38 protein-coding genes and 1 pseudogene are annotated in these 42554 nt (G+C 71.0%); 30 read left to right on the top strand and 9 right to left on the bottom strand.

Going from position 1 to position 42554, the window contains the following annotated elements:
• Positions 1-21: 21 nt before the first annotated feature.
• From D0D15_RS22470 to folP, 8 genes are read left to right on the top strand one after another with little or no spacing between them, the layout of a single operon-like run.
• A complete protein-coding gene (locus D0D15_RS22470) occupies positions 22-1257 on the top strand; it encodes a sarcosine oxidase subunit beta family protein (RefSeq protein ID WP_115944707.1) in 1236 nt (411 codons plus the stop codon).
• A gap of 9 nt (positions 1258-1266) precedes the next feature.
• A complete protein-coding gene (locus D0D15_RS22465) occupies positions 1267-1548 on the top strand; it encodes a sarcosine oxidase subunit delta (protein ID WP_094008190.1) in 282 nt (93 codons plus the stop codon).
• Positions 1545-4325, top strand: coding sequence for a 2Fe-2S iron-sulfur cluster-binding protein (locus D0D15_RS22460; protein ID WP_094008191.1), 2781 nt, complete (start codon positions 1545-1547; stop codon positions 4323-4325). Before D0D15_RS22465 ends, D0D15_RS22460 begins: the two co-directional genes overlap by 4 nt.
• Positions 4318-4905 (top strand): sarcosine oxidase subunit gamma, encoded by a 588-nt coding sequence (locus D0D15_RS22455; protein ID WP_094008192.1) that lies wholly within the window; start codon positions 4318-4320, stop codon positions 4903-4905. The genes D0D15_RS22460 and D0D15_RS22455 overlap by 8 nt, the downstream gene beginning before the upstream one ends.
• A gap of 20 nt (positions 4906-4925) precedes the next feature.
• Entirely contained in the window at positions 4926-7391 is a 2466-nt protein-coding gene (locus D0D15_RS22450; protein WP_094008193.1) for a GcvT family protein, read from the top strand.
• Positions 7392-7402: 11 nt separating this feature from the next.
• Positions 7403-8023 carry a cyclodeaminase/cyclohydrolase family protein gene (locus D0D15_RS22445; RefSeq protein WP_094008194.1) on the top strand — a complete coding sequence of 207 codons (621 nt, stop codon included), beginning with the start codon at positions 7403-7405 and terminating at the stop codon, positions 8021-8023.
• Positions 8020-8859, top strand: a complete 840-nt coding sequence (locus tag D0D15_RS22440; RefSeq protein WP_094008195.1) for a bifunctional 5,10-methylenetetrahydrofolate dehydrogenase/5,10-methenyltetrahydrofolate cyclohydrolase — start codon at positions 8020-8022, stop codon at positions 8857-8859. The genes D0D15_RS22445 and D0D15_RS22440 overlap by 4 nt, the downstream gene beginning before the upstream one ends.
• A gap of 7 nt (positions 8860-8866) precedes the next feature.
• Positions 8867-9712 carry a dihydropteroate synthase gene (folP, locus tag D0D15_RS22435; RefSeq protein WP_094008196.1) on the top strand — a complete coding sequence of 282 codons (846 nt, stop codon included), beginning with the start codon at positions 8867-8869 and terminating at the stop codon, positions 9710-9712.
• Positions 9713-9717: 5 nt separating this feature from the next.
• On the opposite strand, the gene D0D15_RS22430 is transcribed toward folP, so the two are convergent.
• Complete coding sequence (locus D0D15_RS22430) at positions 9718-10392, bottom strand: GntR family transcriptional regulator (protein WP_094008197.1); 675 nt, start codon at positions 10390-10392, stop codon at positions 9718-9720.
• 61 nt (positions 10393-10453) lie between these two features.
• Between D0D15_RS22430 and D0D15_RS22425 the strand changes: the two genes are divergently transcribed.
• Entirely contained in the window at positions 10454-11827 is a 1374-nt protein-coding gene (locus D0D15_RS22425) for an L-serine ammonia-lyase (protein ID WP_094008198.1), read from the top strand.
• Positions 11828-11837: 10 nt separating this feature from the next.
• A complete protein-coding gene (purU, locus tag D0D15_RS22420) occupies positions 11838-12686 on the top strand; it encodes a formyltetrahydrofolate deformylase (protein WP_094008199.1) in 849 nt (282 codons plus the stop codon).
• Positions 12687-12923: 237 nt separating this feature from the next.
• On the opposite strand, the gene D0D15_RS22415 is transcribed toward purU, so the two are convergent.
• The gene (locus tag D0D15_RS22415; protein WP_094008200.1) at positions 12924-13712 is read right to left on the bottom strand and encodes an IclR family transcriptional regulator; all 789 of its coding nucleotides are present in this window, start codon (positions 13710-13712) and stop codon (positions 12924-12926) included.
• 120 nt (positions 13713-13832) lie between these two features.
• Between D0D15_RS22415 and D0D15_RS22410 the strand changes: the two genes are divergently transcribed.
• Together D0D15_RS22410 and D0D15_RS22405 are read left to right on the top strand one after the other, a co-directional pair.
• A complete protein-coding gene (locus D0D15_RS22410) occupies positions 13833-14153 on the top strand; it encodes a bifunctional 3-phenylpropionate/cinnamic acid dioxygenase ferredoxin subunit (protein ID WP_094008201.1) in 321 nt (106 codons plus the stop codon).
• Positions 14153-15322 carry an NAD(P)/FAD-dependent oxidoreductase gene (locus D0D15_RS22405; protein ID WP_115944706.1) on the top strand — a complete coding sequence of 390 codons (1170 nt, stop codon included), beginning with the start codon at positions 14153-14155 and terminating at the stop codon, positions 15320-15322. The genes D0D15_RS22410 and D0D15_RS22405 overlap by 1 nt, the downstream gene beginning before the upstream one ends.
• A 37-nt stretch (positions 15323-15359) precedes the next feature.
• Here D0D15_RS22405 and D0D15_RS22400 read toward each other — a convergent pair whose 3' ends face one another.
• Positions 15360-15917 (bottom strand): TetR/AcrR family transcriptional regulator, encoded by a 558-nt coding sequence (locus tag D0D15_RS22400; protein ID WP_369806830.1) that lies wholly within the window; start codon positions 15915-15917, stop codon positions 15360-15362.
• A gap of 167 nt (positions 15918-16084) precedes the next feature.
• Between D0D15_RS22400 and D0D15_RS22395 the strand changes: the two genes are divergently transcribed.
• Genes D0D15_RS22395 through betA form a run of 3 tightly spaced genes read left to right on the top strand, consistent with a single transcriptional unit; the run spans position 16085 to position 20789 of the window.
• The gene (locus D0D15_RS22395; protein WP_115944705.1) at positions 16085-17554 is read left to right on the top strand and encodes an aldehyde dehydrogenase family protein; all 1470 of its coding nucleotides are present in this window, start codon (positions 16085-16087) and stop codon (positions 17552-17554) included.
• A gap of 44 nt (positions 17555-17598) precedes the next feature.
• Positions 17599-19119 carry an APC family permease gene (locus D0D15_RS22390; RefSeq protein WP_094008205.1) on the top strand — a complete coding sequence of 507 codons (1521 nt, stop codon included), beginning with the start codon at positions 17599-17601 and terminating at the stop codon, positions 19117-19119.
• Between the two features lie 11 nt (positions 19120-19130).
• Positions 19131-20789, top strand: a complete 1659-nt coding sequence (gene betA, locus D0D15_RS22385; protein WP_094008206.1) for a choline dehydrogenase — start codon at positions 19131-19133, stop codon at positions 20787-20789.
• Between the two features lie 221 nt (positions 20790-21010).
• On the opposite strand, the gene D0D15_RS22375 is transcribed toward betA, so the two are convergent.
• A complete protein-coding gene (locus D0D15_RS22375) occupies positions 21011-22021 on the bottom strand; it encodes a saccharopine dehydrogenase family protein (protein ID WP_094008207.1) in 1011 nt (336 codons plus the stop codon).
• Between the two features lie 100 nt (positions 22022-22121).
• On the opposite strand from D0D15_RS22375, the gene D0D15_RS22370 reads away from it, so the two are divergent.
• Positions 22122-23057, top strand: a complete 936-nt coding sequence (locus D0D15_RS22370; protein ID WP_115944704.1) for a helix-turn-helix domain-containing protein — start codon at positions 22122-22124, stop codon at positions 23055-23057.
• A gap of 63 nt (positions 23058-23120) precedes the next feature.
• On the opposite strand, the gene D0D15_RS22365 is transcribed toward D0D15_RS22370, so the two are convergent.
• Positions 23121-24563: a purine-cytosine permease family protein gene (locus D0D15_RS22365; protein ID WP_094008209.1), complete on the bottom strand. Its 1443-nt coding sequence runs from the start codon at positions 24561-24563 to the stop codon at positions 23121-23123.
• A gap of 246 nt (positions 24564-24809) precedes the next feature.
• On the opposite strand from D0D15_RS22365, the gene D0D15_RS22360 reads away from it, so the two are divergent.
• Positions 24810-26270, top strand: a complete 1461-nt coding sequence (locus tag D0D15_RS22360; protein WP_094008210.1) for an aldehyde dehydrogenase — start codon at positions 24810-24812, stop codon at positions 26268-26270.
• On the opposite strand, the gene D0D15_RS22355 is transcribed toward D0D15_RS22360, so the two are convergent.
• Entirely contained in the window at positions 26261-26878 is a 618-nt protein-coding gene (locus D0D15_RS22355) for a TetR/AcrR family transcriptional regulator (RefSeq protein WP_094008211.1), read from the bottom strand. The two genes, D0D15_RS22360 and D0D15_RS22355, sit on opposite strands and share 10 nt — an antisense overlap.
• 100 nt (positions 26879-26978) lie before the next feature.
• On the opposite strand from D0D15_RS22355, the gene D0D15_RS22350 reads away from it, so the two are divergent.
• Genes D0D15_RS22350 through D0D15_RS22340 form a run of 3 tightly spaced genes read left to right on the top strand, consistent with a single transcriptional unit; the run spans position 26979 to position 31592 of the window.
• Entirely contained in the window at positions 26979-28946 is a 1968-nt protein-coding gene (locus D0D15_RS22350) for a primary-amine oxidase (RefSeq protein WP_255407956.1), read from the top strand.
• An 11-nt stretch (positions 28947-28957) separates the two neighbouring features.
• A complete protein-coding gene (locus tag D0D15_RS22345; protein ID WP_094008213.1) occupies positions 28958-30613 on the top strand; it encodes an amidohydrolase in 1656 nt (551 codons plus the stop codon).
• Between the two features lie 16 nt (positions 30614-30629).
• Positions 30630-31592 (top strand): LysR substrate-binding domain-containing protein, encoded by a 963-nt coding sequence (locus D0D15_RS22340; protein ID WP_233157477.1) that lies wholly within the window; start codon positions 30630-30632, stop codon positions 31590-31592.
• A 35-nt stretch (positions 31593-31627) separates the two neighbouring features.
• Here the strand turns inward: D0D15_RS22340 and D0D15_RS22335 are convergent, their stop codons facing one another.
• Positions 31628-32275, bottom strand: a complete 648-nt coding sequence (locus tag D0D15_RS22335) for a transcriptional regulator (protein ID WP_094008214.1) — start codon at positions 32273-32275, stop codon at positions 31628-31630.
• Entirely contained in the window at positions 32272-32667 is a 396-nt protein-coding gene (locus tag D0D15_RS22330) for a DNA-binding protein (RefSeq protein ID WP_198958357.1), read from the bottom strand. Before D0D15_RS22330 ends, D0D15_RS22335 begins: the two co-directional genes overlap by 4 nt.
• 59 nt (positions 32668-32726) lie before the next feature.
• Here D0D15_RS22330 and D0D15_RS37875 point away from each other — a divergent pair.
• The 5 genes and pseudogenes from D0D15_RS37875 to D0D15_RS22310 form a co-directional block, all read left to right on the top strand.
• Positions 32727-33113 (top strand): annotated as a pseudogene (locus D0D15_RS37875) (PEP/pyruvate-binding domain-containing protein); the annotation flags it as partial.
• Positions 33114-33238: 125 nt separating this feature from the next.
• Positions 33239-33880: a PEP-utilizing enzyme gene (locus D0D15_RS37615; RefSeq protein ID WP_255407957.1), complete on the top strand. Its 642-nt coding sequence runs from the start codon at positions 33239-33241 to the stop codon at positions 33878-33880.
• 31 nt (positions 33881-33911) lie between these two features.
• Entirely contained in the window at positions 33912-34514 is a 603-nt protein-coding gene (locus D0D15_RS22320) for a histidine phosphatase family protein (RefSeq protein WP_094008216.1), read from the top strand.
• Between the two features lie 321 nt (positions 34515-34835).
• Entirely contained in the window at positions 34836-35585 is a 750-nt protein-coding gene (locus D0D15_RS22315; RefSeq protein ID WP_143266242.1) for a helix-turn-helix domain-containing protein, read from the top strand.
• A 28-nt stretch (positions 35586-35613) separates the two neighbouring features.
• Entirely contained in the window at positions 35614-36477 is an 864-nt protein-coding gene (locus D0D15_RS22310; RefSeq protein ID WP_094008218.1) for a 1-aminocyclopropane-1-carboxylate deaminase/D-cysteine desulfhydrase, read from the top strand.
• Between the two features lie 87 nt (positions 36478-36564).
• On the opposite strand, the gene D0D15_RS22305 is transcribed toward D0D15_RS22310, so the two are convergent.
• Positions 36565-37536: a helix-turn-helix domain-containing protein gene (locus D0D15_RS22305; RefSeq protein WP_094008219.1), complete on the bottom strand. Its 972-nt coding sequence runs from the start codon at positions 37534-37536 to the stop codon at positions 36565-36567.
• Positions 37537-38034: 498 nt separating this feature from the next.
• On the opposite strand from D0D15_RS22305, the gene D0D15_RS22300 reads away from it, so the two are divergent.
• The 5 genes from D0D15_RS22300 (at position 38035) to D0D15_RS22285 (ending at position 42430) form a co-directional block, all read left to right on the top strand.
• The gene (locus tag D0D15_RS22300; RefSeq protein ID WP_094008220.1) at positions 38035-39132 is read left to right on the top strand and encodes a radical SAM protein; all 1098 of its coding nucleotides are present in this window, start codon (positions 38035-38037) and stop codon (positions 39130-39132) included.
• A gap of 36 nt (positions 39133-39168) precedes the next feature.
• The gene (locus tag D0D15_RS37610; RefSeq protein WP_255407958.1) at positions 39169-39300 is read left to right on the top strand and encodes a hypothetical protein; all 132 of its coding nucleotides are present in this window, start codon (positions 39169-39171) and stop codon (positions 39298-39300) included.
• A gap of 67 nt (positions 39301-39367) precedes the next feature.
• Complete coding sequence (locus D0D15_RS22295; protein ID WP_198958360.1) at positions 39368-40246, top strand: GNAT family N-acetyltransferase; 879 nt, start codon at positions 39368-39370, stop codon at positions 40244-40246.
• Positions 40243-41088: an aminoglycoside phosphotransferase gene (locus D0D15_RS22290; protein ID WP_143266243.1), complete on the top strand. Its 846-nt coding sequence runs from the start codon at positions 40243-40245 to the stop codon at positions 41086-41088. Before D0D15_RS22295 ends, D0D15_RS22290 begins: the two co-directional genes overlap by 4 nt.
• Before the next feature lie 76 nt (positions 41089-41164).
• Positions 41165-42430 carry an IS256 family transposase gene (locus D0D15_RS22285; RefSeq protein ID WP_094008229.1) on the top strand — a complete coding sequence of 422 codons (1266 nt, stop codon included), beginning with the start codon at positions 41165-41167 and terminating at the stop codon, positions 42428-42430.
• The last annotated feature ends 124 nt before the right edge of the window (positions 42431-42554 follow it).

Genomic DNA, 42554 nt, shown 5'->3' with positions numbered 1-42554 from the left:
CCCCTACCCGGAGCTGACGGCATGCCCCCCACCCAGCCGCCGGGCGCGCACCTGCCCGACCACCCGGACTTCCTGTGGCGCAACCCGGAACCGAAGCGCAGCTACGACGTCGTGATCGTGGGCGGCGGCGGGCACGGCCTGGCCACCGCGCACTACCTCGCGCGCAACCACGGCATCACCAACGTCGCGGTCCTGGAGCGCGGCTGGCTGGCCGGCGGGAACATGGCCCGCAACACCACGCTGATCCGCTCCAACTACCTGTGGGACGAATCGGCGGCGATCTACGAGCACGCCCTGAAGCTGTGGGAGGGCCTCGAAGACGACCTGGGCTACCCGATCCTGTTCTCCCAGCGCGGCGTGCTCAACCTCGCGCACACCGAACAGGACGTCCGCGACAGCGTGCGGCGGGTGGAAGCCAACAAGCTCAACGGCATCGACGCCGAATGGCTCTCCCCCGACGAGGTCGGCAAGGTCTGCCCGATCGTCAACGTCTCCGGCGACATCCGGTACCCGGTGCTGGGCGCGACCTACCAGCCGCGCGCGGGCATCGCCAAGCACGACTACGTCGCCTGGGGGTTCGCCCGGCGGGCCGACGAAGCCGGGATCGACCTGATCCAGGACTGCGAGGTCACCGGGTTCACCGTGGACGGTGACCGGGTCACCGGTGTGCGGACCAGCCGCGGCGACATCGCCTGCGGCACCGTCGCCCTGTGCGCGGCCGGGCACACCTCGGTGCTGCTGGACGAGCTGGGCGTGCGCGCGCCGCTCCAGTCGCACCCGCTGCAGGCGCTGGTGTCGGAGCTGCTGGAGCCGGTGCACCCGACGATCGTGATGTCCAACGCCGTGCACGTCTACGTGTCCCAGGCGCACAAGGGCGAGCTGGTGATGGGCGCCGGTGTCGACTCCTACAACGGGTACGGCCAGCGCGGCGCGTTCCACATCATCGAGCGGCAGATGGCCGCCGCGGTGGAGCTGTTCCCCGTGTTCGCGCGGGCGCACCTGCTGCGCAGCTGGGCCGGGATCGTCGACGTCACCCCGGACGCCTCGCCGATCATCGGCCGCACGCCCTACGACAACGTCTACCTCAACTGCGGCTGGGGCACCGGCGGCTTCAAGGCCACCCCGGGGCTCGGCTGGTGCCTGGCCGACACGATCGCCAACGGCGAACCGCACCCGTACGTGGCGCCGTTCGGCCTGGACCGCTTCGTCACCGGCGCGCTCGTCGACGAGCACGGCGCCGCCGCCGTCGCCCACTAGGAGCCACGCATGCAACTCATCACCTGCCCGTGGTGCGGGCCGCGCGAGGAAGTGGAGTTCCACTACGGCGGCCAGGCCCACGTCGCCTACCCGGACGACCCCGCCGCGTTGTCCGACGAGGAGTGGGCGCACTTCGTCTTCTTCCGGGACAACCCCAAGGGCCCGTTCGCCGAGCGCTGGAGCCACGCCGCCGGCTGCCGTCGCTGGTTCAACGCGGTCCGCGACACCCGGACCTATCAGTTCCTGGCCGTGTACCCGATGGGCCAGTCCGCACCGGAGGTGGCGTCATGAGCCGCATCAAGGGCTACGGCCGGATCGACCGCACCCGCACCGTCGGGTTCACCTTCGACGGCGTCACCTACACCGGGCACCCGGGCGACACGCTCGCGTCGGCGCTGCTCGCGTACGGCGTGCACGCGGTCGGCACGAGCGTGAAGTTCGGCCGCCCGCGCGGGATCGGCGCGGCGTGGGTCGAGGACCCGACCGGGCTGGTGCAGATCGAGGAGCCGTTCCCGGAGCCGATGCTGCTCGCCGCGACCGTGGAGCTGACCGACGGGCTCGTCGCGCGCGGGCTCGCCGGGCAGGGCCGGCTCGCCGAGGTGGCCGACACCGCCCGCTACGACCGCAAGCACACGCACTGCGACACGCTCGTCGTGGGCGCGGGTCCGGCCGGATTGCTGGCCGCACGCGCCGCCGCGCGGCGCGGGGAACGGGTCGTGCTCGTCGACGACCGGGCCGACGCGGGCGGGTCCCTGACCGGCACCGAGGTGATCGACGGGCGGCCCTCGCGGGAGTTCGTCGCCGATGTCGTGGCCGAGCTGGCCGCCACGCCGGAGGTGCTGCACCTGCAGCGCACCACGGCGTTCGGGCACTACGACGACGGGTTCGTGCTGGCGCTGGAACGGCGCACCGACCACCTCGGCACCGCCGCGCCGCGCAATGTCTCGCGTCAGCGCGTGCACCGGATCCGCGCCCGGCACATCGTCGTCGCCACCGGCGCGCACGAACGGCCGGTGGTGTTCGCCGACAACGACCGGCCGGGCATCATGCTCGCCTCCGCGGCGCGCGACTACCTGCACCGCTACGGGGTGCTCGCCGGACGCGAGGTCGTCGTGTTCACCACCGGCGACTCCGCCTACGCGGCCGCGCTCGACCTGGAGCACGCCGGGGCGCGGGTCGTCGTCCTGGACGCCCGCCCGAGCGCGCCGGAGTACTGGGCCGCGCTGTGCCGGGAGCGGTCGATCGCCGTCCGTCCGGCCAGCGCCGTCGTGGGCGCCACCGGCGACGGCCGGATCACCGGCGTGGACACGGTCACCGCGGGCAAGCCCGAGTCGCTGCCGTGCGACCTGCTGCTGACCTCCGGCGGCTGGAACCCGGCCGCGCACCTGTTCAGCCACGTCCGCGGCGCGCTGCGCTACGACCCGGCGCTGGGCGCCTTCCGCCCGGCCGAGCCGGTTCCCGGGGTGTCGGTGATCGGCGCCGCCAACGGCACGTTCGACCTCGCCGGGTGCCTGCGCGACGGTGCCGGGGACGACGCGCCCGCCACCCCCGCGGAGCCGGAAGCCACGCCGCCGCTGGTGCTGTGGCGCACCGAAGGCGACCCGGCCCGCCAGTTCGTGGACATCCAGCGCGACGCCACGGTCGCCGACATCGAGCGGGCGGTGGGCGCCGGGCTGCGGTCGGTCGAGCACGTCAAGCGCTACACCACCATCGGCACCGCCCACGACCAGGGCAAGACGTCCGGGGTGATCGCCTCCGGCATCGTCGCCGAGCTGCTCGGGAAACCGGTCGAGGACACCGGCACCACGACGTTCCGCCCGCCCTACACCCCGGTGGCGTTCGCCGCGCTGGCCGGGCGCGAGCGCGGCAAGCTGTTCGACCCCGAGCGGATCACCTCGCTGCACAGCTGGCACGTCGCCGCCGGGGCGGTGTTCGAGGACGTCGGGCAGTGGAAACGGGCCCGCTACTACCCGGCGCCACACGAGAACATGGACACCGCCGTGCTGCGCGAGTGCGCCGCGGTCCGCGGCGGGGTCGGCATCCTGGACGGCTCCACGCTGGGCAAGATCGACGTGCAGGGCCCGGACGCCGCCGTGCTGCTCGACCGGCTCTACACCAACATGATGAGCACCCTCAAGGTCGGGCGCGTGCGCTACGGCGTCATGTGCGGCAACGACGGCATGGTGTTCGACGACGGCACGGTGCTGCGGCTGGCCGAGGACCGGTTCCTGGTCGTCACCACCACCGGCGGCGCGGCCCGCGTGCTGGACTGGATGGAGGAGTGGCTGCAGACCGAGTGGCCGGACCTGCGCGTGCACCTGACCTCGGTGACCGAGCAGTGGTCGGTGTTCCCGGTGGTCGGGCCGCGCTCGCGGGACGTGATCGCGGCGGCCTTCCCGCACCTGGACGTGTCCAACGACGCGTTCCCGTTCATGTCCTGGCAGGACACCGAACTCGACGGCGTGCCGGTGCGCATCGCGCGCATCTCGTTCTCCGGTGAGCTGGCCTTCGAGGTCAACGTGAACTCCTGGTACGCCAGGGCGATGTGGCTGCGCCTGCTCTCGGCCGGCGCGCGCTGGCACATCACCCCGTACGGCACCGAGACCATGCACGTGCTGCGGGCGGAGAAGGGCTACCCGATCGTCGGGCAGGACACCGACGGCACGGTCAGCCCGCACGACCTCGGCCTGGGCTGGGCGGTGTCGAAGAAGAAGCGGGACTTCGTCGGCAAGCGGTCGTTCACCCGGGCGGAGAACACCAACCCGCTGCGCAAGCAGCTCGTGTCGCTGCTGCCCGCCGACGCCCGCACCAAGCTGCCGGAGGGCTCGCAGGTCGTGGAGTTCCGCCCGGACGGCACCCTGCCCCCGCCGCCGGTGCCGATGCTCGGCCACGTCACCTCCAGCTACCACAGCGCCGAGCTGGGCCGCCCGTTCGCGCTGGCCCTGGTCAAGGGCGGGCAGGCCCGCATCGGCGAAACCGTGCACGTCCCGGTCGACGGCACCCTGGTGCCGGCCGAGATCGGCGGGATCGTGCTGGTCGACCCGGAAGGAGCACGCCGCGATGGCTGAGCCCCGTCTCTACCCCACGCATCCGCTGCAGCAGTGGATTCCCGCGCTGGCGGCCGCCTCGCGCAACGCGACCGGCCTGAACCTGGAGGCCGAGCCGCCGGTGGCCGCGGTCGATCTGCGGGTGACGCCACCGGCCGACGTGCTCGGCACCCCGCTGCCCACCGAGCCGAACACCTGGGTCTACGCCGCCGACGGGCAGATCGTCTGGCTCGGCCCGGACGAGTGGCTCGTCACCAGCACCGCCGCGGACGGGCACGAGCTGGAGGCGCGGCTGGGCGCCGCGGTCCGGCCGCGCGGCGGGGCCGCCGTCGACGTGTCCGCGCAGCGCACCGGAATCCGGATCAGCGGACGGCACGCGCGGGATGTCCTGGCCACCGGCTGCTCGCTGGACCTGCACCCGCTGGCGTTCCCGTCCGGGCGGGCCGCGCAGACCACGCTCGGCCAGGCCCCGGTGCTGCTGCTCGCGCTGGGCACCGGCGACGACTTCCGGGTGTTCGTGCGGCCCTCGTTCGCCGGATACCTCGCCGACTGGCTCCTCGACGCGGCGCTGGAGTTCCAGCCCGCCGGGACCACCTCGTAGACCACAGACAGGAGACCACGATGAGCACCACACCCCGGGTTGTCATCATCGGCGCCGGCATCGTCGGCGCGAACCTGGCCGACGAGCTGACCGAACGCGGGTGGACCCGGATCACGGTCCTGGACCAGGGTCCGCTCCCGCTCACCGGCGGCTCGACCTCGCACGCGCCCGGCCTGGTGTACCAGACGAACCCGTCGAAGACGATGACCGAGTTCGCCACCTACACGGTGAACAAGCTGAAGAGCCTCGCCGTGGACGGCGCCTGGTGCTTCAACCAGGTCGGCGGCCTGGAGGTCGCCACCACCCCGGAACGCCTGGCCGACCTGCACCGCAAGCAGGGCTGGGCCACGTCGTGGGGCGTGCCCGGTGAGGTCGTCGGCCCCGAGGAGTGCGTGCGGCTGCACCCGCTGCTCGACCCCGAGCAGATCCTCGGCGGGTTCCACACCCCGACCGACGGGCTCGCGAAGGCCGCCCGCGCCGTGGTGGCCCTGCGCCGGCGGGCGGAATCCCGCGGCGCCGAATTCCACGGCAGCGTCCGGGTCACCGGCATCGCGCACAGCGGCGGCCGCGTCACCGGGGTGCGGACCACCGCCGGTGACTTCCCGGCCGACATCGTGGTGTCCTGCGCCGGGTTCTGGGGCCAGGCGATCGGCGAGATGGTCGGCATGCGGGTGCCGCTGCTGCCACTGGCGCACCAGTACGTGCGCACCGGCCAGGTGGCGGACCTGGTGGGCCGCAACGACGAGCTGACCGAGGCCGGGCTGCCGATCCTGCGCCACCAGGACCGCGACCTGTACTACCGGGAGCACGTGGACTGCCTGGGCATCGGCTCCTACGCGCACCGCCCGATGCCGGTGCGCCTGTCCGACCTGCCCGAGGTCTCCGACGACGACCTGACCGAGGCGGCGATGCCGTCCATGCTGCCGTTCACCGAGGAGGACTTCGCGCCCTCCTGGGAGCACAGCCGTCAGCTGCTGCCGTCGCTGCGGTCGGCCAAGATCGAGACCGGGTTCAACGGGATCTTCTCCTTCACCCCGGACGGCGGCCCGCTGATCGGCGAGTCGCCCGACGTCGCCGGGTTCTGGATCGCCGAGGCGGTGTGGGTGACGCACTCCTCCGGCGTGGCGCGCTCGGTCGCGCAGCTGCTGGTCGACGGCCGCAGCGAGATCTCCCTGCACGGCTGCGACGTGCACCGGTTCGACGAGATCGAGACCACCGACGCCTACGTGGACGAGACCGCGCAGCGCAACTTCGTGGAGATCTACGACGTGCTGCACCCGCTGCAGCCGAAGCTGTCGCCGCGCGACCTGCGGGTCAGCCCGTTCCACGCGCGGCAGAAGGAGCTGGGCGCGTTCTTCCTGGAGGCGCACGGCTGGGAACGCCCGCACTGGTACGAGGCCAACGCGCACCTGGTCAAGGACCTGCCGCCGGAGTGGCAGCCGCCGTCGCGGGACGCGTGGTCGGCGATGTTCCACTCCCCGATCGCCGCGGCCGAGGCGTGGAAGACCCGCACCGCGGTCGCCCTCTACGACATGACGCCGCTCAAGCGCCTGGAGGTGTCCGGCCCGGGGGCGCTGGCGTTCCTGGACCGGCTCACCACCGGCAAGATGGACAAGTCGGTCGGCTCGGTGACCTACACACTCGCCCTGGACGACGCCGGCGGCATCCGCAGCGACCTCACGGTGGCGCGGCTGGGCGAGGACCGCTTCCAGGTCGGCGCCAACGGCAACCTGGACCTGGCCTACTTCCGGTCCGAGGCCGGTCCCGACGTGCAGGTCCGCGACATCACCGGCGGCACCTGCTGCATCGGCGTGTGGGGACCGCTGGCGCGCGACCTCGTGCAGCCACTGAGCCGGGACGACTTCTCGCACGAGGCGCTGAAGTACTTCCGCTGCACGCCCGCGCACATCGCCGGGATCCCGGTCACCGCGATGCGACTGTCCTATGTGGGCGAACTCGGCTGGGAGATCTACACCAGCGCCGAGTACGGGCAGCGGCTGTGGGACGTGCTGTTCGAGGCCGGCCGCCCGCTCGGGGTGGTCGCCGCGGGCCGCGCCGCGTTCAACAGCCTGCGGCTGGAGAAGGGCTACCGGTCGTGGGGCGCGGACATGACCACCGAGCACAACCCGTACGAAGCCGGGCTCGGGTTCGCGGTGCGCAAGCAGAAGGGCGACTTCGTCGGCCGGGACGCGATCGCCGGGGTCACCGACGAGACCGTGACGCGCCGGCTGTCGTGCCTGACCGTCGACGACGGCCGCAGCGTGGTGCTCGGTTCCGAGCCGGTGTTCGTCGACGGCGAGCCCGCCGGGTACGTCACCTCCGCGGCGTTCGCCCACACCCTCGGTGTGCCGATCGCCTACGCGTGGCTGCCCGCCACCGCCACCCCCGGCACGCCGGTCGAGATCGGCTACTTCGGCCGCCGGGTGCGCGCCACCGTGGCCGCCGAACCACTCGTCGACCCCGAGATGCTGCGCATCCGGCGCTGAGGAAGGACCCCATGCGCACCCTCACCCTCGAAGCCTTCCTCGACGCGCTCGCCGCCCGGGTGCCCGCCCCGGGCGGGGGCGCCACCGCCGCGCTGCACGCCGCCCAGGGCGCCGCGCTGGTCGCGATGGTGGCCCGCTACAGCGACGGCGAGAAGTACCGGCAGGACGCCGAGGCGATCACGCAGATCCGGGACAACGCCGACGATCTGCGCACCCTCGCCCTGGCACTGGCGGAGAAGGACGCCGCCGCCTTCCAGGCCGTCACCCGCGCCTACGCGCTGCCGAAAACCACCGAGGGCGAGAAGCTGGCCCGGTCGCGGGCGATCGGCGCGGCCCTGGTGGAGGCCGGGCGGGTCCCGGCGCGGGTCATCGCGGTCGCCAAGCAGATCGTCAGCCTCACCGAACGCCTCCAGCCGATCGGCAACCGCAACGTGATCAGCGACGTCGCCGCCGCGGCCGACGCGGCGAAGGCGGCGCTGTCCACGGCGCGGGTGAACGTCGAGATCAACCTGGCCGGCATCGCCGAGGGCCCGGCGCGTGACGAGCTGGGCGCGGCGATCGCCACGGTGGACCAGGCGATGGCGCGCGCGGACGACGTGACCGCCGCCGTGCGGAAGCAGATCACGCGATGACGGCCGTCCTCAGTGGAACCGAGCTGGGCCGGCTGATCCGCGCCGGCGTCTCGGCCGACGCCGCGGCCCTGTCCGAGCGGGGCGTCCACCCCCGCCTGGCCGTGGTGGTCGCCACCGACGACGAGTCCAGCGCCTGGTACGTGCGCTCGATCGCGAAGACCGCGGCCCGCAGCGGTGTGCAGTGCGATGTGGTGGACCTCGGCGCGGGCGCCACCCCCGCCGGGATCACCGCCGAGCTGGAGCGGCTGAGCGCCGATCCGGCGGTGCACGGGATCATCCTGCAGACGCCGCTGCCCGGCGGCGCCCGGCTGGAGGAGCTGGCCACCGCCATCGACCCGGCCAAGGACGTGGACGGGGCGAACCCGGTGTCGCTCGGCCGTCTCACGGCGGGCCTGCCCGCGCACCCGCCGGCCACGGCCGCGGCGGTGCTGGCGCTGCTCGACCACTACGAGGTGCCCCTGGCCGGGCGCCGCGCCGTGGTGGTCGGGCGCTCCACCGTGGTCGGCAAGCCCGCGGCGCAGCTCCTGCTGGCCCGGGACGCGACCGTGACGATCTGCCACCGCCACACCGCGGACCTCGCCGCCTGCACGCGCGAGGCGGACGTCCTCGTGGTGGCCGTGGGCCGGGCCGGGCTGATCACCGCCGAGCACGCCGCCCCGCACGCGGTGGTCGTCGACGTGGGCACCAACCCGACTCCGGACGGTGGTCTCGCCGGTGACGCCGACGCTGGATCGCTGTCCGGCCGGGTCGCCGCGCTGACGCCGGTGCCGGGCGGGGTCGGCCCGGTCACCACCGCGCTGCTGTTGCGGCACACCATCACCGCCGCGTCCCGTTAGGACAGTCATGACCAGGACCGGGAACTCCGCCGCCGTCCGCACACCGGTGCCGGAGCTGCTGGCGCGGCCGCGCACGCTGGTGTGCGGCATCGTGAACGTGACGCCCGATTCGTTCTCCGACGGCGGCGCCTTCCACGACTCCGGGGCCGCGGTCGCGCACGGCGAACGGCTCGTGGCCGAGGGCGCCGACCTGCTGGACGTGGGCGGCGAGTCCACCCGGCCCGGCGCCCATCCGCCCGCGCTGGAGGAGGAACTGGACCGGGTCGTGCCGGTGATCGCCCGGCTGGCCCGCGTGGTGGACGTGCCGATCTCGGTCGACACGTCCCGGCCCGAGGTCATGCGGGCCGCGGTGGACGCCGGGGCCGCGATGATCAACGACGTGCGGGCGCTGCGCCACCCCGGGGCTCTGCCGGCCGCGGCTGAGCTCGGGGTGCCGGTGTGCCTGACCCACATGCTCCGGCCACCGCACCTGATGCAGCGCGACCCGCGCTACACCGACGTGGTCGCCGAGGTGCGGGACTTCCTGCGGGCCCGTATCGAGGCCTGCCGGGCGGCCGGCATCCCGGCCGGGCACCTGATCGCCGACCCGGGGTTCGGGTTCGGCAAGACGCTGGAGCACAACCTCGCCCTGCTCGGCGCGCTGCCGGAGTTCCGCGCGCTCGGGGTACCGGTCATGGCCGGCCTGTCCCGCAAGGCGATGCTCGGCCGGCTCACCGGCCGTCCGGTCGGGCAGCGCACGGTGGCGTCGGTGACCGCCGCCGTGCTGGCCGCCGAGCGCGGCGCGAAGATCGTGCGGGTGCACGACGTCGCCGCCACGCGCGACGGCCTCGCCATCCTGGAGGCGCTGCGATGAACCGGTCAGATGATCGCGCGGATCGCCTTCTCGAAGCCGGTCACGTGGGTGAGGGCCAGGTCGGCGGCGGTGTCGCCGTCGCCGTCGGCGATCGCCCGCAGCAGCGCCGCGTGCTCGCCCACGTGCCGGTCGAAGTGCGGCATCCGGTCGAGGAACAGGCAGAAGATGCGGGTCGCCAGGTTGTCGTAGCGGACCAGCGTGTCCTCCAGGTGCGGGTTGCCCGCGGCGCGGTAGATCGCGCGGTGCACCCGCAGGTCGCAGCGCATCAGCCCGGTGCGGTCGAGCGCCCGCACGTCCAGGTCCGCGACCTCGTCGGCGAGCTCGGCCAGCCCGGACTTCACCGCCGCCGCGGCGGTCTCGGCGGCACGCCGGGCGGCGAGCGGTTCGAGCTGGACGCGGATCTCCGAGATGTAGGCCAGGTCGGTGATGTCGACCCCGGTGGCGAACGTGCCGCGCCGCGGGTAGGAGATCACCAGCCGGTCCACCTCCAGCCGTTTGAGCGCCTCCCGCACCGGCGTGCGGCCGAGTCCGAGCGACGCGGACAGCGCGGTGTCGTCGATCGGCGCCATCGGCGGGATGTCCAGCATGATCAGCCGGTCCTGGATCGCCGTGTAGGCGCGCTCGGCCAGCGAGACCGGCGGGCCCTCGAGTTCCTGCGGTTGAGCGGTCACGAACCCCATCCTAACGCCTGAAAACCACGACTCGTCACTCTGGTATATCAACCCTACATCAGGAGGGACCATGACGGTCTCCGTCTTCGACCTCTTCAAGGTCGGCATCGGTCCGTCCAGTTCGCACACGGTGGGCCCGATGCGGGCCGCGTACCTGTTCGCCTCCCGCCTGGCCGACACCGGCCTCCTGGCGCGCACGGCGCGGCTGCGCTGCGAGCTGTTCGGCTCGCTGGGCGCTACCGGGCACGGGCACGGCAGCGTCAAGGCGGTCGTGCTGGGCCTGTCCGGGGAGCAGCCGCACCTGGTCGACCCGGTCGCCGCCGAGCCCGCGGTGACCGCGGCGCGGGCGGACGGCGCGATCTCGCTGCTCGGCAAGCACCGGATCGCGTTCGCCGTCGACGAGGACATCGTGCTGCACCGCCGGAAGCGGCTGGACTTCCACAGCAACGGCATGGTGTTCACCGCCTTCGGCGAGGACGGCGAGATCCTCGACGCCCGCGAGTACTACTCCGTCGGCGGCGGGTTCGTGCTCGACGAGGACGAGACCGGCCGCCGGGCGCTGGTGCCGGATCCCACTCCGGTGCGCTACCCGTTCACCACCGCCGACGGGCTGCTCGCCCTCACCCGCGAAACGGGCCTGCGCATCAGCGATCTCATGCTGGCCAACGAGTTGTCCTGGCGCGGCGAGGCGGAGATCCGCGCCGGGCTGCTGCGGATCTGGTCGGTGATGCGCGAGTGCGTGCACCGCGGCACGCACACCGGCGGCGTGCTGCCGGGCGGGCTGAAGGTGCGCCGGCGCGCCAACGACCTGCGGGAACGGCTGGAACGGGACTCGGGTGAGCCGGACGCGCTGCACGCCATGGAGTGGGTCACCCTGTTCGCGCTGGCCGTCAACGAGGAGAACGCCGCGGGCGGGCGGGTGGTCACCGCGCCCACCAACGGCGCGGCCGGGATCGTGCCCGCGGTGCTGCACTACGCGGAGAAGTTCCTGTCCGGCTTCGACGACGACGCGGCCGTGCGGTTCCTGCTCACCGCCGGGGCGATCGGGTCGCTGTTCAAGGAGAACGCCTCGATCTCCGGCGCCGAGGTCGGGTGCCAGGGCGAGGTCGGCTCGGCGTGCTCGATGGCCGCGGCCGGGCTGGCGGAGATCATCGGCGGCACCCCGGAACAGGTGGAGAACGCGGCCGAGATCGGCATCGAGCACAACCTCGGCCTCACCTGCGATCCGGTCGGCGGGCTCGTGCAGATCCCGTGCATCGAGCGCAACGCCATCGCCTCGGTGAAGGCGATCACCGCCGCGCGGATGGCGGTGCGCGGCGACGGCCGCCACCACGTGTCGCTGGACAAGGCCATCAAGACGATGCGCGAGACCGGCGCCGACATGAAGGACAAGTACAAGGAGACCGCCCGCGGCGGGCTGGCTCTCAACATCGTGGAATGCTGAGGAGACAACGATGACCCGTTCGTTCACGCTCACCCTGGACTGCCCGAACCGGACCGGGATCGTCCACGCCGTCAGCGCCTACCTCGTCGAGCACGGCGGCAACATCGAGGAGTACCAGCAGTTCGACGACCCGGTGCGCAAGCGGTTGTTCCTGCGCACCAAGGTGACCACCGACCACGAGGTGGACCTCGGCGAGCTGTCCCGCGGGTTCGAGCCGGTCGCCGCGGACTTCGCCATGTCGTACGCGTTCCACCCGGACCGCAACGCGCGCATCCTGGTCATGGTGTCCAAGCAGGGGCACTGCCTCAACGACCTCATCTTCCGCTGGCGCGCGGGCAGCCTGGGCGCGGACATCGTCGCGGTGGTGTCCAATCACGACGATCTGCGGCCGATGGCGGAGGCGGCCGGATTGCCGTTCCTGCACATCCCGGTGACCCCGGAAACCAAGCCCCAGGCCGAGGCGCGGCTGCTGGAGGTGGTGGAGGAGTACGAGGCGGAGCTGGTGGTGCTGGCCCGGTACATGCAGGTGCTGTCCGACCAGCTGTGCAAGGCGCTGCACGGCCGCGCGATCAACATCCACCACTCGTTCCTGCCCGGGTTCAAGGGCGCCAAGCCCTACCACCAGGCCTACGACCGCGGGGTGAAGCTGGTCGGGGCGACCGCGCACTACGTGACGCCCGACCTGGACGAGGGCCCGATCATCGAGCAGGAGGTCATCCGCATCGACCACACCTACGACCCGCGCGCGCTGCAAACGGTGGGCCGCGACGCGGAGGCGCTGGCGCTGTCCCGGGCGGTCCGCTGGCACTGCGAACGCCGCGTGCTGCTCAACGGCAACAGCACCGTGGTCTTCCCCTGACCCGCGACGACCGCGCGGTTCGACGACCTGCGGGCCGGGCGGAGCCTCGGTTCCCGGCGCCGGCCCGGGCCTTCGGCTACCGGGCACGGGGTCCGCGGTGACATCGGAGGTCAGCTGGAGCACAGGGCTTGTACTGCGGCTCGATCGGGTGGGTGGCGCCGCCCGGCGCGCCGGTTCGGGCGCAACACCGCGAAGTGCTCGCCAAGACGGCGATCCTGCGGCCGCGGCGGGAAGTGGTCAGCGCGGCCCGAGGTAGCCGACGCGGAAGCTGATCTCCTCCGCGCCCGCGACGATCTTCTCCGCGACGTCCGCATAGGACGACGGTTCCATCCGGTACGCCGGGCCGGAGACCGACAACGCCGCGATCACGTCCCCGTTCGCGGCGCGGATCGGGGCGGCGACCGCGTTGAGGCCGACCTCCAGCTCCTCCACCGTGCACGCCCAGCCGCGCTCGCGGACCTGCGCCAGCTCCTCGGTGAGCTTGGCCCGGTCGGTGCGCGTGTTCGGGGTGAACGGGGTCAGCTCGGCCAGGGCGGCCTCCCGGACGTCGTCGGCGGCCCAGGCCAGCAGGACCTTGCCGCTGGAGGTGGCGTGCAGCGGCGTGCGCTGGCCGATCCAGTTCCGCGCGGTCACCGCCGCCGAGCCGTAGACCTGCATGATGTTGGTCGCCTGGCCCTGGTCCACCACGGCGACGTTCACGGTCTCGTCGAGTTCCGCGGCGAGCCGCTCGCACACCGCCCGGCTCTCCCGGGACAGGTCCAGCCGTGCCGTGGTGGCGCCGGCCAGGCGGACGATGCCGAACCCGAGGCGGTACTTGCCGCGCTCGCTGACCTGTTCCACCAGCTGCCACGCCTCGAGCGCGCCGACGAGGCGGAACGCGGTCGACTTGTGCACATCCAGTTCCTGCGCGATCTCGGTGACCCCCGCCTCGCCGCGTCTGGCCAGGATGTCCAGGATGGCGATCGCCCGGTCCACCGACTGGACCTGGCTCGCGGACCCGTTCGTCGAGCGCTCGTTGTTCCGCATACCGCAACTCTACTCACATGACACAATTTCCCACTTCCAGGCCTTGACCGCTCCCGGTTCGCTGCCGCACCCTGTTGCGGATAGCACGTGTAGTTGTGCATTACACAACGGAGCCGCCTCATGATTCCCGTCTGCGCTCTCCAGGACCTCCCCGTCGGCGAAGCCGTCCGCATCGACGGCGAGGTGCCGATCGCGGTGTTCAACGTCGACGGCACGCTGTACGCGATCGACGACACCTGCACCCACCAGGACGCCTCGCTGGCCGACGGCTGGCTGGAGGGCTGCGCGGTGGAGTGCCCCCTGCACGCCTCCTGTTTCGACCTGCGCACGGGCATCCCGAGCGGGCCGCCGGCGAAGAAGCCGGTGCGCACGCACGAGGTCGTCGTGGTCGACGGGCAGGTCTACGTCAACGTCAAGGCGCCCGAGCGGATGGGGGTCTGATGCGCACGATCGCCATCGCGGGCGCGTCGCTGGCCGGCCTGTCCACGGCGCGGGCCCTGCGCGAACGCGGCTTCGACGGGCGCCTGGTCGTCGTCGGCGACGAGCCGCACCGGCCCTACGACCGGCCGCCGCTGTCGAAGGAGTTCCTCGCCGGCGCGATGTCGGCGGCCGACCTGGCGCTGGAGAGCGACGACGAGGACCTGGACGCGGACTGGCGCCTGGGACGGCGCGCGGTCGCCCTCATCCCGGCGCTGCGCACCGTCGAGCTCGATTCGGGCGAGCGGATCGTCTGCGACGGCGCGGTGCTGGCGACCGGCGCGCGGGCCCGCCGCCTGCCCGGCCCGGCGCCGGCGGGCGTGCACACGTTGCGCACCCTGGACGACGCGGTCGCGTTGCGCGCCGCCCTGGTTCCGGGCGCGCGGCTGGTCGTGATCGGCGCCGGGTTCATCGGGGCCGAGGTCGCCTCCACCGCCCGCGGGCTCGGGCTGGCGGTCACCGTGGTCGAGCAGCAGGCGGTGCCGCTCGCGGGCCCGCTCGGCGTCGAACTGGGCTCGGTCTGCGCGGCACTGCACGGCGACCACGGCGCGGATCTGGTCACCGGCGTCGGCGTGGCGGCGCTGGCCGGGGCCGGCCGGGTGAGTTCGGTCCACCTGACCGACGGCCGCGAGCTGCCTGCGGACGTCGTCGTGGTGGGCGTCGGCGCGGTGCCCAACACCGAGTGGCTGGCCGGTTCCGGGCTGGACGCGACCCGGGGCGTGCGCACCGACGCCCGGTGCGCGACCGGCATCCCGTCGGTGGTGGCGGCCGGTGACTGCGCGGTGGCGCACAACCCGTTCGCCGGGGCGGAGATCCGGCTCGAACACTGGACGAACGCGCTCGAGCAACCGGCCACCGCCGCGGCGACGCTGCTCGGCCACGAGTCCGTGCCGAGCACCCGCGCGCCCTACTTCTGGTCCGACCAGTACGGCACGCGCCTGCAGTTCGCGGGGCACCGCCGGGAGGGCGACCGGATGGAGATCGTCGACGGCGACCCGGCCGCCCGGCGGTTCACCGCGGTGTACCGCCGGGGCGATCGCGCGGTGGCCGTGTTCGCGATGAACCAGCCGAAGGTCTTCGGCCGCTGGCGCCGCGAGCTGAGCACCGCGCCGGAACCGGTGGCCCAGCCGTAGCCGCACCGGTCCTGGCCGCCCCCGCGGCGGCCAGGACTCACGGCCCGTGGACCGCCCGGCGGAAGATCGCTTCGACGTCCGAAGAGGACGGTGCGTCGTCGGTGATGGCCAGCTGCATCAGCAGCCCGCAGAACAACCCCGCCAGCACGCGTCCGGTCAGCGCGTCCGTCCGCGAGCCGAACAGCTCGATCAGCGCGTCGTCCCACGCCGCGCTCACCGGCCGCAGCCGGGGCCGGTGCATCGCCGCCACGTACAGGTCGTACTCGACCACCGTGTGCGGCCCCTCGTCCCGCACGTACCGCATCACCAGCTCCGCCAGCGCGGCCGCGAAGTCCGCATCCGCCGGCACGGTCCGCTCCCACTCCCGCAGGCGCCGGACGTTGTCCTCGGCCGCCTGCTTCAGCGCGACCTCCAGCAGGTCGTCCAGGGTGCGGAAGTGGTACGTCGTCGACCCCAGCGGCACCCCCGCGGCCGCGGCGACCGCCCGGTGGGTCAGCCCGTCGATCCCCCGCTCGGCGACCACGTCGATGGCCGCCCGCGCGATCTTCGCGCGCCGCTCGGGATCGTTGGGACGCTGCCGGCGCGAACCGGCCACCTGTGACACCACCGCACACCCCCACCCGCGAAGATTCCCGGTTAACACGATCGTAGCCGACGAGTATGGACATCCGTACGCACTCTCATGTACAAATGTACGCACTGAAAGTGCCGCGCATCACATCACCAGCGCCGGCTTGCCCGCTACCACATCGGAAAGGGCTCATGAAGGACCTGTACATCGACGGAAACTGGACCGAGGGGCGCGACGGGTCCCGCACCGACGTCCTCAACCCCTACGACGCCTCCGTCATCCAGTCGGTCGCCCTCGCCGGGCCCGCCGACGTCGACCTGGCCGTCACCGCCGCGCGCCGGGCGTTCCGCCCCGGCTCACCGTGGCGCCGCACCACCGCGGGCGAGCGCGCCGAGCTGCTCCGCCGCATCGCGGACCTGCTGGTCCGCGACCGCGAGGAGCTCGCCCGCACGGAAAGCCTGGACACCGGCAAGACCCTCGCCGAGGGCCGCGTCGACGCCGCCGCCGTGGTCGCGGTGTTCCGCTACTACGCCGCGGCGATCGCTCAGGAGGCCGGCCGCGTGGTGGACACCGGCGACCCGGGCGCGATCAGCCGGATCGTGCACGAGCCGGTGGGGGTGTGCGCGCTGATCGCCCCGTGGAACTACCCGCTGCTGCAGATCTCCTGGAAGATCGCCCCGGCACTGGCGGCGGGCAACACGATGGTGCTCAAGCCGAGCGAGCTGACCCCGCTGACCACCATCCGGCTCGGCGCGCTCGCCGAGGAGGCCGGTGTGCCGCCGGGCGTGGTGAACCTGCTGCTCGGGCCGGGCGCGGTCGGCGCCGCGATGGTCGAGCACCCCGGGGTCGACCTGGTGTCGTTCACCGGCGGGCTCGCGACCGGCGAGAAGATCATGGCCGCCGCGGCGCGCGGGGTCCGCCGGGTGGCGCTGGAGCTGGGCGGCAAGAACCCCAACGTGGTCTTCGACGACGCCGACTTCGACACCGCCGTGGACCAGGCCCTCAACGCCGCGTTCGTCCACTCCGGACAGGTCTGCTCGGCGGGGGCCCGGCTGATCGTGCAGAACGGGATCCACGACCGGTTCGTCGACGAGCTGGCCGCGCGCGCCGACCGCATCCGGCTGGGCAACGGGCTCGACCCCGCCACCGAGACCGGTCCGCTCATCTCCGCGCAGCACCGCGCGAAGGTGGAGGGCTACATCGCCGGGGCGCTCGCCGCCGGGGCCACCCTGCGCGCGGGCGGCACGCGGCCGGAGGATCCCGCGCTGCGCAACGGTTTCTTCCTCCGCCCGACCGTGTTCAGCGACTGCACCCGGGACATGGCCGTGGTGCGCGAGGAAGTCTTCGGCCCGGTCGTGACCGTCGAGAGGTTCGCGACCGAGGAGGAGGCCGTCGAGCTGGCCAACGACACCGACTACGGCCTGGCCGGCGCGGTGTGGACGTCCGACGCCGGGCGCGCCCAGCGCGTGGCCGGGGCGCTGCGCCACGGCACGGTCTGGATCAACGACTACCACCCGTACCTGCCGCAGGCGGAGTGGGGCGGCTTCGGCAAGTCCGGCATCGGCCGGGAACTCGGCCCGTCCGGCCTGCACGAGTACCGCGAGACCAAGCACATCTACCACAACATCGATCCCCGGCCGCAGCACTGGTTCAAGGGCTGACCGGGATTCCCTCTCCACGCCGCAGTACTGAAGAGGAGGCGCGCGTGAGCACCAGCAACGACCACGGACTGTCCGAGTTCGGGTATCGGCAGTCACTCGACCGCAGCATCGGCAAGTTCGCCAGTTTCGCCGCCGGCGTCAGCTACATCTCCATCCTCACCGGCACGTTCCAGCTGTTCTACTTCGGGTTCGGCACCGGCGGGCCGGCCTACTGGTGGTCCTGGCCGATGGTCTTCGTCGGGCAGATCGCGGTGGCCCTGTGCTTCGCCGAGCTCGCCGCCCGCTACCCCGTCGCCGGTTCGGTCTACAACTGGTCCAAGAGACTCGCCGGGCGCACCACGTCGTGGCTCGCCGGGTGGATGATGTTCACCGCCTCCGTGGTCACCCTGGCGAGCGTGGTGCTGGCCTACCAGGTGACGCTGCCGCAGCTGTGGCCCGGCTTCCAGCTGGTGGGCGACGGCAGCGGCGCCCACGACTTCGCGATCTCCGCGGTCATCTGGGGCGCCGTGCTGATCCTGTTCACCACCCTGGTCAACGCCTTCGGCGTCAAGCTGATGGCGCGCATCAACAGCATCGGCGTGTTCATCGAGCTGATCGCGGCGGTCCTGCTGGTCGTGATCCTCGCGGTGAACGTGGTGCGCGGGCCGGGTGTCTTCGTCGACACGCACGGGCTCGGCGAGGGGCACACCGGTGGCTACGCCGGCGTGTTCCTGGTCGCCGCGATCGCCTCCGCCTACGTCATGTACGGCTTCGACACGGCGAGCTCGCTGGGCGAGGAGACGGTCAACCCGCGGCGCACCGCGCCCGCCGCGATCCTGCGGGCGGTCATCGCGTCGTTCGTGATCGGCGGGCTGATCCTGCTGTTCGCCATCATGGCCGCGCCGGATCTGTCCGACCCGCGGCTGGGCACGTCGGCGGGCGGGCTGCAGCTGATCGTGCTGCAGGTGCTCGGCGGGCCGCTGGGCAAGGTGTTCCTGGGCTGCATCGTCGTCGCCATCACGGTGTGCGCGCTGGCCGTGCACACGGCAGGGATCCGGCTGATGTTCGCGATGGCCCGGGACAACGCCCTGCCGTTCGGGGTGCGGCTGGCGCGGATCAACGCCAAGACCGGCACGCCGGTGATCCCGGCGATCCTGATCGGAGCCGTCGCGGTGCTGATCCTGGTGGTCAACATCGGCACCCCGGAGATCTTCACCGCGGTCACCAGCGTCGCCGTGGTCATGATCTACTTCGCCTACCTCCTGGTCACCGTGCCGATGCTGGTCAAGCGGCTGCGCGGCGGGTGGCCGGGCCGCGACGCCGGCGGTCACTTCTCGCTCGGGCGGCTGGGCCTGCCGATCAACATCGTGGCGGTGCTGTGGGGCGCCGGGATGGCCGTGAACCTCGCGTGGCCGCGCGAGCAGATCTACGGCAGCGGCCCGCTCCGCTGGATGGCCCTGATGTTCATCGGGCTCGTCGCCGCGATCGGCCTGGCGTGGTTCCGGCTGCGGGGCCGCCACCGCCTGGGCACGCTCCCCGAACACCAGGCCGACCGCGACAACCGGCTCGTCGACGAGCTTTCCTGAGGAGGACGAACGTGAGCACGGAGAACTACGACTTCATCATCGTCGGCGGCGGCTCGGCCGGGTGCGTGCTGGCCAACCGGCTGTCGGCCGATCCGAAGGTGAAGGTGCTGGTGCTGGAGGCGGGCCGGTCGGACGCGAAGTGGGACGTGTTCGTGCACATGCCCGCCGCGCTGACCTTCCCGATCGGCAGCCGCTTCTACGACTGGGGCTACCGCAGCGAGCCGGAGCCGTTCATGAACCGGCGGCGCATCTACCACGCGCGCGGCAAGATCCTCGGCGGGTCGAGCAGCATCAACGGCATGATCTTCCAGCGGGGCAACCCGATGGACTACGAGCGCTGGGCGGCCGATCCCGGCATGGCCGAGTGGGACTACGCGCACTGCCTGCCCTACTTCCAGCGCATGGAGAACTGCCTGGCCGATCCGCCGGACGGGCCGTGGCGCGGGCACGACGGCCCGCTGGAGCTGGAGCGCGGCCCGGCGTCGAACCCGTTGTTCCAGGCGTTCTTCGACGCCGCCGAGCAGGCCGGGTACCCGCGCACGGACGACGTGAACGGCTACCGGCAGGAGGGGTTCGGGCCGTTCGACCGGAACGTGCGCCGCGGCCGCCGGCTGTCGGCCGCGCGCGCCTACCTGCACCCGGTGCGGCACCGGAAGAACCTGACCGTGCAGACCCGCGCGTTCGTGTCGCAGATCCTGTTCCGCGGCACCCGCGCCGTCGGGGTCGAGTACTCGACCGGGCGGGGCGCGCCGCGTGAGGTGTACGGCAAGGAGGTCGTGCTGTGCGGCGGGGCGATCAACACGCCGCAGCTGCTGCAGCTGTCCGGCGTGGGCAACGCGGCCGAGCTGGGCCGGCTCGGCATCGACGTGGTGCGCGATCTGCCCGGTGTCGGGGAGAACCTGCAGGACCACCTCGAGGTGTACATCCAGTACGCGTGCAAGGAGCCGGTGTCGATGCAGCCGCACCTGGCGACGTGGCGGCGTCCGCTGATCGGGGCGCAGTGGCTGTTCCTGCGGTCCGGTCCGGGCGCCACGAACCACTTCGAGGGCGGCGGGTTCGTGCGCAGCAACGACACCGTGGCCTATCCGAACCTGATGTTCCACTTCCTGCCGATCGCGATCCGCTACGACGGGTCGGTGCCGGCGGGCGGGCACGGCTACCAGGTCCACGTGGGACCGATGTACGCCGACACGCGCGGCAGCGTGAAGATCACCTCGACCGACCCGCGGCGGCACCCGGCGCTGCGGTTCAACTACCTGTCCACCGAGAACGACCGGCGGGAGTGGGTGGAGGCCGTGCGGGTGGCCCGGAAGATCCTCAACCAGCCCGCGCTGGACCGCTTCAACGGCGGCGAGATCTCCCCCGGCCCGGCCGTGGAGACCGACGAGCAGATCCTGGACTGGGTGGCCAAGGACGCGGAGACGGCGCTGCACCCGTCCTGCACGGCGAAGATGGGTGTGGACGAGATGTCCGTCGTGGACCCCGGTTCGATGCGGGTGCACGGCGTCGAGGGCCTGCGGGTCGTGGACGCGTCGGTGATGCCCTACATCACCAACGGCAACATCTACGCGCCGGTGATCATGACCGCGGAGAAGGCGGCGGACCTGATCCTCGGCAACACCCCGCTGGCGCCGATCAAGGAGCCGTTCTACCGGCACAACGCCGGCTGAGGGACGCGGGGCGCCTGAGCGGGGCGAGGACCGCTCAGGCGCCCGCCTGCACCGACAGGTGCGGCGCCAGCGCACGCAGAAACTCCTGCGCGTCGAACGCCGCACCCGCCGACACCACCCCCACGGCCCGCGTCCGCCCCGTCAGCACCCGATCCACCGCAAGCGGCGCTAGTCGCATAGATGTCCCGCCCCGCGGCGGGCACGCGACGGTCCTCGCCCGCTCAGGCGCCCGCCTGCACCGACAGGTGCGGCGCCAGCGCACGCAGAAACTCCTGCGCGTCGAACGCCGCACCCGCCGACACCACCCCCACGGCCCGCGTCCGCCCGGTCAGGACCCGCTCCACCGCCTCCACCGCCAGCGGTGCACTGATCGCATAGATGTCCCGCCCCGCGGCGGAGATCCGGCGTTCCGCGTCACCGGAGCGGACGACCACGTCGACGACGAACGTCTGCGCGGACCGGCCTCGCTCGTCGACGGGGGCCGGTGCCGCCGCGTCGGGCGCGGCCAGGTCCGCGGCCGCCGTCGTCGTCATGTACGTGCGCACCTCCGGGACCGCCAGGTGGCTCGGCACCGTGACGATGTCGGCCATGCTGAACTCCGCGATGACGTCCTGCCGCCCGAGTGGCGCCGGGAACTCCCACGCCAGCGTCGGCAGGGCGTCGTCGTGGTACCGCAGCCGTCCGCCGCTGTAGCGGACCCGGCGGTCGGCCCGCCGCTCGCGCGACACCGCGCCCGCGGCGAGCGTTCCGGCGGTCGGGTGCCAGCTGCTCAGGCCGTAGGCGATGCGCACCTCGTCGGCCGCCGTCCAGTCCCCCATCGCGGCGGTGACCAGCAGGTCGCCGAGACCGCCGAAGAACGCCATCGCCGGGACCACCAAGGTGTCCCCGGCACGCTCGGCGAACTGCGCGAACGTGTCCGCGTTCGCCTCGATCTCGGCCGCCACGTCCACGTACGGGATGCCCGCGCGCAACGCCGCCTCGATCAGCGGGGCGGCGGTCGTCGCGAACGGGCCGGCGCAGTTGATCACCGCCGCCGCACCGGCCAGGGCGCGGTCGAGCGCCACCGGGTCGTCCACCGATGCCGGCCGCGCCTCCAGCCCCGGTTCCGCCATCGCCAGCAGCTTCTCCCGGTCGCGGCCCAGCAGCAGCGGGACGTACCCGCGCTCACGCAGCTCCGCGACCACGAACCGCCCGGTGTGCCCGTACGCGCCGTACACCGCAACTCGTCCCATGCCCGCTCCACCCGCTCGAAGTGATCCGTTGCGGAAATCCTGTCCGACCGTCCGGCGACTGCCCAGTGTCCGGAACGACACGACCCATACACTTTCCGACATGAGATCTGTCGCGGTCGCCGCCACCGACGGGATGCTGCACTTCGAGCTGGCGCTGGCCTGCGAGGTCTTCGGCTCGGCGCCCGCCGCGGTGCGGGTGCCCTGGTACGACCTCAGCGTGTGCGGCACGCACCCGGTGCGGGCGGGCCGCTTCCTGATCGAGCCGGACGACGGGTTCGACCGGCTGGCGCGCGCGGGCACCGTGATCGTGCCCGCGCTGGCCGACGTCGACGAGGACCCGCCGACCGGCCTGGCCAAGGCGGTGCGCGCCGCCCACGCGGCCGGCGCGCGGGTGGTGTCCCTGTGCACCGGCGCGTTCGTGCTCGCCGCCGCCGGCCTGCTGGACGGGTTGCGCGCGACCACCCACTGGGCCCACACCGGCGAGCTGGCCGCGCGCTACCCGCGGGTGACGGTCGACCCGGACGTGCTCTACGTCGACAACGGCCGCGTGCTGACGTCCGCGGGCAAGGCCGCGGCGATGGACCTGTGCCTGCACCTGGTCCGCCTCGACCACGGCTCGGCGATCGCCAACGTGGTGGCCCGCCGCCTGGTCGTGCCGCCGCACCGCGACGGCGGCCAGGCCCAGTTCGTCAGCACCCCGGTGCCCGAACCGGACGGCCATCCCCTGGCCGAGCTGCTGCCGTGGGTGATGAGCCGGCTGGACCAGCCGTTGACGGTCGAGGACCTGGCCCGCCGCGTGAACCTCAGCTCACGCCACCTGGCCCGCCAGTTCCACGCGGTCACCGGCACCACCCCGCTGCGATGGCTGCTGGCGCAACGGATCCGCCGCGCGCAGGAGCTGCTGGAGACCACGGACGACAGCATCGACACCATCGCCGCGGCGGCGGGCATGGGCACCGCGACCACACTGCGGCGCCACTTCCAGCGCACGATCGGCGTGCCGCCGGACACCTACCGCCGCACGTTCCGCGCGTGACCGCGCCCGGTGCTGGACGCGCTGGCCGGCCACGTCGAGGTCCTCCGGCGTCATCCGCCGGCGCTACGAAGGCACGCCGGGAGACGGGGCACCGGCGCGTGCCTGACTGAGCTCGGGACCCTCCGGGACCGGCGCGTAACCCCGGCGCACCGGGTAGCGCTTCATCAGGACGTAGAACGCCACCGCCGACACGACCAGCCCGACGAGCCAGGAGATGTCCGCCCCGCCCAGGACCTCGACCAGCGGTCCGGTGTAGAGGGCCGTGCTCATGAACGGGACCTCGACGGCGACGCCCACGGCGTAGGCGGTGATGGCGCGCCAGTCGGTCCCCTGGTACCGGCCGGCCGGGTTGAAGATGTCGGCGACGTCGTACCGCTCCTTGCGCACGAAGTAGAAGTCGACGAGGTTGATCGAGGTCCACGGGACGAGGACCACCGCCAGCAGCACGATGAAGTTCTCGAGGTTGTCGAGGAAGTCGCCGCGGCCGAGGATGGCGATCAGCACACCGGTCGCCGAGAGCAGCGAGACCGTGAGGACCCGGCCGCGCTTGGAGATCGTGCGGGCGTGGCGCAGCGCCCCGGTGATCGTGACCAGCGACATGAACGCGCCGTACAGGTCGACCGCGAGAATCGGCAGGCTGCTCAGCACCATGATCGCGAGGAACAGCCACGGCGCGAACCCCGCCTGCTCGGCGACGAAGCGGACCGAGCCACCGCCGAAGGCCTCCGGGGCCGCGGCGGCCAGGAGTGCGCCGAAGACGAACATCCACACCGAGGAGACGACCGAGCCGGCGTAGGTCCACCAGAACGTCGCCTTGGCCGAGGTGCGGGCGGGCAGGTAGCGGCTGTAGTCGGCGACGTACGGGGCGTAGGTCAGCTGCCAGGTCGCCGACAGCGTGACCGCGAGCAGGAACACGCCCCAGCTGAACTCGCCGGTGGCGAAGGCGCCGCCGACGTCGTTGCGGAAGAAGAACCCGATGGTCAGGACGGCGAACGCGATCGCCGTCACCCAGGAGACCGCGTTGACCCACACCTGCATCAACCGGTAGCCGAAGATCGCGATCACCGTCGCGGCGACGGTCGTCAGGACGATGCTGACGTCGACGTCCCAGCCCAGCAACTCGGCGAGGGCGTTGCCGGCGAGCACCGCGCCGCTGGCGATGTAGCCGAGGTACATGAGCACGACGAGCACGAGCGGGAGCACCGCGCCGCGGTACCCGAACTGCGCGCGGCTCTGGATCATCTGCGGGATGCCGAGCACCGGTCCCTGCGCGGAGTGCGCGGCCATGAAGACCGCGCCGATGCCGTGACCGGCCACCGCCGCGACGATCGCCCACGCGAGCGGCAGTCCCAGCGCCACCGCGACCGCGCCGGTGGCGATGGTGAGCATGTTCGCGTTGACGGTGAACCAGATCGGGAAGAGGCCGCGCGCCTTCCCGTACCGTTCGGAATGGGGGACGAAATCGATCGAATGCTTCTCGACCTGGAGCGTCTCGTTGGGCGCCATTTCCAGCCTTCCCTGGCGAATTCGGGCACCGTTGCCCGGAAATCCGGCCGTCACACAGCCTGCCGTTGGGGAAACGCTAGATCGCACCCTGGCTTCTGTAAAATCGTATTAATCGACACTCTGCATCTGCCGTTCAGATTCAAGCCTGCATCGGCGTTTCCGATGCACACCGCCGGAAACCTCCGCTTTCCCGGCCTCCCGCTGGTGGCGATAGTAGACGCAGCTCCGACGAAAGGTGTCCACGTGATGAACCATGGCGACTGGGTGCGTGCGGCGGCGCGGCTGCGGCCGCGGACCGCGGCCTTCGTCGACGGCGACTGGGTCGAGGCGAAGTCCGGCAAGACCTTCACCGACACCAACCCCGCGACCGGCCAGGTCGTCGCCGAGGTCGCCGCGTGCGAGGCCGACGAGATCGACCTCGCGGTCGCCGCGGCGCGGCGGGCGTTCGAGGACGGCCGGTGGTCGCGGCTGGCGGTCGCCGAGCGGAAGCGGCGGCTGCTCGCCCTCGCCGGGCTGATCCGGGACAACGCGGACGAGCTGGCGCTGTGCGACACGGTCGACGTCGGCAGGCCGATCGCCGACACGTCCGGCATGGACGTGCCCGCCACCGCGGACTGCTTCGCCTGGTACGCCGAGGCCATCGACAAGCTCTACGACGAGGTCGCGCCCACTCCCCCGGGCAACTTCGCGGTCATCCGCCGCGTGCCGCTGGGCGTCGTCGGCGCCGTCGTGCCGTGGAACTTCCCGCTCGACATCGCCGGCTGGAAGCTCGCGCCGGCGCTGGCCGCGGGCAACAGCGTGGTGCTCAAGCCCGCCGAGCAGTCCCCGCTGTCCGCGCTGCGCCTGGCCGAGCTGGCCGTCGAAGCGGGCATTCCGGACGGCGTGCTCAACGTCGTGCCCGGTCTCGGCGAGACCGCCGGGCAGGCGCTGGGCAGGCACCCGGACGTCGACGTGCTCGCGTTCACCGGCTCGACCCCGGTGGGCGGGCTCTTCCTGCGCTACGCCGGGGAGTCCAACCTCAAGCAGGTCTGGCTGGAATGCGGCGGCAAGAGCCCGGTGGTCGTGTTCGACGACGCCGATCTCGACGCGGCGGCCGGCCTGGTCGCGTTCGGGTTCTGCGCCAACTCCGGCCAGGTCTGCTCGGCCACCACCCGCCTGCTGGTCCAGCGGTCGATCGCCGCGGACTTCCTCGACCGGCTCGTCGCCAAGGTGCGGAAGTGGGTGCCCGGCGACCCGCTGGACCCGGCCACGAAGCTCGGGCCGATGGTGGACGAAGCCGCCGCGATCCGCGTCCAGCGCGCCGTCACCGAGAGCACCGGAACCGTCCACATCGGAGGATCCCGGCGCGGCGCCTTCCTGGATCCGGCCGTCGTCTCCGGGCTGCGCCCGGAGGACCCGCTCGTGGCCGAGGAGCTCTTCGGCCCCGTGCTGGCGGCGCTGACGTTCGACTCCGAGGCCGAGGCGATCCGTCTCGCCAACGACACCCCCTTCGGGCTCGCCGCTTCGGTGTGGACCCGCGACCTCGCCCGGGCCCACCGGGTGTCCGGGGAGATCCACGCCGGCACCGTGTCGGTCAACACCGTCGACGCGCTGAGCACGGCCACTCCGTTCGGCGGGTTCAAGCAGTCCGGCTTCGGCCGGGACCTGTCGGTGCACTCCTTCGACAAGTACACCGGGCTCAAGACCGTCTGGACCGCCTACGCCTGACCGCCGCCGGTGAGCTCGCAGCCGGTCTCGGTCTCCAGGTAACGCAACACCAGCGCCCGCGCCCGGGGCACCGACACGCTCGAATTCCGGCCCACGACGTGCAACCCGTAGGCGTCCTCCAGGGCGACCGCATTGGCGGCGACGTCGGCGACCGGCCCCCGCAGCCGGAACACGCCGGCGTCGCGGCCGTGCGCGAGCGCGGCGGAGTACAGCGACACCTCGCGGTCCCACAGCGCCGTCATCAGCGCGGCGTGGGTCCGGCTGCGCGAGGCGTGGACGTGCGTCTCGTACAGCACCCTGCACACCGGGTCGTTCTCGTCGGCGGGCAGCCCGGCCTCGACGATCCGCACGAGACGGCCCCGCGGATCGGTCTCGCTGTCCGCCGCCTCCGCGCGTCCCCAGTAGAACCGGTCGACCGCGTCCTGGTGCACCTCGAGCAGCAGCTCGTCGAGGTCGCGGTAGTAGTAGCTGACCAGCCCGGCCGACAGACCGGCCTCCTCGGCCACGTCCCGCACGCGCAGCCCGGTCAGGCCCCGGCGCAGGATGGCTCGGCCTGCCGCGGCCACGATCTCGTCGCGACGCTTCGCCTGGTCCTTAGGTCGTGCCACGATCTGAATTCTTGATGGTCTGCATCAAAAAACTCACGCCGCCTCTCGCCGAAGTTCCTGGGCGCAAGTCTTGCACATCTGGCTGCCTTGCGGTCATTCTTTGCGCTACGTCGCAAAGAATACGGAGACGCGCATGAACCACCCCCTCGCCCGCCTGACCCGCGATGAGGTCGCCCGCAACCGCGAGCTGCTCCACGACGCCGGGATCGCCACCGCCGACACCCGCTTCGCCCTGGTGTCGCTGCACGAGCCCGCGAAGGCGGAGGTGCTGGCGTGGGCCCCCGGCCAGGCGCTGGACCGGCGGGTCCGGTCGCTCCTGCTCGACCGCCGCACCGGGGAGGTACGCGAGGTGCTGGTCTCGGTGACCGAGGGCCGCGTGCTGGCCGACCGGGTCGTCGACGTGGTCGCCGAGGGGCAGCCACCGATCCTGCACGAGGAGTTCGACCTGGTCGAGGAGATCCTCTGGAAGGACGAGGCCTGGAACGCGGCCATGCGGCGGCGCGGCATCACCGAACCGCGCTCGGTCCGGGTGTCCGCCCTGAGCGCCGGCTGCTTCGGCATCCCCGGGGAGGAGGGCCTGCGCCTCGTGCGCTGCCTGGCGTTCCTGCAGCTGAACGAGGACGACAACATCTGGGCGCACCCGATCGACGGGGTCGTGGCCTACGTCGACCTGATCGGCCGCCGCGTGCACGACCTCATCGACGAGGGCCCGGTGGAGATCCCGGTGACCGCCTACGACTACCACCTGGACGACCCGGCCCGGCCGTCGCGGACCACGCAGAAGCCGATCGAGATCACCCAGCCCGAAGGGCCCAGCTTCACCGTCGACGGCGACGTCGTGACGTGGGAGAAGTGGCAGTTCCGCGTCGGCTTCAACGCCGTCGAGGGCCTGACCCTGCACCAGATCGGCTTCGCCGACGGCGACCGGGTGCGGCCGATCGTCTACCGGGCCTCGGTCGCGGAGATGGTCGTGCCCTACGGCGACCCCGGCCCGGTGCGGTTCTGGCAGAACTACTTCGACGCCGGCGAGTACTCGCTGGGCAAGGAGGCCAACTCGCTGACGCTGGGCTGCGACTGCCTGGGCGAGATCCACTACCTCGACGCCACGCTGCACGACGACGACGGCCACCCGCGCACGATCCGCAACGCGATCTGCATGCACGAGGAGGACGCCGGCGTGCTGTGGAAGCACACCGACGGCTACAACGGCAGCGTCTCCACCCGCCGCCAGCGCCGGATGGTCGTGTCGTTCTTCGTGACCGTCGGCAACTACGACTACGGCTTCTACTGGTACTTCTACCTCGACGGCACGATCGAGCTGGAGTGCAAGGCCACCGGCATCGTGTTCGCCTCCGCCTACCCCGGTGACGGGCCGGACGGCGCCGAGTACCCGTGGGCGAGCGAGATCGCGCCCGGCGTGGGGGCGCCCTACCACCAGCACCTGTTCTCCGCCCGGCTGGACATGATGGTCGACGGCCTGACCAACGCCGTCGACGAAATCGACGTCCAGCGCGTCCCGATGGGACCGTCCAATCCGTACGGCAACGGGTTCACCCGGAGGATCACGCGCCTGGCCAAGGAGTCCGAGGCCGCGCGGCTGGCCGACGGCAACCGGGGCCGCGTGTGGCGGATCAGCAACACCGAACGGCGCAACGCGCTCGGCCGGCCCGTCGCCTACACGCTGCACCCGGAGGGCCTGCCGACGTTGCTGGCCGACGATCAGTCGTCCATCGCGCGCCGGGCGGCGTTCACCCGCAAGCACCTGTGGGTCACCGCCTACGACGAGAACGAGCGGTTCCCGTCGGGCGAGTACGTGAACCAGAACGACGGCCGGACCGGGATCGACACCTGGGTCCGCGCCGACCGCGACCTCGACGGCGCCGACGTGGTGGTGTGGCACACCTTCGGGCTCACCCACTACCCGCGCACCGAGGACTGGCCCATCATGCCGGTGGACCACACCGGGTTCGTGCTCAAGCCGACCGGCTTCTTCGACACCAACCCGGCGCTCGACACACCCGCCCCGCAGCCGCGCCACGCCTCCTGCTGCCACCCGGCCCAGCAGTGACGGGAGCCACCGTGAGCACCAGCCACCCCGACCTGGTCATCGTCAACGCCGAGGTGTTCTCGGCCGCCCCGGGCGCCACCTCGGTGGCGATCAGCGGCGGGCGCATCCAGGCGGTCGGCCGGGCACCCCTGGACGAGCTGGCCGGTCCGCGCACCGAGGTCGTCGACGCCCGCGGCGCGACGCTGCTGCCCGGGTTCACCGACGCCCACGTCCACCCGCTGGCCGCCGGCGTCCAGTTGCTGACGTGCGACCTGTCCCGGCTGCCGCACTCACCCGAGCGGTACCGGGCGGCGATCCGGGCCTACGCCGAGGACCATCCCGGGCTCGAGTGGATCAGCGGCAACGGCTGGTTCGGCGACACCTTCCCGGGCGGGCTGCCGCACCGCGACTTCCTCGACGAGATCCTGCCGGACCGGCCCGCCGTCTTCGTCAGCCACGACGGGCACGGCGTGTGGGCCAACAGCCGGGCCCTCGAACGCGCCGGGATCGGCGAGCAGACTCCGGACCCGCCCAACGGCCGGATCAACCGGGATCCGGACGGGCGCCCCACCGGGGTGCTCGTCGAACGCGCGGGCGATCTCATCACCTCGCTGCTGCCGCCGATCACCGCGGAGTTCGCCGAAGCCGCGCTGCTGGCCGCTCAGCGGCACCTGCACTCGATGGGTGTCACCGGGTGGCAGGACGCGTGCGTCGGTTCGCTGTGGGGGCTGCCGGACCCGCTGCCGACCTACCTGAAGCTCGCGGGCGAGGGCCGGCTGACCGCACGGGTCGCCGGCGCGCTGTGGTGGTCGGCGGAGGACGGTCTCGGCCAGCTGGATTCGCTGGAAGAACGGCGGGCGGCAGGCACCGTCGGCCGGTTCCGCGCCACGACGGTGAAGATCATGCAGGACGGTGTGTGCGAGAACTGCACGGGCGCGATGCTCGAACCGTACGCCGGCAACTTCCACCACGGCACGGAGTCGGGGCTGTCGTTCATCGATCCGGAGCAGCTGAAGCGGATCTGCGTGGAGCTGGACCGGCGCCGGTTCCAGATCCACATGCACGCGGTCGGCGACCGGGCCGTCCGGGAATGCCTCGACGCGCTGGAAGCCGCCCGCGCCGCCGGCCCCGGGCACGACAACCGGCACCAGATCGCGCACGTGGACGTGGTCTCCCCCGACGACGTGCCGCGGTTCGCCGAGCTCGGGGTCATCGCCAACATCCAGGCGCTGTGGGCGCGGCGGGACCGGGAGATCGTCGAGCGCAAGCTGCCACTGCTCGGCCCGCACCGGGAGCCGCACCACTTCCCGTTCGGAGCGCTGCACCGGGCCGGGGCGCGGCTGGCGATGGGCAGCGACTGGCCGGTCACCGACCCGAACCCGCTGTGGGCGATCTACACGGCCGCCACCCGGCTCGGCCCGCCGGAGGACCCGCACGCGGTCGGCGAGGGTGTGCTGTCCGAACCGCTGGAACCGGTGCAGGCCATCGACCTGCGGGTGGCGCTGGCGGCCTACACGGCGGGCTCGGCCTACGCCAACCACGCGGACGGCGAGACGGGAGTGATCGCGCCGGGCATGCTCGCCGACCTCGCCCTGCTGGACCGGCCGATCCTGTCCGGTGAGCAGGTCAGCGCCGCGAAGACGGTGCTCACGCTCGTGGGGGGCGAGGAGGTGCATCGCGATATCTGAGCCGTCCTTCACCCTCGTGCAGCTGCGGTACTTCGAGGCGGCGGCCCGGCACCTGAGCATGACCGCCGCCTCACGCGAGCTGATGGTGTCGCAGTCGGCGGTCTCCACCGCGGTCGCCCAGCTCGAACGGGAGCTGGGGGTGCAGCTGCTGCTGCGCCACCACGCTCGTGGGCTGAGCCTGACCACCGCGGGGCAGGCGTTCCACCGGCGGGTCCTCGACTTCCTGGCCCACGGCGCCGAACTCGTCGAGGCGGCGCGACAGGCGGGTACGGAGCTGGTGGGCACGCTGACGGTCGGCTGCTTCGCCACGCTCGCGCCGTTCCGCCTGCCGGGCCTGCTGGCCGAGTTCGAACACCGGCACCCGCGGGTGGTGGTGTCCGTGCGGGAAGGCGAGCACTCCGCGATCAAGGCCGCGCTGCGGGGCGGGGAGTACGAGGTCGCGCTGCTGTACGGCTACGACCTCGACGACGACATCGATCACGTCGTGGTGGACACCGCGCCGCCGTACGCCCTCGTGGGCCCCGACCACCCACTGGCCGGGAGCGGCACGGTGTCGCTGGCGCAGCTCGCCGGAGAGCCCATGGTGCTGCTCGACCTGCCCAACAGCCGGGAGTACCTCCAGTCGATCCTGCGCGAGGCGGGGGTGGAACCGCGCATCCGGCACCGCAGCGCCGGTTACGAAACCGTGCGGGCCCTGGTGGCGCACGGTCAGGGCTTCGCGCTGCTCAACCAGCGCCCCCCAGCGGAGACCACGTACGCCGGAGCACGCGCGGTCCCCTTGGAACTGAGCGACGACGTCCAGCCGCTGGACATCGTGGTGGCGTGGATGCGGGGCGCCCGCACGACCCGCAGGGCGCAGGAGTTCATCACACTCTGCCGGCAGATGTACGCGCGATGCCGCCCGGCGGTCACCGAGGACCCGACGGCTCACGGATTTCCCGGCTGCGCCGACGAGCTCCCCGCGGTTGGGGGCGGTTGATCCGGGCCCTGGTCCGGACGCCGGCTGGTCTTCGTCTACTTCGGAGCCTGGTTTTCGGTCAGCCGGTCGATGCCGAGGGTGGCGACGAGGTCTTCGTGGAGTTGGAACCAGACCCGGTGGCAGGAGTCCACATCGGTCTTGCCGATCCAGTTGTGCTGCCCGCTTCTGGCCTTGCACAGCGCCGATCGGTAACGATCGGGGTAACCGTCGAATCTCGCCAGAACATCGGAAAGGCGCTTGGTCAGGGGTGCGAGTTCCGCACCGAGCGCCTCCAGTTCATCGAGGACACGCTCATCCCAGGCCCTGTCACTGTGGTCGTTGGGAGCGAACCGGTCCGTCCCGGCCGGTTTGATCTGCCAGTCCGTTACGGCCCGCAGCAGGCGCGCGTTGAACGGCAGGAACTCGCGGTAGACAGCCGCTATCACGTCTTCCGGGTCGGCGTTCGCGCGTTCGACCGCGAGTAATTGCTCGTTCCGGGCCTTGCCCGAGTCGGTGAGCGACCACCCGTCGATGTCGGCGAACACGACATGCTGCACCCAGCCCGCGCGCTCAGACTCGCGCAGCACCCGCAGTGCCTCGTCATGGTTCGTTCCGGCACGCTCGGCTACTGCCCGGCTGTTCGCGAACCCCAGGAGGCGTACCGCATGCAGGACGGGCAGTTCCAGCAACGACTGATCGGTCATGGCGATTTGTCCTGCCTGGCGCTGAGCCGGTTCACGTATTGCTGGCACGCCTGCGGGGAGCGGAAACCCATGGCCTCCGCGATCTGCGCCCACGTCAGCCCCTGGTTCCGCGCGGTGAAGAGCAGACCGATCTCCACACCCTCGACCTCGGCCCGAGCCGCGGGGAGCAGTGCCAGCGCGGCCAGGAGCTCATCGGGGGTCAGGTCGGCTGAGCGCCAGAGCGCGTACTGCGTCAGATCGACCGCCGTCGGCGGGGCCGGCGCGGGTCGCCACGGGCGCGGTTCGAGTTCGTCCGCGCCCAGTTCGAGCAGGACGTCTTGGGCGTCGCGCTCACGCTGAGCCTGCGCATGCTCGGCGCTGACGCGTCGTTCGAGATCGCGCTTGCGTTCCACGACAACCATCCTGCTACTATCAACGTAATGTTGTCAACGTTTCGTTGATAGGTGTGTTGATGCTGACGCCGCTCACTGACGCGACCCGCGCGAACTCGGGAGGCAAGGCCGCAACGCTCGGTGTGCTGCTGCGCGAGGGGTTGCCGGTGCCGGATGGGTTCGTGGTGCCCTGCGGTCGGCAGCAGTCCGGTTCCGCGGTCGGGCGCTCGCTACGCGACGCGATCGCCCAGGAGCTTGCGCGGCTGGGCGACCCGGTGGTGGCGGTGCGTTCTTCCGCGACGGACGAGGACACCGCCGGTGCTTCGGCGGCGGGCCAGTACGAGAGCGTCATCGGCGCTCGGGGTGTCGACGACGTGTGTGAGGCGATAGCGGCCTGCTGGGAGTCGGTCCGCGCCACGCGGGTGGGCGAGTATTGGAGCCGGACATCCGGCCGCACCTCGCACCTCGTTCCCGGCATGGCGGTGCTCGTGCAGCGCGTGATCGAGGCGGAGGTGTCCGGCGTCTTTTCACACCCCAACAGCCGGGAGCACCGACTCGGATCGACGCATCGTGGGGTCTGGGCCTGGCCGTCGTGGGCGGCACCGTCACCCCCGACACCTACGAGGTCGCGCCCGACGGAACCATCGGCTGCTGGGTCGGAAGCAAACGGACTCGAACGGACCTCGACCACGAGCACAGCGGCGTCGTCACCAGCACGGTCGCACCGGACATGCAGACCGCGCGAGCACTGGATGACGCCACGGCAGCGACGCTGACGGATCTGGGCGCGCGCGTAGCGGGGATTCTCGGAACCCCGCAAGACATCGAATGGGCGGTCGCCGAAGGTGCGGTGTGGATTCTGCAGGCACGCCCCATCACCGCGCCCTTGCCCCCGAGCCGCGTGCCCGGCGCGACCGGATCACTGAGCGGAACGCCCGGCTCCCACGGAGCGGTCACCGCGGCGGCGCGGATCGTGCGCGGTCCCTCGGACTTCCCGCGCGTGCGCCCCGGTGAAATCGTCGTCTGCCCCAACACCGATCCCGCTTGGACGCCGCTGTTCACCATCGCCGCCGGTGTCGTCACCGAGACCGGCGGCGCGCTGTCGCACGCCGCGATCGTCGCCCGGGAGTACGGCATCCCCGCCGTCCTCGGTGTCGCGGATGCCACCACCCGCATCGGCAACGGTGACCGGATCGCGCTCGACGGGACAGCCGGAACCATCACCGTCCGCTGACCCGGCCCACCCGCGGAAAGGACACGCGCTCATGGCAACCAGATACCTCTACATCGCCCGCCACGGTGACGCCGACGCCTTCGGGAATCTCACCGACACCGGGCGACGGCAAGCCCGCCTGCTCGGCCGGCGCCTGGCGCACCGACCCATTGACGCCGTGTGGCATTCCCCGCTGCCCCGCGCTGCCGACAGCGCACGGGAACTGAACATCTTCCTCAGCGGCAGTGCCCCTGTCGGTGAGGCGGCCGAACTGATCGACCACGTGCCCTACGTGCCGGCGCCGGAGGAAACCCCACCGTCCTGGGTGCCGTTCTTCGACGGCTACGACGCCGACGAGGCCGCGGCGGGCCACAAGATCGCCCAAAGCCTCACCGCGAGGTTCGCCACCGCCCCCGACCAGGACGACGACGTTCACGAAGTGCTGATCACGCACGCCTACCCGATCGCGTGGCTCGTCCGCCACGCCTTGGCCGCCCCAGCGGTGCGGTGGCTGGGACTCAGCAGCGCCAACGCGGCGCTGACGGTCATCGAGAACCGGCCCAAGCTACCGCCGAGCGTCGTCATGTTCAACGAGATGAGCCACCTACCCCCCGACCTCCGGTGGACGGGATTCCCCACGACACCGCGCCCCTGAACGGCAAAGACAATGGCGCTCGCGCTGGCTCATCGCCAGCTCCCCCTAACCCGCCCCCAACCGTTCTCCGCATTGAGCTTCGTCTTGATCCGGTGCGGCTTCGCATGACGACCTACTTCGATTCGCCGCGATCGCGAGTTGAAAGTGGGAAACAAACCTCGAAAAAACACACGGGGCCACATGATCGACCTTCTTTCAATTGTTGGTGCCAATCGGTGCTAGTTCTAACACCACGCGAACCGTGCATTAGCGCAATACGAGCTGGCAATAGCCCAAGCGGGTTGTTCGCACAAAGAGAGTGTGATCGGTACTCTTCACTTCATGGCGGGCGATGACCGAGAGGCACGAGTGAGCAGCGAGCATCCACTGGCCAGACTGCTGCGCTCTCACTGGTCGGCCCGGCAGCCACAGGACAGCCTGCGCTCAGTCGCCCAGCGACTGGGCGTAGTGCACACCACGCTCGGCCGCTGGTTGGACGGCTCTCGCATGCCGTCGGAGGACCAGGTGAGGGCCCTTGCCGACGTTCTCAAGATCACAGGACGGGCCCGCGACGACCTCCTGAAGCTTGCTCGGTGGACCAGCTCACGCGGCGGCACTGTGGGACTCTTCGGCATCTCCGATGACGTCTCGGAAATCTTGAACCTCGAATCGCAAGCCACGACCGTAGCGGAGTGGTCACCCCTTCGCGTGCCCGATCTCCTGCAAACCGCGCAATACGCGCAGAGCACCGAGAAGGAAACCGCTGCGCATGGCGTAGCTCTGAAACTCGGACGCCAAAGCGCACTCCTCGAGAACAAGACAATTCGCTCAAGGGCATATCTCGGAATGCCGGCACTGACGTCCCGAGTGGGAGGCGAAAGCGTAATGGCCGAGCAGATCGAGAAGCTGCTCGTCGCCTCTGACCGCACGGCCACCGAGGTCAGGCTCGTGCCGGAAGACCTCGACTGGCACGACGGGCAACTCGGCGCGTTCGTCCTGTATGAGCGCGAGGACGAATCTGCAGCGTCTCGAGGACGTCCTCCAGGCACTGACCGGGACGAACCGCCGTCCCTCCACTCGTCGCTAGGCTAGCTACGTGGTGGAAGGTAGTTCGCGTGAGATGCCGCAGCTGACCGTGCGCCTGCCCTCACCCCTGGACATGGTGCAGGACCCGCGCCTCGGCGGGGTCAGGCTGCTCCTGAAGCGGGACGACCTGATCCACCCCGAGGTTCCCGGCAACAAGTGGCGCAAGCTCAAGAACAACCTCCAGGCGGCCCGCGCCGAGGGTTACGACCGCATCCTGACCTTCGGCGGCGCGTACTCCAACCACATCCGGGCCACGGCCGCGGCCGGCTACTATGCGGGTCTCGCGACGATCGGCGTCATCCGAGGCGAGGAGCACCTGCCACTCAACGATGCCCTGTCCTTCGCCATCGACCGGGGCATGCAGCTGACCTACCTGGACCGGACCACTTACCGGCGCAAGACGGATCCCGACGTGCTGGCGGGTCTGCTCGAGCGGTTCGGCCCTTGCTACGTCCTGCCCGAGGGCGGCAGCAACGGCCCAGCGGTGCGCGGCTGCGCCGAGCTCCCCGCCGAGATCGACGAGCACTTCGACGTCATCTGCTGCGCCTGCGGCACCGGCGGAACACTCGCCGGAATCGCCGCAAGCCTCCGCGACGGCCAGCATGCGATCGGTTTCCCCGTCCTCAAAGGAGCACAATTCCTCGAGACGGAAGTGCGCCGGCTGCAACGCGAAGCCTTCGGCCGCGAGTGGAACAGCTGGACGCTCGACCACAGCTTCCACTTCGGCGGCTACGCCAAACGCACCCCAGAGCTCGACGCGTTCATCGCGGACTTTCGCACCCGGCACGGCATCACGCTTGACTGGGTGTACGAGGCCAAGATGATGTACGGCCTCTTCGAGCGGATCGCCACCGGCACCTTCGCCCCGGGCACCACGATCGTCGCGGTCCTGAGCTGACGCGGTCTCATGCCTTGTGGTGGTAAGCGCGCTGGGCGGTTTTCGAGGTCTGCGCCTCGCACCACGTCAGTTCCCATGTACCGCTGTTTATAGCGAGTCCCGGCCGAACCCGAGCCACATCCCGTTCATGCGACGACCTGCCGGATCGACCACCATCTGCAGCGTCCCGTGGTAGGTCGCGCCCTTGTAGTAGCCAGTCGGCGAGGTCTGTTCCCGCCACGTTCCGGTGGCAACCGCCTTCTCGACGGCGAGCTCCAGCCGCAGCTTGGAGCCGATCGAGTGCGGCAAGCTCTGGCCGACGAGGCGCGCCCCCTGTTGACGCAGCACGAGGTAGTGCTCACCGGTGAACGTCTTCCCGCGGCCGGTGCTCGGGTACACGTAACGGCTGCGCCAGATACCGGTCAACTCCTCACCCGGCAGGGCCGGCACACGGTCGTGCGATCCGGTATCGACGAGCCCCGGGCTCGCGGAGGCGAGGGTCAGAGCCGCGCTGACCTTGAGCAGCAACCACCGCCGGTCCATCCCATCGCCGTTACCGCGCACCCACTCGGCCGCCAACCGCGCCAGTTCGTGGACGTCCAAATGCTGCACCTCGTCGACGACATCGCGCACCACCTGCTCCGGGCTTGTCCACCCCTCGGGCGCACCTGCGTGACGTGCCGGACCGGCCGGGCGGAAGTCGGCGGCGTCACTGACCAAGTCCGCCACGCTGCATTCGTACAGCTCGGCCAGCCGCCCCAGCACCTCCAGCGAAGGCGCGTGACCAGTCTCGGAGGGCCACAGCTCCCAATAGGAGAAGTTCTTGAACGTCTTCGGATCAGCAGGCCAGCGCGTGTTCCACTGCTCCGCCGCGTCACGCTGGCTCCAGCCATGCACAAGCCGCAGCGCGGCCCTCATGTTGACCCGGTAGCGCGCCGAGAACACCTGCGCGATCTCGGTCCACGTCTTGGCCTGGGCCCGCAGCTCGGCCGACAATTGCCGCTGCTCCTGACGCACGCTGCGTGTCGCAGAGGGCATGGTTTCCTCCCCGGCGGCGATGGTCGCACGGTCGATACGCACACGCGATCATGCCGCATTCTCTCCCCGTTGAACAGGGAAACATCACTCCCCAAGATCACGGTCGCACAGGGTGGATCGACGGCCTCACCTGCTGTTTCGTCATAGGTGGCACCCGCCGCCCGGCCAGCCCCCGAGCGCCCACAGATGCCACTGGTTGTCTGTGACCGCACGAGCCAGGCGGCGGGTGCCGCATCACCGAGACGACCGGAAGGGCTCCGACATGGCGACCCGGCTTGCGCAACGCACCGCCACCACGAGGGCAACCGGCCCTGAAGCGGTGCCCCCTCCCGAGGAGACAGAGACGAATGCGCTGGTCAAAGCGCTGGCCACGATGGCAGGCAACCTGCCCATCGCCGCCCTTGAGCTCCGCGAAGGCCGCATGCCTCCCGAACGTCAACGTGCTCTCGGCTCTCATCGTCGAGCTCGGCGAACTCGTTCGCCAGCACGCCGAACTTCCCATCACCCCGGCCGCATCTCCCACGGCTTGAGGAGCCTTTCGTGCATGACCTGATCGTGAGCCAGTTCCTCGAGGACTTCCTCCTGCTGCGTCCGGGCAGCCCAAGTGGGGTCAAGATCGGTCCCCGGCGGCACCGCGAGCTGGAACAGGCCGGCACCAGACGGTGCCCCCAGTGGCCGGTCGACGTCGTCCGGCGCCGCTGGCCCGACCTCGACCTCACCGGCCGACGCGTCGACGAGACGGTGAACGTCCGCCCGATCTCGCCCTACGGGTACGGGCGCGCGTCGTATGAGCTGAACCTGGGCTGCAACTACGACTGCGAGCACTGCTACCTCGGCCTGAAGAAGTTCGAGGGCCTGTCCTGGCCGGACCGGGAACGATTGCTGCACATCATGCGCGACGCCGGCGTGCTGTGGCTGCAACTGACCGGCGGTGAGCCGCTGATCGACAAGCTGTTCCCCGAGGTCTACCGGCTGGCGTTCGAGCTGGGCATGATGCTGTCGATCTCCTCCAACGGCTCCCGCCTGCACCACCCGGCGATCCTGGAGCTGCTGACCACGCTGCGCCCGTACCGGCTGACGATCAGCGTCTACGGCGCGACCGCCGCCAGCTACGACGGGCTCACCCGACGCCGCGGTTCGTTCGACAAGTTCCTGCGCGGCCTCACCGCCGCCCACGAAGCCGCCCTGCCGATGAACCTCAACCTGATCGTCACCAACACCAACGCCCACGAACTCGACGCCATGAAAGCCCTGGCCGAACGCTTCGACCTGCCCTACCACGTGTTCTCCAACATGTCGCCAACCATCTACGGCGGCGCCGAATCCCTGCCCGCCCAGTCCCAGGAGTACCTGCGCAAACGCAAACCCTTCACCGGCTGCTCGGCCGGGCACACCTTCTTCCACGTCGACCCGCACGGCATGGCCAGCATCTGCAAGGTCGGCCGCGACCCGCAGATCCCGCTCATGGACAAGGGCGTCGACGGCCTGACCCGGCTCGGCAGGATCGCCGACTCACTCCTGCTGCACCAGGGCGGCTGCACCGGCTGCCAACTCCAAGGCTCCTGCGGCACCTGCATGCCGCTGGTCCAGCTCTACCGCAAAGCCAAAGCCCCGCTGTCGGCCTACTGCCAACACTGATCCTGACCCCAAACCACCAGAGAGGAGGTGATCGCCGTGACCGCGATCCTGCTGGAGCTACAAGCCCCACGCACCGACACCGACGAGCTCGAGTTCGTCGACGACCTCGACCTGCTCGTCGAGTCCTCCAAGTGCTCCTGCAACGCAGGCGATGACAACCCCTACTAACCCACCCGGTGGGGCACCGGCGCGTCCCCACGCCGCTGCCCCACCGCACGGTTCTAGGCTGCAACCCATGCCTCTACGGGCCGACTGGTTGAGCCGCGTGCTCACCGTCCCCTACCTGCCGGTTCTCGGACCGGTACACCCCGACCTGTGCACGCCGGAGATGTTCATCGAGGTGTTCGCCAAGGTGCTGACCGCCAGCCGGGCCGGAGTCGCCCTGCCCTTCGACAAAGACCGCCGCTGGTCACCCGTCAAGCGCGACATGGTGCTCGTCGACGAGATCGTTCACCGCCCAGGCACCACAATCATCCCCGTCCTCACCCCACGCCGCGGCGGCACGGTGAAGACCTACTTCTACGGCGACTCCCCCGACCTCAACGCACTACAGGCCGCGACCCGCCGCTGCTGCACCACCTACGGTGCCGCTCACGGGCGCGTGATCTCGTTCAGCACGAACCCCACCCGCCAGGCAAACCACACCCGCGTGCACCTCAAGGAGTTCCGCCCCGCCCCGTCAGCCGCCACCGGACCTGCGGTGATCCCACTCGACGACTGCGCCCCCGAGGTCACCACCACCTTCGCCGAGTTCGCAGCGGCGATGGCCGACCACGGATTCGACTCCCTGCGCCAACGACGCGATGCCGGCCACCGCGATGGCCCCATCCTCGTCACCCAGGCGGCCGATCGTGTCATCGGCGCGATCGGCCCGTTGACGGTAATGCCTGACCAGCCCGGCCGGCGGATGCTGCTGCCGCAGTATTTCGCCGTTCTGCCCGAGCACCGCGGCCAGGGCCATGGCCGCGCGCTGTGGCGAGCCGTCGAGCGCTGGGGTGCGGAACGCCGCGCCGATTATCAACTCGTCCAAGCCCAGGCCGGAGGCGCCTCTGACCAGCTGTTCCGGTCTGAAGGCCTTCGCTCGCTCGGCTACGCAAGCACCCTGCCCGCATGACTCGCACACCTACCAACTCCACCGCCGAGGCGATGAGTTCGGCAACCCAACGCACCTATTGGCAGCACCTGCCATCGGCAGTTCGCGCCGCAGTCGAGCAACGCACCGGCCGGGTATACGGTGCCGAGACGATCAGGGCCGGGCTCAACGCCGCCTTCACCGCGCGACTGCACACCGAGACCGGCCTCGTATTCGCCAAGGGCGCCCCTAGCACTCGAGCCGCCACCCAACGCCGAGAAGCCTTCATCAACCCCTACGTCCACCCGTTCGCGCCACGCCTGTACTGGCACATCGAGACCGCCGACTGGCACGTCCTCGGCTTCGAATACCTCGACGGCCACCCCGCCGACCTCTCCCCCGGCTCGGCCGACCTCCCCGCCGTCACCCGGATGCTCACCGAGCTCACCAAACTGAACGCCCCCACCACGGGATGCCGACGCATCGAAGACCGCTGGGCCGACCCCGCTCGACAGGCCGGCGCCGACCCAACCCTGCTCGCCGGCGAGCATCTATTGCACACCGACCTCAACCCCCACAACATCCTCATCACCAAACACGGCGCACGACTCGTCGACTGGTCTTGGCCCACCCGCGGCGCCGGGTGGATCGACGTCGCCTGCACGACACTCTGGCTCATCGCCGAAGGCCACACCCCAACCACGGCTGAGCGCTGGGCTTCTACACACCCCGTCTGGTCGTCAGCGACCTCAGAAGCGATCGACTCGTTCGCCGCAACCAACGCCGCCCTGTGGGGACAGATCGCCGCCAGCGAGCCGCACGCATGGAAACTAACGCTGCGCGACGCCGCAGCAAAATGGGCAAAACACCGCGAGCGCACCTAGTACGGGACTGTTCGATCTTCGGTGTTTTCGGCCTGACGCGCCGGGCTGAGGTCCGGCGGGATGGGCACGGAGTGTGATGACAGTTGATGCTGTGAGGTCACGGGCATCGAAGAAGGCGGCCGGCGAGCCAGCGAGCGTGCAGGAGCAGCTGGCTGCGGCGGTGATCGCGCAAGCGCAGGAGCAGGGGCTGGCTTTGACCGGCCCGGACGGGCTGCTCAAGCAGCTGACCAAGACGGTGCTTGAAACCGCGCTGAACGCGGAGATGACCGAGCACATCGGTCACGCCAAACACGCTGATCAGCCGGGTCGTGAGGGAACCAACGTGCGCAACGGCGCGCGCACCAAGACGGTGATCTCGGACGCGGTCGGCCCGGTGGAGGTGGCGGTGCCGCGGGACCGCGAAGGCACGTTCGAGCCGGTGATCGTGAAGAAGCGCCAGCGGCGGCTCGGCAGTGTGGATGCAATCGTGTTGTCGTTGTATGCGAAAGGGCTGACGACGGGCGAGATTTCCGCGCATTTCGCGGAGATTTATGGCGCGTCGGTGTCCAAGGAGATGGTGTCGCGGATCACGGACAGTGTGGTCGCGGAGATGCAGGAATGGCAGTCGCGTCCGCTCGATGAGTGTTATGCGGCCGTGTTTATTGATGCCGTGGTCGTGAAGGTGCGGGACGGCCAGGTTGCAAACCGTGCGTTCTACGCGGCGATCGGGGTAACGATCGAGGGTCGCAAAGATGTGCTGGGGATCTGGGCTGGTCCGGGTGGCGAGGGAGCGAAGTTCTGGCTGCAAGTGTTGCAGGACTTGAAGAATCGTGGCATGAAGGACGTGTTCTTCGTGGTCTGCGATGGCCTGAAAGGGCTGCCGGACGTGGTGGCCGATGTGTGGCCGCAAGCTCGGGTGCAGACCTGTGTGATCCACTTGATCAGGAATTCGTTCCGGATCGCGTCCAAGCGTGACTGGGACGCGTTGAAGAAGGATCTGAAGCCGGTTTACGCGGCCGCGACAGCAACGGCCGCGGAGGTCGCGCTGGATGAGCTGGAGGAGAAGTGGGGTGCCCAGTATTCCGCGATGATCCGACTGTGGCGCAACGCGTGGGAGGAGTTCACTCCTTTCTTGGATTATGATCCCGAGATTCGGCGCGTGTTGTGCTCGACAAACGCCATTGAGTCCTTGAACGCGCGGTATCGTAAGGCCGTGCGGGCACGAGATCACTTCCCCACAGAGCAAGCTGCGTTAAAGTGTCTCTACCTGGTCACCCGGTCGCTGGACCCGACCGGGAAGGGGCAGACAAGGTGGGCGATACGGTGGAAGCCCGCGTTGAACGCGTTCGCGAACACGTTCTGAGCTTGCCCCCGTTCGCCGGACACTTCGGGTGTGGGGTCAGTGATCTTGGTCTGACTCCGTGTGCAGGGCTTCAAACGTGACGGGGCTGTGCATTCCGATTTTGGAATGTCTCCGTTTCGGATTA

Source organism: Amycolatopsis thermalba (genome assembly GCF_003385215.1).
Classification (GTDB): Bacteria; Actinomycetota; Actinomycetes; order Mycobacteriales; family Pseudonocardiaceae; genus Amycolatopsis_E; species Amycolatopsis_E thermalba.
This window is presented reverse-complemented; position numbering and strand designations above follow the sequence as displayed.

Excerpts from the sequence above, each read along its gene's own strand:
- D0D15_RS22470 (WP_115944707.1), top strand. The coding sequence starts at position 22 with ATGCCCCCCACCCAGCCGCCGGGCGCGCACCTGCCCGACCACCCGGAC.
- D0D15_RS22465 (WP_094008190.1), top strand. The coding sequence starts at position 1,267 with ATGCAACTCATCACCTGCCCGTGGTGCGGGCCGCGCGAGGAAGTGGAG.
- D0D15_RS22460 (WP_094008191.1), top strand. The coding sequence starts at position 1,545 with ATGAGCCGCATCAAGGGCTACGGCCGGATCGACCGCACCCGCACCGTC.
- D0D15_RS22455 (WP_094008192.1), top strand. The coding sequence starts at position 4,318 with ATGGCTGAGCCCCGTCTCTACCCCACGCATCCGCTGCAGCAGTGGATT.
- D0D15_RS22450 (WP_094008193.1), top strand. The coding sequence starts at position 4,926 with ATGAGCACCACACCCCGGGTTGTCATCATCGGCGCCGGCATCGTCGGC.
- D0D15_RS22445 (WP_094008194.1), top strand. The coding sequence starts at position 7,403 with ATGCGCACCCTCACCCTCGAAGCCTTCCTCGACGCGCTCGCCGCCCGG.
- D0D15_RS22440 (WP_094008195.1), top strand. The coding sequence starts at position 8,020 with ATGACGGCCGTCCTCAGTGGAACCGAGCTGGGCCGGCTGATCCGCGCC.
- folP (WP_094008196.1), top strand. The coding sequence starts at position 8,867 with ATGACCAGGACCGGGAACTCCGCCGCCGTCCGCACACCGGTGCCGGAG.
- D0D15_RS22430 (WP_094008197.1), bottom strand. The coding sequence starts at position 10,392 with ATGGGGTTCGTGACCGCTCAACCGCAGGAACTCGAGGGCCCGCCGGTC.
- D0D15_RS22425 (WP_094008198.1), top strand. The coding sequence starts at position 10,454 with ATGACGGTCTCCGTCTTCGACCTCTTCAAGGTCGGCATCGGTCCGTCC.
- purU (WP_094008199.1), top strand. The coding sequence starts at position 11,838 with ATGACCCGTTCGTTCACGCTCACCCTGGACTGCCCGAACCGGACCGGG.
- D0D15_RS22415 (WP_094008200.1), bottom strand. The coding sequence starts at position 13,712 with ATGCGGAACAACGAGCGCTCGACGAACGGGTCCGCGAGCCAGGTCCAG.
- D0D15_RS22410 (WP_094008201.1), top strand. The coding sequence starts at position 13,833 with ATGATTCCCGTCTGCGCTCTCCAGGACCTCCCCGTCGGCGAAGCCGTC.
- D0D15_RS22405 (WP_115944706.1), top strand. The coding sequence starts at position 14,153 with ATGCGCACGATCGCCATCGCGGGCGCGTCGCTGGCCGGCCTGTCCACG.
- D0D15_RS22395 (WP_115944705.1), top strand. The coding sequence starts at position 16,085 with ATGAAGGACCTGTACATCGACGGAAACTGGACCGAGGGGCGCGACGGG.
- D0D15_RS22375 (WP_094008207.1), bottom strand. The coding sequence starts at position 22,021 with ATGGGACGAGTTGCGGTGTACGGCGCGTACGGGCACACCGGGCGGTTC.
- D0D15_RS22370 (WP_115944704.1), top strand. The coding sequence starts at position 22,122 with ATGAGATCTGTCGCGGTCGCCGCCACCGACGGGATGCTGCACTTCGAG.
- D0D15_RS22365 (WP_094008209.1), bottom strand. The coding sequence starts at position 24,563 with ATGGCGCCCAACGAGACGCTCCAGGTCGAGAAGCATTCGATCGATTTC.
- D0D15_RS22360 (WP_094008210.1), top strand. The coding sequence starts at position 24,810 with ATGAACCATGGCGACTGGGTGCGTGCGGCGGCGCGGCTGCGGCCGCGG.
- D0D15_RS22335 (WP_094008214.1), bottom strand. The coding sequence starts at position 32,275 with ATGACCGATCAGTCGTTGCTGGAACTGCCCGTCCTGCATGCGGTACGC.
- D0D15_RS22320 (WP_094008216.1), top strand. The coding sequence starts at position 33,912 with ATGGCAACCAGATACCTCTACATCGCCCGCCACGGTGACGCCGACGCC.
- D0D15_RS22315 (WP_143266242.1), top strand. The coding sequence starts at position 34,836 with ATGGCGGGCGATGACCGAGAGGCACGAGTGAGCAGCGAGCATCCACTG.
- D0D15_RS22310 (WP_094008218.1), top strand. The coding sequence starts at position 35,614 with ATGCCGCAGCTGACCGTGCGCCTGCCCTCACCCCTGGACATGGTGCAG.
- D0D15_RS22295 (WP_198958360.1), top strand. The coding sequence starts at position 39,368 with ATGCCTCTACGGGCCGACTGGTTGAGCCGCGTGCTCACCGTCCCCTAC.
- D0D15_RS22290 (WP_143266243.1), top strand. The coding sequence starts at position 40,243 with ATGACTCGCACACCTACCAACTCCACCGCCGAGGCGATGAGTTCGGCA.
- D0D15_RS22285 (WP_094008229.1), top strand. The coding sequence starts at position 41,165 with ATGACAGTTGATGCTGTGAGGTCACGGGCATCGAAGAAGGCGGCCGGC.